Consider the following 56214-nt stretch of genomic DNA (forward strand, 5'->3'; position numbering starts at 1 on the left):
CTGACCTCTGGTGTACCAGTTGTTCCGCCAGGAGCACAGCTGGGTAGCTAAGTCGGGACGGGATAAACGCTGAAAGCATCTAAGCGTGAAGCCCACCTCAAGATGAGATTTCCCATAGCATAAGCTAGTAAGACCCCTTGAAGAACACAAGGTTGATAGGTCAGAGGTGTAAGTGTGGTAACATATTTAGCTGACTGATACTAATAGGTCGAGGGCTTGACCAATAAAAAAGGATATTAATTATATACTATGTGCAATTTTGAAAGAACAAAATTCTTTCAAGAGAATATTATATTAGTATAATATTTGAGTTTTGAAAATATCTAGTGATGATGGCATAGAGGAAACACTCCTTCCCATTCCGAACAGGACAGTTAAGCTCTATAGCGCCGATGGTACTGCATGGGAGACTGTGTGGGAGAGTAGGACGTTGCTAGGTTAGATGGCTTGATAGCTCAGTCGGTAGAGCAGAGGACTGAAAATCCTCGTGTCACTGGTTCGATTCCAGTTCAAGCCACCATATATGGCGCTATAGCCAAGTGGTAAGGCAGTGGTCTGCAAAACCTTGATCCCCAGTTCGAATCTGGGTGGCGCCTCCATTAAAAAGCTAGTGATTTATTCACTAGCTTTTTCTTTTTAATTCAAATATTAATTTTTGGGTTAGTGAGTCAAAAGTAGCATTACAGCCTATAGGTAGTGTAAGATTAGGATAATTATGACCAGAAGGAAAACCTATTAGTAAAGGAATATTTAATGGTTCAAGTAATTCAATAATAATTGATTCAAGTAATTGTTTATCGATTGACAATGTATAAGGTTGAACATTAGATAAATAGCCTATTATTATTCCTTTGCAATTTTCATTTATAAAATTAGATAATATTAATTGTGATAATAATCTATGAAGGCAATAGGGTGCTTCATTTACTTCTTCTAAAAATAGTATAAATTCAGAATCATTCTTAATTTCATATGGAGTGCCAATGATTGAACATATCATAGTTAAATTGCCACCTATTAATTTACCTGAAAAAGATCTTATATTTATATAAGAGATGGTTTTATATTTATTTAAGGAGTATTCAATAGTTGAATTATTTGAGTAAATAATATTTTTAAAAGATGTTATAGTAGATTTGTCATTAAAGTTAGAAGTTAACATTGGACCATGAAATGAAATTAATCCTATAGAAGCAAAGTAGTTTAGTAAAACAGTTATATCACTATAGCCACAGAAAAATTTAGGATTATTGAGAATTATATTTTTGTCTAAGTAAGGTAATGTATGAACGGACCCATAACCACCTCTTAAGCATAGTATTCCATCAATTGATTCATCTGTAAACATATCTAAGATATCTTTAGCTCGTTCTTTAGCTGTACCAGCAAAAATGCTTGATTTTTTAAATAAATTCTTGCTGATTTTTATATTAAATCCTAATGATCTAATATTTTTTAACTTATTATATACTAATTTTGGCGATTCATAAGAAGCAGGAGCAACAATTCCTAAAGTATAAGAGTTAGTTGGTAAATTTTTTTGTGACATCTAGATACCCCCTAAAAAAATAGTTAATAGGAAATTATTTTGCTTTTAGAACCTTTGGCATGACTGACACAAAGTTACTTAATGCACTTAAAAGAGTGAAATCATTCACTTTGTTCCTCTCTATAGAATAAAAAAGAAGGTATTAAAAATACCTTCAATAATTATTATATAAGATTTTTATTTAAACATACCTTTTTTGTATAAACATATTGCAACAATTCCACATATACCAAATGTTAAAATAATTACAATAAAAAATGGCCAAGGATTATCTGCGAAATTTTCACCCATAGGTAGTGGAATATTCATACCATATATTCCTGAAATAATGGTTGGAATAGACATTAAAACTGTTAATGAAGCTAGAATTTTCATTACAATATTAAGGTTATTTGAAATAACTGATGCAAAGAAATCCATTGTACTTGATAATATATTACTATATATTTCAGTCATTTCGATTGCTTGTTTATTTTCTATTATTACATCTTCAAGAACATCTTTATCATCTTCATATTTCTGCATTATGCTTAGTTTTAACATTTTTTCTAATGTTGCTTCATTTGCTTTTAAGGAAGTAGAAAAGTATACTAATGACTTTTCAAGAGAGTGTAGTTGAATCAATTCTCTATTTTTCATTGATCTATGAAGTCTTTTTTCAATCATTAAACTCTTTTTGTCAATTTGACGAAGATACAATAAATAATAAGTAGATATTCTATTTAATATTTGTAAAATAAATCTAGATTTTTTAAATGTAAAGAATGATTTTATTTTACCAGAAACAAAGTCAGTTAATATTTTACTGTTCTTTAGACAGACTGTAACTATATGATCGTCAGTATGTATTATTGCAAGAGGGTATGTATCATAAGTTAAAGAGTTATCTTCCATTTCTGTAAATGGGATATCCACAATTACAATAATATTATTATCTTCTATATCAATACGTGAAGTTTCTTCATCATCTAATGGAGCTCTTAAAAATTCAATTGGAATATTGGTTTTTTTAGATACTAGAAGAAGTTCTTCATCTGAAGGTGCAACTATATTTATCCAACTATCTTTTTCCATATGATCAAGTAGCTCAAGAGTTCTATTGGGTTCATCAAAAGTTTTATATATTTGAATCATAAGAATATATGTTACTAAAAACTTAAGTGTTTTGTTGTAACTTTAACCCTCCTTTATTATAAATATTTTTCTATAAAAGTTTCATAATGTGTTATTATGCGTTGGTAATAGAATTCATTAAAATAGCCTATTGAATAAATATTTTTATAATATATATTCAACAAGGCTAGTAAGTAATGCTGTATAATTCTATTAAACAATTATTATTATACTATTTATAGAAGAAATATAAAAGTCTAAAGGGCAATAGTTATTTGCAGTAAAATTCGGTACGTATTTCGTTAAGTAATGAATCTTTTTGAATTATATCATATCCTGTAAATGCTAAAGCTAATGCACTTTTTTCAATTTGTTTATATGCATAATCAGTTAATGTACATTTTGCAAAGTCTGTTGTTCCATATTCTGTTTCTGAATTACTGGATATTTGAATATATGGGTGAATACAAGGTACAACCTTGCTAACAATTCCTATACTAAGTCCAGAATTAATATTTATTGGTGAATTGATATCAATTATTCCAGTTTCTTTTAAGTTATGACAGAACAATCTATCTAATGTTTTGTTGGTTATTAGCTCTTCACTAGGTGGCTCATATAAATATATGTCACTATTAACTCCTGTAAGGGATTGTACATATGAAGTTATATTTCTAACCTTATCTTCAATATAAGTTGTTATTATACTTGAGCTAGAACGTATATATACTTGTGCTTCGCATTCTTCGGGAATGATAGATGGAGAAGTTCCACCTTTAGTAATTACATAATTAATAGTAACATCGTGAGAAAAACTTTTAGAAATTGAATTTAAAATGTTTAGTGTCAGCTGCAATGCATCTAATGAAGTAAAAGTATGTTCATTTAAAAATGCTAATCCATGATTGCTTTTGTATATAATTTTTAATGCAGATATAGATTGTGAAGTTCCACTTGAATGCGTTGATATATATGGATGACATTCCATAACTACATCTATATCTTCAAATGCATTTTGTTTAACTAATATGTTTTTAGTTCCACCAAGGTATTCACCTGGACAGCCAATAAGTATAACACTACCTTTTTGAAGTTTCTCTACTGTTAGCCCTAATGCTATAGAGGCAGATACAGATATAGAAGTTAGGGCATTATGACCTGTTATATGACCATAGTTCTGTACACTATCATATTCACATAAATAACATATTTTGGGGTGGCCATTACCTTTTTGTGCTATAAATGAATTAGGTATATTCATATAATCAGTATTAATGATGAAATTATGATTCTGTAATAAATTACAAATGTAGTTAGAACTATTTTTCTCTTTATAACTTTCTTCAGGGTTATTATATAGATATTCACATAAAGAGCGTATTTCACTCTGAATTGTTGATAAATATGATGTCATCTCTTGTTTCATTGCATAATCCTCCATATATAATTTACTATTAGTTTTTACATATTTATATAAAAATATTTATATAAAATAAATTAATATATAAAGAAACGTTGTTATAAATTAAATAATCCATTACAATAAATTGAGATAGAGAAATATTAGGAGTGGTTTTTTGGGAAAAATATTTTGTTTAATGGGCAAAAGTAGCTCAGGTAAGGATACAATTTTTAAAGAGATTATTAAAGATTTAGATTTGCAATTAAAACCAATAGTTTTATATACAACAAGACCCAAAAGAGCGTATGAAACAGAAGGGATTGAATATCATTTTATAGATGAAGATATTCTTAATAGATATAGAGAAGAAGGTAAGATAGTTGAAGAAAGGCAATATAATACTATAAATGGAATATGGTATTATTCTACAATTGATGATGGAAATATAGATATAGATAATAATAATTATTTGATTATTGTAACTTTAGATGCATATCTAAATATCAAGAATTATTTTGGCGAAGATAAAGTTATACCTATATATATAGAAGTAGAAGATGGTATTAGGTTAGAGAGAGCTTTAGATAGGGAAAGAAAACAGGATAAACCTAATTATGAGGAATTATGTAGAAGATTTCTTGCAGATAATAGAGATTTTAGTAAACACAATTTATTAGAAGCGAATATACAAAATATATTTTTTAATAATCAATTAAATTCGTGTATTAGAGAAGTAAAAGAAGAGATACTCAATAATTATAAATAATATTATATATACTATTTTATGTTTGTGTTAAAATATAATTATATAATTTGGTATAGAGGTGATTTATTTATGAAGATGATTATTGCAGTTGTGCAAGATGAAGATGCATATGATTTAATAGATGAATTAACAGAGAAGAAATACGGGGTTACAAAATTATCAACTACAGGTGGTTTCTTAAAAGCTGGAAATACGACCTTATTAATAGGTGTTGATGATGAGAAAGTTGAAGATGTTATTAATATAATCAAGAGTATATGTAAAAAACGTGATGAATTGGTTATGCCACCAACATCAGCAACATTCAATGGTGATACAGGAGTGTACGTGCAATATCCTACCAATATAAAAGTAGGTGGAGCAACTGTTTTTGTAATAGATGTTGATAAATTTATAAGAATATAGATATGGAGTGCAGAAGTGTGGAAGAATTTATTGGATTTCAAGATATAATAAACAATTTTATCAAAAGAGTAAGAGCAGATAATCTTTCACATGCTCATCTAGTTGTAGGACCTGATGGTATTGGTAAAAGCATATTAGCGAAGATCTTTGCACTTAATATTTTAGGAAAAAAAGATAATAGAGATTATATAGATATTGTAAATTATAGACCTAAAAAAGCTTCTTTTGGAGTAGATGAAGTAAGAGAAGTTATAGAAGAGATTAATAAGAAACCAGTAGAAGGTAATAGAAAAGTTATTATAATACATAATGGTGACAAATTAACAGTGCAAGCACAAAATGCATTATTAAAAACTATTGAAGAACCACCTAGAGGAGTTTTTATAATAATATTGACGGAAAGTTTAGAACTTATGTTAGATACCATAAAGTCTAGAAGTCAGATATACAAATTAACTTCATTAAAAAAAGAAGATATGATAAAATTTATAAAAAGATTTAAAGATATACAGGAAGATGATATGTTAGTTGCTTTGTCTTTTAGTGAAGGTGTTCCAGGAAGAGCAATAAGAATATTAAAAGATGAAAATTTAAGAAATCTTAGAAATATTATAGTTTCATTATTGAAGGATATAGGCAATGGAAATGAATTATTACAATATGAGTTAAAATTAGAAAAGTATAAGTCTGAAAAGCAGGAAGTAATAAACACAATAGCATTATTTATTAGAGATATTATGCTATGTAGAGAGTTGCAAGATAAAAATAAAGTAATTAATGCAGATAAATATAATGATATATGTGAATTAGCAAATTTATATTCATACAATAAGTTAAATTCTATGTTAGAAACAATAAATAAAGCTAGAACAAATTTATTAAGTAATGTTAGTTATTCAATGGTTATTAGTACAATGCTTATAGGATTTTTGGAGGATTAAATAATGATAAATATAGTAGGAATTAGGTTTAAGAGTGTAGGTAAAATTTATTACTTTAGTCCTAATGATTTGAAAATAGAAAAGGGAGACTTTGTTATAGTTGAGACAGCAAGAGGAATTGAATTCGGTGAATGTGTAATAGGAATAAAAGAAGTTAAGGAAGAAGAAGTAATTGCACCACTTAAGAGCGTAATAAGAATAGCAACAAAAGAAGATATAAAAAGACATAAAGAAAATAAAGAAAAAGAAGCAGATGCTTTGAATATATGCTTTAAAAAGATCCAAGATCATAAGTTAGAAATGAAATTAATAGATGTAGAATATACTTTTGATAATAATAAAGTTATATTTTATTTTACAGCAGATGGAAGAGTTGATTTTAGAGAATTAGTTAAGGATTTAGCAACTGTATTTAAAACAAGAATAGAATTGAGACAAATAGGTGTAAGAGATGAAGCAAAGATGATAGGTGGATTAGGACCTTGTGGAAGAACTATGTGTTGTTCAGCATTTTTAGGAGACTTTATGTCAGTATCAATTAAAATGGCTAAGGAACAGAACCTTTCACTAAATCCTACTAAGATATCAGGTATATGCGGAAGATTGATGTGTTGCTTGAATTATGAACAGAGTACTTATGAAGAAATACGTAGAAATCTACCTAAGATTGGATCAATAGTTAAAACAGAAGATGGAAAAGGTGAGGTTGTTTCTAATAATGTAGTAAAAGAATCAGTAAAAGTTAAAGTTAAAAGAGGAGATGAAGACGTAATAGAAGAATATAAGATAGAAAATATTGAATTGATAAAGGGCAGTTATGAAGATTCTGTAGATGAGAAATCAATAAAATTAGAAATAGAATCTGAAGAAGATAAAAAACTTATAAAGAATCTTATTAATGAAAAATAGAGGTAAATTTTATGGAGAATACATTAAAAATACATCCGATAAAAACTAATAAAGATGTTGCTAATATACAAAAAATTATATCTATGATAGAAGGTGTAATTGCTTGTGAAATATCAATCGAAAAACAAGAAGCGTATATAATGTATAACGAGAATTTTTTGGATATAGATACAATTATAGATAAAATTGAGGGCGAAGGTTATATGGTAATATAATTTATAAATATAAAATCGCCAAGGCGACTTTATAGAGCCATTGATTTTTTTAAATCATTATGATAGGTTCCAAAACTTGTTTTTGGGTTCTATTATAGCACTGTTTTTTTATCCTATAGGTAATACATAAATACTACGTTTAATATACTTATGCTCAAATTTTAATTTTATATAATTTCCTATAGAGTAAAAAATTCTAATAAAATTCATTTGCAATAAGGCATAAACGTGATAAAATAAAGATGATGTAAATATCATAATTTTAGGAGGTGTATATACATGGCATACGTTATAGGTGATTCATGTGTAAGCTGTGGTGCTTGTGCTGCAGAATGTCCAGTAGGAGCAATTTCTCAAGGAGATACTCAATACGAAATTGCTGCTGATGCTTGTATAGACTGTGGAAGCTGTGCTAGTGCTTGTCCAGTAGGAGCTCCAACACAAGAATAGTTATTTGAATTAAAGATCGCAGAAGCGGTCTTTTTTCTTTAACGTCTAGGAAAGTATAAAAACATATAGAAATGTTATAAGTATATATGCTGATTAGAAGAGATATAGTAATAAAATGAATAAGTTATATTATAAATATTAAAGTTTTGTTAGAATGATTAAATTATTGTTGATATTAGGTAGTGATAGATTGTATAATATAAAGAGGTAGTATTGATACAATCAAAGTCAAAGTAAGTCAAAAACAAATGTATAAGAAGGTGAAATTATGGCAAGACTTTCAGATATAATAGAAAGCTTTATAAAGGATATGATTAATGAGAATGGTGATTCACAAGCACTTATTCAACGTAATGAATTAGCAGATCAGTTTAGATGTGCACCATCTCAGATTAATTATGTATTGACAACAAGATTTACACATGAAAGAGGATATATAATTGAAAGCAGAAGAGGTGGAGGTGGCCATATTTTAATTAAACAAATAACATACAATGACGATAATATTAGAAATAAAGTCATTTATGATGCTATAGGAGACTCTATAACATATCATAATGCTATGGCCATGATAGAGAATCTATTAGATACAAAACTTATAACTAATAGAGAATCAGAGATTATGAAAGCTGCAATTAACGATAGAACTCTTGGCAATATTGAGAATAGAAATAGAGTTCGTGCAGAAGTTTTAAAAGCAATGGTTATGCAAGTATTGATTTAAAAGGGGGGATTACTATGTTATGCCAAAGATGTCATAAAAATGAGGCAAGTATTCATGTTGTAAAAATGGTTAATGGTAATAAATCTGATTCATGGATATGTGAAGAATGTGCAAAGGAATTATCTAAAAATCCTTTAGAAGCAATTAACCTTGACAATAAAAAAGAACCATCAATAGAGAGCATAATAGGAAGCTTTATGGGAATGTTAGATGATAAAGCTAAACCTAATAATATAGATAAAATAGATGTAGTATGTAAAAAATGTGGCACAACTTTATCTAAATTTAAATCAACAGGTACAGTTGGTTGCTTAGAATGTTATGATAGTTTTAGAGAAGAGATAAAAAAATATCTTCAAAAACAAAAACAATATAGTGTCCATATAGGTAAAATCCCTAGTGGAGTTAAAGATAAATTTACTGAAAAGAAGAAAATTATTGAGTTAAAGGCTAAGCTTAAGAGCTATATTGAACAAGAAGAATATGAAAAAGCAGCAATAATAAGAGATCAAATATTAGAGCTAGAAGAAGCAGAGATTAAGGAGGAGAATTATGGTAAGCTTGAATAGTAGCATTATTATAAATAGTAGTGTAGAACTAGATAGAAATATAAAAAATCTTTGCTTTACTGATAAAATGAAAGCTGATTTAGCACAAGTTAACGCTAAGAATTTATCAGCTGTTATTATATCAGAATTTGGAGAAGAGAAATTTTCTAAAATAAATTCTTGGGAACATGAATATAATTATGTTAAAGAGTTTGTTGATAAAAATATCATATCTAAAGAACTATTAGCTAGAAGAGATAAGAGTGCTTTCTTTTATAATGATTCTGCGGTAATTATGCTAAATGGTAAAAATCACATTGGTATAAAAAGCACAGTTAATGGGCTTAATCTTGAAGAGGAATATAAAATAGTTGATGGAATAGATGATGTTGTAGAAAAGGTAGTTCCATATGCGTTTGATGAAGATTTTGGATATTTAACAGCAACTTTTGATAATATAGGAACAGGATTGACAGTTAGAGTTATTTTACATTTACCATCATTAGTTTCTGAAAAAAAGATAGCTCTATGCAAGAAAAAACTTCAAGACTTTAATACATGTTTAGAACCAATTTCACAAGATGAGAATATTGGAGATATGTATGTTTTGAAAAATAAGTTATCTATAGGTGTTACAGAAGAAGATATACTCGAGTATATGACAAAAGCAGTAGAATATATAGTTAACGAAGAAACTAGATATAGAATGCAATTATATACTAATAACAAATATAAAATAGAAGATAGAGTGTTCAGAGCTATAGGAATATTAAAAAATGCACGTATGATAGATAGAAATGAGTTATTAAAATTGACATCTGATATAAGACTAGGTATAGGACTAGGTATATTAAATATAGATGTTAATATATTAAACCAAGTTATTGAACAAACAACAGACATATCAATAGAAAATAAATTAGGAAGAAGTCTAAATGAAGAAGAAAAGGACATAGAGAGAGCTAATTTGACAAGAATTTTGTTAGGGTAAAATAAGGAGGTGTTTTTATATGCCATATGGAAGATTTACTGAAAGAGCACAAGCGGTAATTCTAGCTGCACAAAAAGAGTCACAAGAATTTAAGCATGGATATATAGGAACTGAACATATATTATTAGGTATAATTGATGAAAATGGTTATGCAAAAGAACTTTTAAGTAAGTATGGTATAGAATATGATAATATACGTGAAATGATAGAAGAATGTCTTGGAAGAGGAGATGTAATAATGCCTAAAGGGGAATTGTTACTTACTCCAAGGACAAAAAGATTATTTGATGAAAGTTTTATAGAAGCAAAGAAATTAAATCATAATTATGTAAGTCCAGAACATCTTTTATTAGCATTAGTAAAAGAAGATGATGGGGTTGCTTATACTATATTAACAAGATTGGGATTAGACTTTAAGGAACTAAAAAAAGAATTATTTATGTTCTTATCTGGCAAAGAAGATGATCAATTGAAAGAAGAAGACCGTGTGAATGATGCTATTAAAGAAACTAATACTCCAGTGCTTAATAAGTTCAGTAGAGATTTAACTCAATTAGCATTAGAAGGTGGATTAGATCCTGTTATAGGTAGAAGAGAAGAAAATGAAAGAGTTCTCGAAATTTTATGTAGAAGAATAAAAAATAATCCGTGTCTTATTGGTGAACCTGGTGTAGGTAAGACAGCTGTAGTAGAAGGATTAGCTCAGAGAATAGCAGAAGGTAACGTCCCTGAAATGTTGCAGGATAAAAGACTTGTATGTCTAGATATAAGTTCTATGGTTGCAGGAGCAAAGTATAGAGGTGAATTTGAAGATAGATTGAAGAAGGTTATGGAAGAGATAAAAGGTAACCCTGATATAATTGTGTTCATAGATGAAATTCATACTATAATTGGTGCAGGTGGTGCAGAAGGAGCAATAGATGCATCTAATATACTTAAACCAGCACTTGCAAGAGGAGAAATTCAATGTATAGGAGCAACTACAATAGATGAATACAGGAAACATATAGAAAAGGATTCTGCATTAGAGAGAAGATTCCAACCTATAATGGTGGGAGAACCATCTAAAGAGGAAACTTATGAGATGTTAAAAGGTTTAAGAGATAAATATGAAGCACATCATAAGGTTAAGATTACTGATGAAGCACTTAGAGCAGCAGTTGATATGTCAGATAGGTATATAACAGATAGATTTATGCCTGATAAAGCTATTGATTTAATAGATGAAGCAGCAGCCAAGATAAGAATTCAAAGTTCAGTTACTCCGCCTGATTTAAAAGAATTACAAAATGAAATGGAACATATGAATAAAGAAAAAGAAGAAGCAATAGGACTTCAAGATTTTGAGAAGGCAGCTAGACTTAGAGATAGAGAAAAGGAACTTAAAGATAAATTAGATAATATGAAACTTCAATGGAGTAATGCTAATTTAGGGCAATCATTAGAAGTTGGACCGGAGAATATAGCTCAAGTTGTCTCTATGTGGACTAAGGTTCCAGTGGATAAATTAACAGAAAAAGAAAGTGATAAACTATTAAAATTAGAAGAAATTTTGCATAAGAGGGTAATAGGACAAGAAGATGCAATAACAGCTGTTTCAAGAGCAGTTAGAAGAGCTAGAGTGGGTATTAGAGATCCTAGAAGACCTATAGGAAGTTTTATATTTTTAGGCCCAACAGGAGTTGGAAAAACAGAGCTATGTAAGGCATTAGCAGAAGCTATGTTTCTAGATGAAAATAGCATAATAAGAATAGATATGTCAGAGTATATGGAGAAATATAGTGTATCTAAATTAATAGGTGCACCTCCAGGATATGTAGGGTACGAGGAAGGTGGACAGTTAACAGAAGCAGTTAGAAGAAAACCTTATTCAGTTGTTTTGTTAGACGAAGTAGAAAAAGCACATCCAGATGTGTTTAATATTCTTCTTCAGATTATGGAAGATGGTAGATTGACAGATGGAAAAGGAAAATTAGTTAACTTTAAGAATACAATAATTATTATGACTTCTAATGTAGGAGCACATATGATAAAAAAACAAAAATCTATGGGCTTTAATGTTAATGAAGATAATGATGATAGCTATGAGAGAATGAGAGAAAATATAATGCAAGAATTAAAGGAAAGATTTAAACCTGAATTCTTAAATAGAATAGATGAAACAATTGTATTCCATGAATTAACTAAAGAAAATATGATTAAAATAGTTGATTTAATGTTAGATTCTCTTAGAGAAAGATTAAAAGAAAATCAAATAGATATTGAATTCAATGATAAGTGTAAAGAATTCTTATTAGATAAAGGTATTGATCTTAAATATGGCGCACGTCCATTAAGGAGAACTATAACCAAAGAATTAGAAGATAAATTAAGTGAAGAGTTATTATTAGGAAATGTAAAGATTGGAGATTCAGTAGTAGCATCTGCTAATAATGATGGAATTGAATTTGAAGAAATAAATAAATAAAGAAATATGCGTGGACAATTATAGATATTATATAAGCGTCTGCGCATATTTTTTTGTGCTAAAGGTAATAATATTGAAGAAGCCACTTTTGTGCTTGAATAAATAAAATATTAGATAAGGTGGTATTTGGTATGGCTATAGATAAAAACATAGATTTGGTTATAATTGGTGGAGGACCTGCAGGGTTAACAGCTGCTATTTATGCAGCAAGGGCCAACATGGATTTTGTATTAATAGAAGATGGGTTATTAGGTGGGCAAGTACGAAACAGTTATACTATAGAGAATTATCCAGGATTTAAGAAGATAGAGGGCGATAAGTTATCAGCATTATTTCATGAACAAGCAATAGAATTAGGAGCTAATATAGATGAATTTGATGTTATTAAGGATATATCTATAGAAGAAGGTAATAATGTAATACAAACTTATAACTATATATATCATGCTAGAGCTGTTATTATAGCCACAGGGGCAAGTCCTAAGAAACTACCTGTAGCAAGCAGTGATAAGTATGAAGGAAAAGGTATACATTATTGCGCAGTATGTGATGGCGCTTTGTATTCAGATAAAATAGTAGCAGTAGTTGGTGGGGGAAATTCTGCCTTAGAAGAAGCTTTATTTTTAACTAGATTTGCAGAAAAAGTATATATGATTAGAAGACATGACTATTTTAATGGTGAAAAATCATTAATAGAAGAAGTGGAAAATGATTCTAAGATAGAGGTGCTTTACAATTACGATCTTATAGATGTAGTAGGTGATAATTTCGTTGAGAAGGCTGTAATAAGGAATACTATTACAGAAGAAACTAGAGAAATAGAGTTAAATGCTGTGTTTGGTTGTATAGGAACTGAACCTAAAACACAGTTTGTAAAAAAATATTTAGAGCTAAACAAAGAAGGATATATTATTACAGATGATAATATGCAGACTAACATACCTGGTGTTTATGCAATAGGGGATGTTAGAGCTAAAGAATTTAGACAAATTACAACGGCGGTGGCAGATGGTGTAATAGCTGTTTTGTATCTAGAGAGATATTTCTTATAATAAGAAAGGAGGGAGTTACTGGAATGATGGTAAATATATAAAACAATATTATTGTTATTTTCAGTAATGATTCACTATGCTTAAGGTATTTTTTGAAAACGGTATTTATAATAATTATGTAGGAGGAGAATGGATAGAATCACAGGATAATCAATATATAGATATAGTATCTCCAATAGATAATTCTCTTATAGGCAGAGTAAGTGCTATGAAAACTGAAGATATAGATAGAGCTATTAGAGCTGCCTCTTTAGCACAGAAGAGTTGGAGATATACCACTATATCTGAAAGAAGAGACATAATGCTAAAAGCAGCTGATATACTTGCTAGGGAGAAAGACTTATTTGTAGATTTACTTATAAGGGAGGTATCTAAAGATAAAAAAAGTGCGGTATCAGAAGTACTTAGGACGGTTGATTTAATTAGGTATACTGCTAATGCTGCTGCTAATATATTAGGAGAGTACATACCTGGAGATTCATTTCCTGGATATAATAAAGGGAAAAAGGCTTTGGTAAATAGAGAGCCACTAGGAGTAATATTAGCAATATCGCCTTTTAATTATCCTATTAATTTGGCAGCTTCGAAGATAGTACCTGCTATTATGGCAGGCAATACTGTAGTATTTAAACCAGCTACACAAGGAGCAATTTCAGGAATTAATCTTGTTAATATATTTGTAGAGGCAGGATTACCAGTAGGAGTTTTGAATTCTATAACTGGAAGGGGAAGCGAGATAGGAGACTATTCGGTAACTCATAAAGGTATTGCTATGATTAATTTTACTGGAAGTACTGAAATTGGAACTAGAATATCTGAAATAACTAAAATGACACCATTACTTATGGAACTAGGAGGAAAAGATGCAGCTATAGTATTAGATGATTGCGATTTAGAAGAAGCATCAAACCAGATTGTTTCAGGTGCATTTTCTTATTCTGGGCAGAGATGCACTGCCATAAAGAGAGTGTTAGTTCAAGATAAAATTGCAGATGAATTAGTTAACAAGTTAAAATGCAAAATAGAAGAATTGAAATGTGGAAATCCACTACAAGAGCAGGTAGATATTGTACCATTGATAGATGATAAATCTGCTGATTTTATAGAAGAGTTAATTAAGGATTCTCAGTCAAGAGGGGCGGTATTGATAACTGGAGGAAATAGAAAAGATAAATTAATATATCCTACATTATTTGATAAGGTAACATTGGATATGAGGTTAGCATGGGAAGAACCATTTGGACCGATATTACCTGTTATAAGAGTAAAAGATATAGATGAAGCTATAGATGTATCTAATGCATCTAAATATGGATTACAAGGTTCTATATTTACTTCAGATATAGATAAGGCTTTTTATATAGCAGATAGATTAGAAGTTGGAACAGTACAGATTAATAATAAAACTGAAAGAGGACCTGATAATTTCCCATTCTTGGGGATAAAAGCATCTGGAATAGGTACTCAAGGAATAAGAGAATCTATGATATCTATGACTAGAAGTAAGGTTACTGTATTAAACTTAAAATAATTATATTACAAAATCAGAACTCCAAGACTTGTTTTGGGGTTCTGATTTATAATTGACTTCTAGTTTAATTTTTTTCTTCTAATGCTTTATCAATGGCTTCTCGATCAAATCCTATAATGATAGTATCATTTATATCTAAAACAGGAACACCCATTTGTTTAGACTTTGATACCATTGCTTCTCTAGCTTCCATATCTTCAGCAACATTGAATTCTTGATATGTAATATTTTTTGATTTAAGATATTCTTTAGTTTTAACACACCAAGGACATGAATCTGTTGTGTAAATTGTTACCATAATAAATCACTCCTTATTATTTAATGATATGTGTATCTGATAAATTGGAATTAAGTATAAAATTATTAATATTATTAGGCGATGTGTAAGGTGGAAAAGAAATATAAACATCATTCTTAAGTATATTTTCACCTTTGATATTAGCAGATTGAATGTTATTATAATTTATCATAAAATCACTCCTTGTTATAATAGTTTTCACTAAAATTCATTTAAATATTCATGAAGATTGAATAAATAATCAAGTATGTGCGATAATAAATAATAATAATAAATGTAAAGGATAGAATAGTAATGGCGAAAGTTAAAAGAATATATATATGTAAGGAATGTGGTTATGAATCTATAAAGTGGTTAGGCAAGTGTCCTGATTGTGGAAATTGGAATACGTTTGAAGAAGATATTGTTAATCCTACGCAAACTACATATAAAAAGTCAACAGCAGTGGTATCAAAACCTATAAAAAAATTAGCAGATATAGTTAGTAATAAAAGTGATAGAATAGTTACTAACATAAAGGAATTTGATAGAGTTATGGGTGGAGGAATAGTTAAAGATTCAATATCTATAATTACAGCAAGACCTGGAGCGGGAAAATCTACATTGTTGCTTCAAATTGCAGAGAACATTGCTGAAAGTGGACATAAGGTAATATACGCTTCTGGAGAAGAAAGTGACAGTCAGATTAAAAATAGAGCGGACAGGATACTTCCTAGAATACATGAAAATATTTGGGTTATGCAGGAAACTAGTTTAGACCAAGTACTAGCATCTGTAGACCAAGTAGATCCTGATTTGATAATAATAGATAGTATTCAGACCTTTACTATGGAGAAAGCTATGCCCTCTAGAGCAGGATCCCCAACACAAACTATGGAATGTGCAAATGAATTATTGGCAGTAGCTAAAAATGAAAAGAGGCCTAGAGCAGTTATTATTGTAGGACAAATGACTAAGGCAGATGAACTTGCGGGTCTTAGAGCATTAGAGCATTTAGTTGACACTGTTCTTATAATAGAGGATGATGCAGATGAGGAATTGAGAGTGATAGTAAGTTCAAAAAATAGATTTGGTGGAATAGAAAATGGTTTTTTCATGATGACTGAGAAGGGAATGATATCTATAGATAATCCTTCGGAATTTTTTATGACCAAGAGAGAAGAAGGAGAAATTGTATCAGGAAGTGCACTTACAGTAGTGAAAGAAGGAACTAGGGCTATTATTACAGAAATAGAGAGTTTAGTATCGAAAAGTTTTACACCATACCCGACTAGAATAGGTGAAACATTAGGTAAAGATAAGTTAAATACTCTAATATCTATATTAGAGCAAAGAGGCGGAATTAATTTATATGACAAAAATGTAATTATAAAAACAACAGGTGGAATTAAGATAAGAGAACAAGCTATAAATTTAGCAGTAATAATGTGTATAGTATCGTCTGTGAATCAAATAGGAATAGATCCAACTACTGCATTTATAGCAGATGTTGGACTTACAGGTGAGCTTAAAAAGGTACCATCTATGGAGAGTAGAATAAAAGAGTTAGCAAGAATGGGATTTAAAAAAGTATATGTTGCAAAGGATTCTATAAGTTCAAGTAATAATATTAGTAACATGATAGAAATATGTTCTTGTAAAACTTTAAATGAAGTAATAAGAAACGTGTACTCATAAAGAAAGTTTTTAATTTAATAATATTTTTATTATTAAAAAAGTAGTATAATATATTATAATATGGAGATGTTGTGAGGTGGGTTGGAGTATGAGATTAAAAAAAGATGTAGAAATCAAAAAAATTTTAAAGTTACTATGTCCAGGAACGGCTTTAAGAGAAGGGTTAGAGAATATTCTTAAAGCTAAAACTGGAGGGCTTATTGTTTTAGGCGATAGTGATGAGATAATGAATATAGCAGATGGTGGTTTTATGATAAATGCAGATTATACACCTTCTTATATATATGAGTTAGCCAAGATGGATGGGGCTATAATAATTAGTAGTGATTTAAAGAAAATAGTGTGTGCAAATACTCAATTAATACCTAATTCATCCGTTACAACATTTGAAACAGGAACAAGACATAGAACTGCACATAGAGTTGCTAAGCAGACGGGGAACATAATAATTGCAATATCTCAACGTAGAAATATGATTACTGTATATAAAGGTGATATAAAATATGTTTTAAGAGAGAGTAGTAAGATTCTAGCTAGAGCAAACCAAGCAGTTCAAACTCTAGAAAAATATGTAGCTGTTTTAGATAGAGTTATCAATGCTTTAGATTTGCTAGAATTTCAACAATCTGCAACTTTATTTGATGTTGCAACAGCTATACAAAGAACCGAGATGGCTATGAGAATTGTAGAAGAGATTAATATTTACATATTAGAACTTGGTAATGAAGGTAGACTTATTTCTATGCAATTAAATGAATTAGTAAGACATATAGAAAGAGACGGAATATTACTTATAAAGGATTATTTAAATAATCCTGAAGATTATGAAAAGGTATATCAATCAATTCAAAAATTATCATCAAATGAATTATTAGATCTAGAAACAATATCAAAAGAAATGGGATATGTTGGTGGAGAATCATTAGCTGATTCTTTTGTAGTACCTAGAGGTTATAGATTGTTAAGTAAAGTCCCTAGGATACCTGCAAGTGTAGTTGAGAATGTTATAAAACATTTTAAGAATTTTAATGAGATAGTAAAAGCTACTATTGAAGATTTAGATAGAGTCGAAGGTATAGGAGAAGCAAGAGCTACAGCTATACAAAATGGAATAAGAAGAATAAAGGAACAAGTGTCTTTGAAAAAGGAATTATAATTAAAATGAATTATAATTCAGTCCATCTGTTGAACTAATGTTAAAGAAGAAAGCAACAAATCCGAAACGAATACAGAGAGAAGCCAGAAAGCAGACTGTTTATTCAGGCGTTGGAACAAAATCGCAACAAGCATTGCAATTGCAACGAGAAGAAAATAAGCTTATAAGAAAATCAATTAGTAAGCAACAACGAGAATTAGAAAAGCAACGCCAATTCGAATTAAAACAACAGAAACGAAAAGAAAAGCATAGGGGCAGATAATGCCCCTATAATATTTTATCTAAAAGTGAATTTCCCAAGTGTAGAGATTTTATCTGTTTCTTTAAGTAATACATCATATAGATTAATATCTAAGTTATTACATAATGCTGTAAGATAAAATAGGTTGTTACCAATTTCACGTTCAATGATCTCACGACAATTCTCACAAAGACAGCCTTCTGTATGAGAACTTAAGTTAATAGATAGAGAATCGTCATTAGGAATAAGTTGTTTAGAAGCTTTTATAGAAATACAACCGCAGTTAGTAACTGACTTTGCAATTGCACGATTAACTCTAGCACTAGATTCTGAATATTTGGTTATTAAATCAATAATACTTCTATGCCTCAATAAGGAATCGTTTACAAAGTTCTGGAATTCATCAAAGATTATATCTTTCATGGATATCAACTCCTTTTAAAATTTTGAATAACAACTTTAATTTAATTATAAGTTTTTAGTAAAAAGATTGTCAATGGGGAACTTATTAAATTAATGGGCAAAACTAAAAAATATTCCTATAATGAATTACATGAAGGAGAAAAGTGAATACTTAATGTGTTATAATATATAAAATTAACTAAGATATGTTTCCTATTAGGAGGGACAAAGTTGAAAAAGATATTAAAAAATTTATTTACTATTGTAGGTATGTTACTAGGTTATAGTACAGCTGAATTTATATTAAAGATTGATAGATTAGAAAAGATATTTTTTTGGGAGCATACAATATATAGAGTTTTATTTATAATAGCAGTAATAATTTTATTTGGTTTTATTTTTTATATATTAACACCAATAGTATATAAAAGAGTTAATAGATTTATAGAGTTTGTAGTTAGGCGTATTCAAAGAAAAAATATAAATGAAATTGTATATGGATCATTTGGAGCAATAATATTTTTGATGATAACAACATTAATTACAAGACCATTACTTGTGTTTCATAGTACAGTAGGAAAGTTACTACTTATAATTATTAATATAATTTCAGCTATAATTGGAGCTGAGTTAATGGCAAAGAAAAAGAATGACTTAACTAGTTTTATAGTAAATATAAGAAAAAATTCTCAGACAAAAGATAAAAAAAATAAGGGTATTGTTAAAGGAGTTCCTAAAGTATTAGATACATCTGTTATAGTTGATGGCAGAATATTTGATATATGTAAAACAGGTTTTATAGAAGGACCATTAGTTATTCCTGAGTTTGTATTAGATGAATTAAGGCATATATCCGATTCATCAGATGATTTAAAGAGAGCAAGAGGTAGAAGAGGTCTTGATATATTAAATAAGATACAGAAAGAATTATCAATAGAAGTTGAAGTGTGGAATGGTGAAATTAAAGAAATAGATGAAGTAGATAGCAAATTATTAAAATTAGCTAAGATGCTTAAAGGAAAAGTTATAACAAATGATTATAATTTAAATAAGGTTGCAGAGGTTCAGGGAGTTCCTGTGCTAAATATAAATGATTTATCAAATGCTATAAAACCTATTCTTATACCAGGCGAATCTATGGTGGTGGAATTAGTTAGAGTAGGAAAAGGAAATAATCAAGGGATAGCTTATTTAGATGATGGAACAATGATAGTTGTTGAAGAAGGAAGAAAATATATTGGTAAGGCAATAGAAGTTGTGGTAACTTCAGTGCTTCAAAAATCAGCTGGAAGAATGATTTTTGGTAAACCTATTAAAGTTAAGGAGTAGATAATATGAGTAATTCGGCAATAATTCTTGCAGGTGGAAGAGGAAAAAGAATGCAAGCAAATATAAGCAAGCAGTATATATTATTAAAAGGAAAACCAATCTTATATTATACTTTAAAAACATTTATAGATTGTCCATATATAGATGAAATAGTATTGGTTGTTCCAGAAGATGAAATAGAGTATTGTGTTGAAAATATTATTAATAAATACAGTTTAAATGTAGATAAAATAGTAGCAGGTGGAAATGAACGTCAAGCTTCAGTTTATAATGGACTTAAAGGATTAAAAAAGAATGGAATAGTACTTATACATGATGGGGCTAGACCTTTTGTAAGTGAAAAAATTATAGAAGATGGTATAAAATATGCAACTACATATGGTGCAGCAGCACCAGGGGTAATGCCAAAGGATACAATAAAAATAAAGAAAAAAGATAATTTTTCAAAAGAAACACCAGATAGATCAAATCTTGTAGCAATACAGACACCTCAAGTATTCAAGTATGATATCATAATGAAGTGTCATGAAAATATAAAAGTTAAAGGGACAAAAGTTACAGATGATACTATGGTTGTTGAAAGTAATAATTATCCTGTGTATTTATACGAAGGTGATTATAAGAATATAAAGATTACTACACCAGAAGACCTAATATTAGCAGAATATTTATGTCAATGATATTGACAGTATATTCATAAAAAAGTTATAATAAATAATAAATTTTAAACAAAATTTGCGATGAAGAAGAATAGTAGAAATCGACTTTTCAGAGAGAAGATCCTTTAGGCTGTGAGATTTTCAATAGATTTTGAACCAGCTTTGGAGCAAGAATCGGTTTAATACCGTTATCATTGATAAGAGAACAAAATTTAGGTGGTACCGCGTTTAATATTCGCCCTAATGCATAATTAGGGCGATTTTTTAACGTTTAAGTAAGATATAAAACTTTTTAAGTATCTATGGTTTTGTTGTTTAGATATATTTTAAAATTCAAGTTATTGGAGGAGTAATAAATTATGAAAATGTCAAAAATGCTAAACTTAACACTAAGAGAAGTTCCAGCGGAAGCAGAAATAAGTAGTCATAAGTTAATGCTAAGAGCTGGATTAATGAGAAAAATGGCTTCTGGGATATACAACTATATGCCTATGGGTTTAAAAGCTCTTAAGAATGTAGAAAATATAATAAGAGAAGAAATGAACAATGCAGGTGCTCAAGAATTTTTAGCTTCAGCATTATTACCAGCTGAATTGTGGCAAGAATCAGGTAGATGGGATGTATATGGAGCTGAGATGTTCAGACTTCATGATAGAAATAATAGAGATTTTTGTTTAGGACCTACTCATGAAGAAGTATTCACAGATATTGCTAGAAATGAAATAAAATCTTACAAGCAACTTCCAATTAACTTATATCAGATTCAAACAAAATATAGAGATGAGAGAAGACCTAGATTCGGAGTAATGAGAAGTAGAGAATTCGTTATGAAGGATGCTTATAGTTTTGATAAGGATCAAGAAGGACTAGATTTATCATATAATACTATGCATGATGCATATGTTAAGATATTTAATAGATGTGGATTAGATGCTAAATGTGTTGCAGCAGATTCTGGTGCTATAGGTGGTGCTAACTCAGCAGAATTCATGGTTAAGTCTGAAGTAGGAGAAGATGATGTAGTATTTTGTACACATTGTGATTACGCAGCTAATATAGAGAAGGCACCAGCAGTTGCTGAAAAGGCAGAAAAGGAAGAATTAAAAGATTTAGAGAAGATAGAAACACCAAATGTAAAGACAATAGAAGATTTGGAAAAATTCTTTAATACAACTAAGAAAAAATTTGCTAAAACACTATTATTTAATGTTGATGGCAAGATTATAGCAGTAATGGTTAGAGGAGACAGAGAAGTTAATGAAGTAAAAGTAACTAATGCTATAGGTGGTGCTATTAATTTTGATATGGCATCTGCTGAAGAAGTATTCAATGCGACTTCTGCCAAAATAGGATTTGCAGGACCTATAGGAATAAAGGTAGACGAATTATTAGTAGATGAAGAAGTTTGCAATATGTATAACTTTGTAGTTGGAGCAAATGAGACAGGATATCATTTAGTCAATGTTAATTATGGAAGAGACTTCGAAGGTAAAGTTGGAGATTTTAGAAATGTTACAGAAGGAGAAGCTTGTCCTAATTGTGGAGAGAAAATAACTATTTCAAGAGGAACTGAAGTAGGACATATATTTAAGCTAGGAACAAAGTACTCAGAACCAATGAAAGCAACATTTGCAGATGAAAATGGAAAAGAAAAACCTTTCTTAATGGGATGTTATGGAATAGGTGTAACTAGAACATTAGCATCTATAATAGAACAACACAATGATGAAAATGGAATTATATGGCCATTATCAGTTGCGCCATATCATGTATCAGTAATTCCAGTTAACATAAAAGATGAAAATCAAATGAAGATAGCTGAAGATATTTATAATGAATTAAAATCTTTAGGTGTAGAAGTTATAATGGATGATAGAAATGAAAGAGCAGGAGTTAAGTTTAAAGATTCAGAGATTATGGGAATACCTATGAGAATTACTGTAGGTAAGAAGATAGTTGATAATCAAGTTGAATTTAAACTTAGAGATGGCGGAGAAAATGAAGTTATTTCGATAGAAGATGTAGTTTCAAGAGTTAAGGCAGAATTTGAAAAGAACAATATAAAAATAAAATAATTTTATGGAGGCTGAGTATATGAAAATATATAACACAATGACCAAACAAAAAGAAGAATTTAAGCCATTAGAAGATGGAAAAGTCAAGATGTATGTTTGTGGTCCAACTGTATATAATTTCTTTCATATAGGTAATGGTAGAACATTTATAGTATTTGATACTGTAAGAAGATACCTAGAATATAGAGGCTATGAAGTTAGATTTGTTCAGAACTTTACTGATATAGATGATAAGATGATAAAAAGAGCTAATGAAGAGAATATATCAGTAAAAGAAGTTGGAGATAAGTATATAGCAGAATATTATAAAGATGCAGATGGATTAAATATAGAAAGAGCTACTGTTAATCCAAGAGCAACAGAATATATACAAGATATAATAGAATTTGTAAGCGAACTTATAGATAAAGGATACGCTTATGAATCAGCGGGAGATGTGTACTTTAGTACAAAGAAATTTAAAGGATATGGTAAATTATCAGGACAGAATTTAGAAGAACTTCAAGCCGGAGCTAGTAATAGGGTAAATCTAGATGAAAAGAAACAAGATCCTATGGATTTTGCTATATGGAAGGCTCAAAAACCTGGAGAACCAGCATGGGAAAGTCCTTGGGGAATGGGAAGACCAGGATGGCATATAGAATGTTCATGCATGGCAAAAAAACTTCTTGGAGAATCAATAGACATACATGCAGGTGGTATGGATTTAGCATTTCCACATCATGAGAATGAAATTGCTCAGAGTGAAGCACTAACAGGAAAGCCTTTTGCTAAATATTGGATGCATTCAGCATATATAAATGTTAATAATCAAAAGATGTCTAAGTCATTAAATAATTTTGCAACAGCAAGAGATGTATTAAAAGAATACAGTGCAGATGTAATTAGATTCTTTATGTTGTCAGCGCATTATAGAATTCAAATTAATTTTAGTAAAGAATTATTAGATTCAGCAAAGGCATCTGTTGATAGACTTTATAATTCTATAAATAATTTAGAAAATTTATTAGATGAAGTTAAGAATGAAAAGATGACAGAAGAAGAAAATAGATATTATGATTCATTAGATGAATATAGACAAAAATATATTCAAAAGATGGATGATGATTTTAATACAGCAGATGCAATTACAGTATTATTTGAATTAACAAAGAGTGCTAATACTAATATTAATATAGATTCTTCAAAAGAATTAATTCAAAAAGTGTTAGATTTTATAAGAGAATTAGGTAAACCATTAGGAATGTTACAAGAATCTACAAAAGTTAGTCTAGAGGATGAGATAGAAGAACTTATTAATAAACGTCAAGAAGCAAGAAAAAATAAAGATTTTGCTATGGCTGATAAGATAAGAGATGATTTAAAGGCTAGAGGAATAATATTAGAAGATACACCTCAAGGTGTTAGATGGCATTTGGAAAGAAAATAAAATAATAAAACTAAGAGGCTGCAAGGTATTGTAGCCTTTCTTTTAAATGAGAGTTGTTGTATATAATAAAAAAAAGAAGGGAGGCGTTGTTGCTAAAATTTTATTATAGATAATGCTAGAACAATATGTTATAAAATATTTAAGCAACAAAAAATAATGTTAGAGGATTTTAGAATTAAAGAATATTCAAAAGAAGAGGCTAAACAATTAAATCCACTTCAATTGGCATTAATAGGAGATGCTGTATACGAAATAGCAATAAGAAATTATGTCTTATCCTTAGATAGTGGTCTTTCTGCAAATAAAATACATAAAAAAGCCATTAATTATGTTAAAGCAAAGGGACAATCAGATATAATGCATAGGATAGAAGATAAACTAACAGAAGAGGAAGCATATATATTTAAGAGAGGAAGAAATGCAAAATCTGCTACAGTACCTAAAAATGCCGATGTAAGGGATTATAGAATTGCAACAGGATTTGAGGCGTTAATTGGTTATCTATATCTTGCAGGAGAAAAAGATAGATTGTTATTTGTTTTAAATGAGAGTATAAAAAGTAGAGAATAGGAGAAAAGCTTATGAAGCAACAGCATAAAAAAGAATTTGAAGAGAGAGAAGACATTGTAATTGGAAGAAATGCAGTTATGGAAACTTTAAAAAGTGACAGAACCATTGAGTGTTTATATATTGCTAATGGTCATAAAGAAGGATCTATAAATGTGATAATAAAATTAGCTAAAGAAAAAAAGGTTGTTATAAAAGAAGTAGATAAGAAGAAATTAGATTCATTATGTGGTGGAGTTGTTCATCAAGGAGTAATAGCAAAAGTGACACCATATAAATATTATGAAGTTGAAGATATATTACAAACAGCTAGAGATAAAGGTGAGAGTCCATTTATAGTTATATTAGATGAAATAGAGGATCCACATAATTTAGGCTCAATAATAAGAACTGCTGAATTATGTGGAGTTCATGGAATAATAATTCCAAAGAGAAGAAATGTATCTATTACGTCAACTGTTTTTAAATCTTCTGTTGGAGCTATAGAGTATGTTAAAGTAGCTAAAGTTACCAATATAAATCAAACAATAGAAGAATTGAAAAAAGAAGGAGTATGGATATATGCAGCAGATATAGATGGAACAGAATATAGCTACGAAGTTGACTTTTCGGGTGGATGTGCTTTAGTAATAGGAAATGAAGGAAAGGGAATATCTAATTTAACATTAAAAAAATGCGATAAGATAGTTAAAATTCCTATGGTTGGAAAGATAAATTCCTTAAATGCATCTGTTGCAGGTGGTATAATGATGTATGAAGTACTTAAGAATAGATTAAAATAAAAGAGGCAGAACTTATGAAGATAATTTTTGTTGATGGGTATAATGTACTACATAGTTGGAAAGAACTAAAAATGGAGAAGGAATATAGTTTTCAAGGAGCAAGACAAAAGTTAGTTGATATGCTACATAATTATGCATCTTATATTGAATGTAGAATAATATTAGTTTTTGATGGCTATAAAGTTCCAGGAAATCTAGAAGCTAGAGAGGACGTAAATCAAGATATAACTATAATTTATACTAAAGATGGAGAAACAGCTGATAGTTATATAGAGAAGGAAGTTAACAATTTAGGAAGAAGATATGAGATATATGTAGTTACATCAGATCTTTTAGAACAACAAACAGTGTTTCAGAGAGGGGCAGTAAGAATATCTTCTATAGAATTTCATAATGAAGTAAAAAAAGTTCAAAAAAATATTATGAAGATGGAGAATAACCATGTTATACCGAAGAATCATTTACAAGATAATATTGATTTGGATATTTTGAAGAAATTAGAGGAAATTCGAAGAAGTGATTTAAAATAATTGACTTAAATCCAGGCATTAGAGTATAATTTTAGTGGTATTAAGGTATGGTTTGGAGGGGGAGAAGTGTGTAGCAAGGAATGTAAGGCAGAACTTTATCCTGAGTTTCAAGAAAAATCAGATGAAGAAATTGTTGCTATGGCAAAAGACGGTAATGAAAAAGCTCAAGAGTGCATTATATCTAAATATGAGAATTTTGTGAAGTCGAAAGCTAAGTCATATTTTTTAATAGGTGCAGATAAAGAGGACATATATCAAGAAGGAATGATTGGGCTATATAAAGCGATTAGAGATTTTAATCCTGAGAAGCTTACATCCTTTAGAGCATTTGCTGAGATATGTGTTACTAGACAGATAATAACTGCGATAAAAACAGCAACTAGGCAAAAGCATATTCCGCTTAACACGTATGTTTCTTTAAACAAACCTATATACGAAGAGGAGTCGGAGAGAACGTTATTAGATGTTTTATCTGGGCTTAAGATAACAGATCCAGAGGAGCTATTTATTAGTGCTGAGCAGATGGAACATATTCAACAAGAGATTGGAAAAGTTTTATCAGATTTAGAGTTAGAAGTCTTGACATCATATTTGGATGGAAAGTCTTATCAAGAGATAGCATGTGATTTAGATAGGCATGCTAAATCAATAGATAATGCATTGCAGAGAGTTAAAAGAAAACTAGAAAAATGCTTAAATTTAAAATGATTATCTTATCTATTGACAAATAAATTAATTGATAGTAAACTTTATAATTGGTATATTGAAAATACGTTGAGTGCGTCAGTGCTCATGTAGCTCAGCAGGCAGAGCGTCGCCTTGGTAAGGCGGAGGTCGTCGGTTCAAGCCCGATCATGAGCTCCAATATATAAAAAAAACATAAAACGCTAGGCTAAGTTTATTAAAGTTTAAGGAGGAATAAAAACAATGTCAAAGGCAAAATTCGAAAGAACTAAACCACACGTAAATATCGGAACAATCGGTCACGTTGACCATGGTAAGACAACATTAACAGCAGCTATTACAACAGTATTAGCAAACAGAGGATATGCAGAAGCATTTGATTATGCATCAATCGATAAAGCACCAGAAGAAAAAGAAAGAGGAATCACAATCAACACAGCACACGTTGAATATGAAACAGACAAGAGACACTATGCGCACGTTGACTGTCCAGGACATGCTGACTACGTAAAGAACATGATAACAGGAGCAGCACAAATGGATGGAGCAATCTTAGTTGTATCAGCAGCAGATGGTCCAATGCCACAAACAAGAGAACACATCTTACTAGCATCAAGAGTTGGAGTTGACTATATCGTAGTATTCTTAAACAAAGCAGATATGGTAGACGATCCAGAATTATTAGAATTAGTTGAAATGGAAGTAAGAGAATTATTAAATGAATACAACTTCCCAGGAGATGACGTTCCAGTAATAACAGGATCAGCATTACAAGCATTAGAAAACCCAACAGATCCAGAAAAGACAAAATGTATATTAGACTTAATGGATGCAGTAGATAGCTACATTCCAACACCAGAAAGAGCAACAGACAAAGCATTCTTAATGCCAGTAGAAGATGTATTTACAATCACTGGTAGAGGAACAGTTGCAACAGGAAGAGTTGAAAGCGGAGTATTACACGTTGGAGACGAAGTAGAAATCGTAGGATTAAAAGAAGAAAAAGGAAAGACAGTAGTAACAGGAATCGAAATGTTCAGAAAGTTACTAGATGAAGCACAAGCTGGAGATAATATAGGAGCATTATTAAGAGGTATCCAAAGAACAGACATCGAAAGAGGTCAAGTATTATCACAACCAGGATCAGTACATCCACACAAGAAATTTGTAGGTCAAGTATACGTACTAAAGAAAGAAGAAGGTGGAAGACATACACCATTCTTTGATGGATATAGACCACAATTCTATTTCAGAACAACAGATGTTACAGGATCAATCAAATTACCAGAAGGAATGGAAATGGTAATGCCAGGAGATCACATCGATATGACAGTTGAATTAATAACACAAGTAGCAATGGATGAAGGATTAAGATTCGCTATCAGAGAAGGTGGTAGAACAGTAGGTTCAGGAGTTGTTACTAGTATAATAGAATAGTTTTAACTAAGAATATTCTGATTATTATGTGGGACTGGGTATGAATTACCTAGTCCTTTATAGAGACTCAATATTGACAAAAGCTTACTTTTGTGATAGTGTAGTTGAGTAACTCATAATAGGAACGGAGTATAAGAGAATTCTCTCTTAAAATAAATACTAATTAACTGGAGGTGCAGACCGTGAGAGTAAAGATAACTCTAGCATGTACTGAGTGCAAGCAAAGAAACTACAACACATTAAAGAACAAGAAAAACAACCCAGACAGAATTGAAATGCAAAAGTATTGCAAGTTCTGTAAAAAGCATACTCTTCACAGAGAAACAAAATAATAAAAATTGCATTTGAGAAATGACACATACTTGATATGGATATAAGGATGTGAAATAATGACAGGAAAAAAGAATAATAAGTCAAAGAAAAATGGCATATTAAAATTTTTTGGAGGGGTTAAGGCAGAAGTAAAAAAAATAACTTGGCCTACTAAAATTGAAGCCAAAAAAGCATTAGTAGCACTAGCTGTAGTTGCGGGTATATACCTAATATTAGTTGGTGGCTTAGACTTTATCTTTCAAAACCTCTTTGAAGTAATCCTAAATCTTAAATAAAAGGAGGTTTAAGTGATTAATTCACTAAAATAGTTATGAGTGAAAGAGCGAGATGGTATGTAGTGCATACATATTCAGGTTATGAAAACAAGGTAAAAGCAACTATTGAAAAAAGCGTTGAAAATAGAAATTTACAAGACTTAGTACTTGATATACAAGTACCTATGGAAGAAGTAATTGAAGAAAAAGACGGGAAACAAAAAGTTGTTACTAAGAAGAAATTTCCTGGATACGTATTGGTAAAAATGTTTATGTCAGACGAATCATGGTATATTATAAGAAATACCAGAGGAGTAACAGGCTTCGTAGGTCCTGGATCAAAGCCAGTTCCTCTATCTGATGAAGAAGCTGAATCTATGGGGATTATTGAAATACCTGAAGATATCGATTTAGAAGTTGGAGAGAGCGTAAAAGTAATATCAGGACCATTAAGAGAATTTGTTGCTTTAATACAAGAAATTAATCTTGAAAAACACAAAATTAAAGCATCAGTTGATATGTTCGGTAGAGAAACATTAGCCGAACTTGATTTTAATCAAATTGAGAAGTTAGTTTAGTTTATATAAACTGATTTTTAATTAAGTGGGAGGACATAAAGTGTCCGTAAATACCACAGTATAGGAGGAATTTACAAATGGCAAAGAAAGTAACTGGAATAATCAAACTTCAACTTGCTGCAGGAAAGGCAACACCAGCACCACCAGTTGGACCAGCATTAGGACAACATGGAGTTAATATAATGGGATTCTGTAAGGAGTTTAATGCTAAGACTGCAAATCAAGCTGGATTAATAATACCAGTAGTAATTACAGTATATCAAGACAGATCATTTAGCTTTATATTAAAGACTCCTCCAGCTGCTGTTCTAATCAAGAAAGAATTAGGATTAGAAAGTGGTTCAGGAGTACCAAACAGAACAAAGGTTGGTAAATTAACTAAAGATCAAGTTAGAAAGATTGCAGAAACAAAGATGCCAGACTTAAATGCTGCTACTATAGAAACAGCTATGAGCATGATTGAAGGTACAGCTAGAAGTATGGGAGTAACTATCGAAGAGTAATCATTAAATATTGTGGGAGGTATTAACCGCTAAAACCACGAAGGAGGCTTATTAATGGGAAAGAAATATATTGAAAGCGCAAAGTTAATAGATAAAAACACTTTATACAATCCAGAAGAAGCTATAGATTTATCTATAAAGACTGCGAAAGCTAATTTCGATGAAACAATCGAATTACATGTAAGATTAGGTGTAGATCCAAGACACGCTGACCAACAAGTTAGAGGTGCTGTTGTATTACCTAACGGTACAGGAAAAACAGTTAAAGTTTTAGTATTTGCAAAGGGAGATAAGGCAAAAGAAGCAGAAGCAGCAGGAGCTGATTTTGTAGGAGCTGAAGAATTAGTTCAAAAGATCCAAAGCGAAAACTGGTTTGACTATGATGTAGTAGTTGCTACTCCAGATATGATGGGTGTAGTTGGTAGAATCGGTAGAGTTTTAGGACCTAAGGGATTAATGCCAAACCCAAAATCAGGAACAGTTACATTTGATGTAGCAAAAGCTATTTCTGAAATCAAAGCTGGTAAAGTTGAATATAGAGTTGATAAGACTGCTATAGTTCACTGCCAAATCGGAAAGAAATCATTTGGAGTTGAAAAATTAAAAGAAAACTTCCACACATTAATGGACGCATTAGTAAAAGCTAAACCAGCTGCTGCTAAGGGTCAATACATTAAGTCAGTAAGTATATCAAGTACAATGGGACCTGGAGCTAGAATCAACCCAACAAAAGTTTTAGATTAATATTGACTTAAAGAGATATAAGTGATATAATATTTTGTGTTGTTAAAAAGAAAATAATCCGTAGACGATAGGTGCTTAGGCGTAACGTATACAACCTATTTAGGAACCAGATAGAATTATTGAGGTCTTCCTATGTCTACGGAGGACCTTTTAAAATGCATAAATAGCAAAATTATGAGGAGGTGAAACTCTGTAATGAATAAGAACAGAACTATTAAAGAAGCTAAGGTAGCTGAGATAAAAGAAAAGTTACAAAAAGCACAATCAGTAATCCTTTCTAATTATCAAGGTCTTACAGTTGAAGAAGATACAACTTTAAGAAAGAACTTAAGAGAAGCTGGCGTTGAATACAAAGTATACAAGAATACTTTAGTAACAATTGCTGCTAAAGAATTAGGAATGGAAGGAATAACTGAATTCCTAGAAGGACCAGTGTCAATTGCATTTGGATATGAAGATGCAACTGCACCAGCTAGAATTTTAAATGATTTTGCAAAAGATCACAAGAAATTAGAATTAAAAGCAGGTATTGTTGAAGGAGAAGTTTACGATAAAGAAAAGATCGAACAACTTGCATCAATACCATCAAAAGAAGTACTTATTGCAAAACTTCTTGGAAGTATCAAGAGTCCATTATCAAATCTTGCATACTTATTAAATGCAATAAAAGAAAAGAAAGAAGCTGAATTAGCTGAATAATTAAATTATTGAAATATTTTTGGAGGTGCCAATAAAATGACAAGAGAAGATATAATCAATGCTATAAAAGAAATGAGCGTTTTAGAATTAAATGAATTAGTAAAAGCTTGCGAAGAAGAATTCGGAGTAAGTGCTGCTGCTCCTGTAGCAGTTGCTGGAGCTGGAGCAGTTGCTGGTGGAGCTGCTGCTGAAAAGAGCGAATTTGATGTTGTATTAGCTAGCGCTGGAGACAACAAGATCAAAGTAATAAAAGCTGTAAGAGAAATAACTGGATTAGGATTAAAAGAAGCTAAAGAAATAGTTGACGGAGCTCCTAAGACTGTTAAAGAAGCTGTAGCTAAAGAACAAGCTGAAGAAATGAAAGCTAAGTTAGAAGAAGCTGGAGCATCAGTTGAACTTAAATAATTCGAATTTGAATTAATAAAATAAGAGGTATTTTCCTTTGAGGAAATACCTCTTTTGTTTCTATTGTATAGATTGTGTTTTTGATATAAGATGTTAGTGCTTAGTGAAAAAAATATGTTGCTATTTTTTTTATAATAAGGCATAAAAATGTTGACATTGAATATTTCTTGTGATAGTATTAGTAAATGTACTGTTCATTGTGGAATAGTATATGTATGTGAAAAAATATGTATAACTATTAAAAAAGTGGTTATACTAAAAAGATGATGTTCTCCGAAAGCAACTGAGCCTAAGGTAAAAGTCCTTAGAGGAAGTACGTTTTTGGTTATTTTAGTTTATACAAGGGGTGAAAATTCATGGTACATCCTATCCAAGTTGGAAAAAGAACAAGAATGAGTTTTGGTACAGTTCCGGATACTTCGGAGATACCTAACTTAATCGAGGTACAATTAGATTCGTATAAGTGGTTTTTAAGAGAGGGTCTTCACGAAGTTTTCGATGATATTAACCCAATTACAAATTTCACTGGTAATCTAGTACTAGAGTTTGTAGACTACAAGCTTGATATGGAAAATATTAAATACGAAGTTGAGGAATGCAAAGAAAGAGATGCTACATATGCAGCACCTTTAAAAGTTTCTGTAAGACTTCAAAATAATGAAACAGGAGAAATAAAAGAACAAGAAGTGTTTATGGGCGATTTCCCATTAATGACAGAACAAGGTACATTTGTTATTAATGGTGCTGAAAGAGTTATCGTAAGCCAGTTAGTTAGATCTCCAGGAGTATATTATAGCTATAATCGTGATAAGAGTGGAAAGAAATTATTCTCTTCTACTGTAATACCTAATAGAGGTGCATGGTTAGAGTATGAAACAGATTCAAATGACATAATTTATGTTAGAATCGACAAGACAAGAAAGCTTCCTATAACTATATTAGCTAGAGCTATGGGCTTTGGAACTGATCAAGAGTTACTAGACTATTTTGGTGATGATGAAAGATTTAGAGCGTCTATCGAAAAAGATAACACTAAGACAAGAGAAGAAGCACTTTTAGAAGTTTATAAGAGATTAAGACCAGGCGAACCACCTACAGTTGATAGTGCTATTTCATTAATTGATACATTATTCTTTGATGCAAAGAGATATGACTTATCAAGAGTAGGAAGATATAAATTCAATAAGAAATTAGCTATTAACTTAAGACTTATAAACCAAATAGCAGCAGAAGATGTTGTTAATCCATCTACTGGTGAAATTATGGTTGAACAAGGCAACAAGATTGACAGAGCAACTGCAGAAGCAATTCAAAATGCTGGTATCAACAAAGTTGACGTGTTAGTTGACGATAAAGTTGTAAGAGTAATAGGTAATCATTTTGTAGACTTATCTAAACAAGTTCCATTTGATATATCTGATTTAAATATCAAAGAAGCTGTTTATTATCCAGTATTAAAAGAAATTTTAGACAATTATTCAGATGAAGATTCTATAAAAGCTGAAATTAAGAACAATATCACTAAATTAATTCCTAAGCACATAATTAAAGATGATATTTTTGCAACTATTAGTTATGAACTTGGATTACCATATGATATTGGATATGTAGATGATATAGATCATTTAGGTAATAGAAGATTAAGATCAGTTGGTGAATTATTACAAAATCAATTTAGAATAGGACTTTCAAGAATGGAAAGAGTAGTTAAGGAAAGAATGACTATTCAAGACCAAGAAGCTATAACTCCTCAGATGTTAATTAACATTAGACCAGTTGCAGCTGCTATAAAAGAATTCTTTGGAAGTTCACAATTATCACAATTTATGGACCAAATTAATCCATTATCAGAATTGACTCATAAGAGAAGATTATCTGCATTAGGACCTGGAGGTCTTTCAAGAGAAAGAGCAGGTTTCGAAGTTAGAGATGTTCACCATTCACATTATGGTAGAATGTGTCCTATAGAAACTCCAGAAGGACCTAATATAGGATTAATTAACTCTTTAGCTACATTTGCAAGAGTTAATGAATATGGATTTATAGAAACTCCATATAGAATAGTGGATAAAGCTAATAAGAGAGTGACAGATGAAATAAGATATTTTACAGCAGATGAAGAAGATCAATATCTAGTTGCACAAGCTAAGGAACCTTTAGATGAAAATGGATATTTCTTAGATAAAAAAGCTACTGTAAGATATCAAGATGAAACTTTAGTTGTCCCTGTAGAAGATGTTGATTTGATGGACGTATCAGCTAGACAAATAGTATCTGTTGCAACTGCAATGATACCTTTCCTAGAAAATGATGATGCTTCTAGAGCACTTATGGGATCTAACATGCAACGTCAAGCTGTTCCATTATTAAAAACTCAAGCTCCAATAGTTGGAACAGGAATTGAACATAAGGCTGCTGTTGATTCAGGAGTTTTACCTAAAGCTAGAAATTCAGGAGTGGTTACTTATGTAAGTGGTAATGAAATTAGAGTTAAGAGAGATTCTGATGGTGGAACTGATGTATATAAACTTCTTAAGTTTAAGAGAAGTAACGCAGGAACATGTATAAATCAAAGACCTATTGTTGATAAGGGTGAGATAGTATTTAAGAATCAAGTACTTGCTGATGGCCAATCAACAGATTTAGGAGAAGTTTCTTTAGGTAAAAACATAAGAATGGGCTTTATAACTTGGGAAGGTTATAATTACGAAGATGCGATGTTGATTTCTGAAGAGTTAGTAAGAGAAGATGTCTTTACATCTATTCATATAGAAGAATATGAATGTGAAGCAAGAGACACTAAGCTTGGACCAGAAGAAATAACTAGAGATATTCCAAATGTAGGTGAAGATACATTAAAAGATATTGATGATAGAGGAATAATTAGAATAGGTGCTGAAGTAAGATCTGGAGATATATTAGTTGGTAAGGTTACTCCAAAGGGAGAAACTGAATTAACAGCTGAAGAAAGATTATTAAGAGCAATCTTCGGAGAAAAAGCAAGAGAAGTAAGAGACACATCATTAAGAGTTCCTCATGGAGAAGCTGGAATTATTGTAGATATAAAAGTATTTACAAGAGAAAACGGTGATGATTTAAATCCAGGAGTAAATGAACTAGTTAGATGTTACATTGCTCAAAAGAGAAAAATATCTGTAGGAGATAAGATGGCTGGACGTCATGGTAATAAAGGTGTTATTTCTAGAGTATTACCAGAAGAAGATATGCCATTTTTACCAGATGGAAGACCACTTCAAATATGTTTAAACCCTCTAGGCGTACCTTCTCGTATGAATATAGGGCAAGTACTTGAAGTACATTTGGGATGGGCAGCAAGTCAATTAGGATGGCATATAGCTACTCCTGTATTTGATGGAGCTACTCAAAAAGATATAGAAGAATGCTTAGTTAAAGCTGGATATAATGCAAATGGTAAAACTGTTTTATATGATGGAAGAACAGGAGAACCTTTTGATAATGAAGTAACTGTAGGAATAATGTATATCTTAAAACTAGCTCACTTAGTTGATGATAAAATACATGCAAGATCTACAGGTCCATATTCATTAGTTACACAACAACCATTAGGTGGTAAAGCACAATTTGGTGGTCAAAGATTTGGAGAAATGGAAGTTTGGGCATTAGAAGCATATGGTGCTGCACATACATTACAAGAAATATTAACAGTAAAATCTGATGATGTTGTTGGTAGAGTAAAGACATATGAAGCTATAGTTAAGGGAGAAAATATCCCTGAACCAGGAGTTCCAGAATCATTTAAGGTTCTGATAAAAGAACTTCAAGCATTATGCTTAGATGTTAGAGTATTAAATGAAAATAATGAAGAAGTACAACTAAAGGAATTTGTAGAAGATGATGCAGCAAGTCTAGATGTTAATATCGAAGGCTCAGAAGATTATGTGGTAGATAATACATCAAATCAAGAAGATGCTGAAGATAGCTACACAGATTCAGAAGAGGATTCAGATTTTGAAGCTGATGAAGAATTTGAAGTTCCTGCATTAGATAATGATATAGATTTAGATGATTTCAATGACGAACATTAATTTTGAAGGGAGGATACACCCTTGTTTGAGTTAAATAATTTTGATGCTATGCAAATTGGCCTTGCGTCTCCAGAACAAGTAAGACAATGGTCAAGGGGTGAAGTTAAAAAGCCTGAAACAATTAACTATAGAACATTAAAACCTGAAAGAGACGGATTATTCTGTGAGAGAATATTCGGACCTATGAAAGATTGGGAATGTCACTGTGGTAAATATAAGAGAGTAAGATATAAAGGTATTGTCTGCGATCGATGTGGTGTAGAAGTAACAAAATCTAAAGTAAGAAGAGAGAGAATGGGGCATATAGAACTTGCTGCCCCTGTATCTCATATATGGTATTTTAAAGGAATTCCATCTAGAATGGGATTAATACTAGATATGTCTCCAAGAGCTTTAGAGAAGATATTATATTTTGCTTCATATGTAGTTATTGACCCTAAGGAAACAACACTATTAAAGAAACAACTGCTAAATGAAAAAGAATATAGAGAAGCTGTTGATAAATACGGTGAAGATAGTTTTGAAGCTGGAATGGGTGCTGAAGCTATTCAAAAACTTTTAAGTGAAATTGATTTAGATACACAATCTAAAGAGTTAAAAGAAGAATTAAAGCAAAGCACTGGACAAAAGAGAGTAAGAATAATTAGAAGATTAGAAGTTGTAGAATCATTCAAAAAATCAAATAATGATCCGCAATGGATGATTATAAATGTTATTCCTGTTATTCCACCAGATTTAAGACCTATGGTTCAATTAGATGGTGGTAGATTCGCTACGTCTGATTTAAATGACTTATATAGAAGAGTAATTAATAGAAATAACAGATTAAAGAAATTATTAGATTTAGGTGCACCAGATATCATTGTAAGAAATGAAAAGAGAATGCTTCAAGAAGCAGTAGATGCACTTATTGATAATGGTAGAAGAGGTAGAGCGGTAACTGGTCCTGGAAATAGACCACTAAAATCTCTATCAGATATGCTTAAAGGTAAGCAAGGAAGATTTAGACAAAACTTACTAGGTAAGAGAGTTGACTATTCAGGTAGATCGGTTATAGTTGTTGGACCTGAATTAAGAATGTATCAATGTGGCTTACCTAAGGAAATGGCTTTGGAATTATTTAAGCCATTTGTAATGAAAAAATTAGTAGAAGATGGTGTAGCACACAATATTAAGAGTGCTAAGAGAATGGTAGAAAGAGTAATGCCTCAGGTATGGGATGTTTTAGAGCAAGTAATTCAAGATCATCCTGTATTATTAAACCGTGCTCCTACACTTCACAGATTAGGAATTCAAGCATTCCAACCTGTTTTAGTAGAAGGTAGAGCAATAAAATTACACCCTCTTGTATGTACTGCATACAATGCGGACTTCGATGGTGACCAAATGGCGGTTCACGTTCCTTTATCTGTTGAAGCACAAGCTGAAGCAAGATTCTTAATGCTTGCTGCAACTAACATATTAAAACCATCAGATGGTAAACCAGTTTGTGTTCCTACTCAAGATATGATTTTAGGATCATATTATTTAACAATGGATAAAGAAGGAGATAAAGGCGAAGGTAAATATTTCTCATCAAAAGAAGAAGCTATAATGGCTTATGAAAATAAAGTCATTTCAATACATGCAGGCATAAATGTAAAAATGTTTAAAGAAGTAGATGGAGAAATTAAATCAGGTATTATCAAGACAACAATTGGTAAGATTATATTTAATGAATCTATTCCACAAGATTTAGGATTTGTAGATAGAACTAATCCTGAAAACACATTTAAGCTAGAAGTAGATTTCCTAGTAACTAAAAAGACATTAGGAAAAATTGTTGATAAATGTTATGCGAAACATGGCCCAGCAGATACATCTATAATGCTAGATAAAATTAAAGCAACTGGATATCATTATTCAACTATAGGAGCTATAACAGTTTCTTCATCAGATATGATAGTTCCTCAAGCAAAATATGATTTGTTAAAAGATGCTGATGATACAGTTGAAAAGATAGAGAAGATGTATAAAAGAGGATTTATATCTGACGATGAAAGATATCAAAGAGTTATAGAAAAGTGGACTAAGACAACAGAAGATGTTGCGGATGCACTTATGGATAGTATGGATAAATTTAATCCGATATTCATGATGGCTGATTCAGGAGCCAGAGGTTCTAAGTCTCAAATTAAGCAATTAGCTGGTATGAGAGGACTTATGGCAAGTCCTTCAGGTAAGATACTTGAATTACCAATCAGAGCATCATTTAAAGAGGGTCTAGATGTATTAGAGTATTTCTTATCTACACATGGTGCTAGAAAAGGTAATGCCGATACAGCATTAAAGACAGCCGATTCAGGATACTTAACAAGAAGACTAGTTGATGTATCTCAAGATGTTATAGTTAGAGAAGAAGATTGTGGTGCAACAAAAGGTATGGTAGTTACTGAAATAAAAGAAGGTAATGAAGTAATTGAAGGATTAGAAGAAAGATTAACAGGTAGATATTTAGCTGAAGATGTTATAGATCCGAATACAAACGAAGTTGTTGTAGAAAATGATACTTATGTTGATGCTGCATTAGCTGAAAAAATTGCTAAGACAGGAATAAAGGCTGTAAAGATTAGATCTGTATTTACATGTAGATGTAAAACAGGAGTTTGTGCTAAATGTTATGGTATGAATATGGCAACAGCTAAGAAAATAAATATTGGTGAAGCTGTTGGAATAATAGCTGCACAATCTATCGGAGAACCTGGTACACAGCTTACAATGAGAACATTCCATACAGGTGGTGTTGCTGGAGCAGATATCACTCAAGGTCTTCCTAGAGTTGAAGAATTATTTGAAGCAAGAAAACCAAAGGGATTAGCTATAGTAAGTGAAATAGCAGGAACTGTAAATGTAGAAGAAACTAAGAAAAAGAGAACAGTACATGTAATCTCACCAGATGGAGAAGAAAAGAGTTATGATATACCATTTGGTTCTAGATTAAAAGTTTCAAATGATGATGTTATAGAAGCTGGTGATGAAATAACAGAAGGATCTGTAAATCCACATGATATAGTTAATATCAAAGGAATTGAAGGCGCTAGAAAATATTTATTATCTGAAGTTCAAAAAGTTTATAGATTACAAGGTGTTGATATAAATGATAAACATCTAGAAGTAGTTGTAAGACAAATGACTAGAAAGATAAAAGTAACTGATTCTGGAGATACAGATTTATTACCAGGTACTACTATAGATATATTTGATTTTGAAGAAGCAAATGAAAAAGTAAGAGAATTTGGTGGAGAAGAAGCTCAAGGAGAGCAAGCGTTATTAGGAATTACTAAAGCAGCACTTGCGACAGATAGTTTCTTATCAGCAGCTTCATTCCAAGAAACAACAAGAGTACTTACTGAAGCAGCAATAAAAGGTAAGGTTGATCCATTAATAGGATTAAAAGAAAATGTAATTATTGGTAAACTTATACCTGCTGGTACTGGTATGACAAGATATAGAGGAATAACATTAAATGTAGATGAGAGTTCTATAGAAGATGATAATTTAGATATTATTGAATAATGAATGGAATTTTATTGACATGAACATACTAAAATGATACAATACGAATTGTGTGATTTTTAGTTGCAAGTATGTAAATTGTCTACATGAATTCATGAGGCAAAGTTAGATACTTTGCCTTTATGATTTTTATATAGATTACACATTAAACAGGTATCTTTAATAAAAGATAAATAATTTCAGGAGGTGAAAGAATGCCAACTATAAGCCAATTAGTTAGAAAAGGAAGAAAAGTTACTGCTAATACTTCAACTGCACCAGCACTTAAAGAGTGTCCACAAAAGAGAGGTGTATGTACTGTAGTTAAAACTAGTACACCAAAGAAGCCTAACTCAGCTCTTAGAAAAGTTGCCAGAGTAAGACTTACTAATGGATTTGAAGTTACTGCCTATATTGGTGGTGTAGGTCACAACTTACAAGAACATAGCGTTGTTCTTATAAGAGGTGGAAGAGTTAAGGACCTTCCTGGTGTTAGATACCATATCGTAAGAGGTGCATTAGACTGCGCTGGAGTAGCTAACAGAATGCAAGGAAGATCAAAGTATGGTGCTAAGAGACCTAAGAAATAATAGGTTTTGACCATGTAGTGCTTATCTTCGCATTTACATAGATTTATACTTTAATTAAGTTTATATAGATGAAGGAGTTAGCACTTTGCGGTATGAAAGACTACCGAGTACCGATGAACTTAAATTATCATGTTAAGGAGGGAAGAAAAGTGCCAAGAAAAGGACATATAGCAAAGAGAGATGTTTTACCAGATCCAATGTACAACTCAAAGGTTGTTGCAAAGTTAATAAACAACATAATGGAAGACGGTAAAAAAGGAGTAGCACAAAAAATATGCTACGATGCATTTGAAATTATAGCACAAAAATCTGATAAAGATGCGTTAGAAGTTTTTGAAGAAGCAATGAATAACGTAATGCCTTTATTAGAAGTAAAAGCTAGAAGAATAGGTGGAGCTACTTATCAAGTTCCAATAGAAGTAAGAGCTGAAAGAAGACAGACTCTTGGTATCAGATGGATACTAGCAGCTGCTAGAAAAAGAGGAGAAAAGCTTATGTGCGAAAGATTAGCTGGTGAATTATTAGATGCATCTAATAACACTGGTGCTGCTGTTAAGAAGAGAGAAGATACTCACAAGATGGCAGACGCAAACAAAGCATTTGCTCACTACAGATACTAATAAAAAAACTGTTTTGGTATTCATGCCAAAACAGTTTTGTCAAATTCACTAATAACATAGTTGAGAGGAGGAAAAATAATGGCAAGAAAGTACCCATTAGAAAAGTTCCGTAATTTCGGAATAATGGCGCACATTGATGCTGGTAAAACAACAACAACTGAACGTATATTATTTTATGCTGGTAAAACACATAAAATAGGAGAAACTCACACAGGTGAATCTCAAATGGACTGGATGGAACAAGAAAAAGAAAGAGGTATCACTATTACATCTGCTGCTACTGCATGTGAATGGAAAGGTCATGAATTAAATATCATTGACACTCCAGGACACGTAGACTTCACAGTAGAAGTTGAAAGATCATTAAGAGTTCTAGATGGAGCTGTTACTGTTCTAGATGCTAAGAGTGGTGTTGAACCTCAAACTGAAACTGTATGGAGACAAGCGGACAAATACGGTGTTCCAAGAATGATATATGTAAATAAAATGGATGCTACAGGTGCTGATTTCTTCAGATGTGTAAACACTGTAAGAGATAGATTAGGATCTAATGCAGTAGCAATTCAAATTCCAATAGGTAATGAAGACACATTCAAAGGAATGGTTGATTTAATTACAATGAAAGCTAACGTTTTCTATGATGATTTAGGAAAAGATATCAGAATAGAAGAAATACCTGCTGACTTAGCAGATCAAGCTGAAGAATATAGAGGTATAATGTTAGAAGCAATAGCTGAAACTGATGAAGAATTAATGATGAAGTATCTAGAAGGTGAAGAAATCACTGAAGAAGAAATCAAGACTGCATTAAGAAAAGCAACTATTGCAAATGAAATATATCCTTGTATTTGTGGTTCATCATACAAAAACAAAGGTGTTCAAGAAATGATCGATGGAGTTGTTGATTATTTACCATCACCATTAGATATACCACCAGTTAAAGGGGTATCATTAGATGGAGAAGAAGAAGAAGAAAGAAAAGCTGATGATAAAGAACCATTAGCTGCATTAGCATTTAAGATCGCTACTGATCCATTCGTTGGAAGATTAGCATTTACTAGAATTTATTCAGGTGTAATGCAAAGTGGTTCTTATGTTCTTAACTCTACAAAGGGTAAGAAAGAAAGAATCGGAAGACTTGTTAAGATGCATGCTAATCACAGAGAAGAAGTTGAATCATTAGAAGCAGGTGAATTAGGAGCAATTATAGGATTAAAGAATACTATAACTGGTGATACTTTATGTTCAGAAGATGCTCCAATAATTCTTGAAAAAATGGAATTCCCAGAACCAGTTATTTCAGTTGCTATTGAACCAAAAACTAAAGCTGGTCAAGAAAAAATGGGAATTGCTTTAGCTAAGTTAGCTGAAGAAGATCCAACATTTAAGACATATACTAACCAAGAAACAGGTCAAACTATCATAGCTGGTATGGGTGAGTTACACTTAGATATCATCGTAGATAGATTACAAAGAGAATTCAAGGTTGAATGTAATGTTGGTGCACCACAAGTTGCATACAAAGAAACTATCAGAAAACCAGTTAAAGCTGAAGCTAAATATGCTAAGCAATCAGGTGGTAAAGGTCAATACGGTCATGCAGTTATTGAAATGGAACCAACTGACGGAGAATATACTTTTGAAAATGCAATCGTAGGAGGAGCTATTCCAAAAGAATACATTCCAGCTATCGATGCAGGTATTCAAGAAGCTGCCTTAACAGGTACAGTTGCTGGATATAATGTTATAAACTTCAAAGTTAAGTTAGTACATGGTTCATATCATGAAGTTGACTCATCAGAAATGGCATTTAAGATTGCAGGATCTATGGCATTCAAGAATGCAATGGCAAAAGCTGATCCAGTATTATTAGAACCAATGGAAAAAGTTGAAATAACAGTTCCAGAAGAATACATGGGAGATGTTATTGGTGATGTTAATGCAAGAAGAGGTAGAATGGAAGGAATGGAATCTGTAAATGGTGCTCAAATAATAAGAGCATTTGTACCATTAGCTGAAATGTTCGGATATGCTACAGCATTAAGATCTAAGACTCAAGGTAGAGGAACATACTCAATGGTATTTGACCACTATGAAGAAGTTCCTAAGAAAATTCAAGAAGAAATCGCTGGAAATAGAAAATAATTTAAATAAATAAACATTTAGTGTTTTAAGGAGGAATAAAAACAATGTCAAAGGCAAAATTCGAAAGAACTAAACCACACGTAAATATCGGAACAATCGGTCACGTTGACCATGGTAAGACAACATTAACAGCAGCTATTACAACAGTATTAGCAAACAGAGGATATGCAGAAGCATTTGATTATGCATCAATCGATAAAGCACCAGAAGAAAAAGAAAGAGGAATCACAATCAACACAGCACACGTTGAATATGAAACAGACAAGAGACACTATGCGCACGTTGACTGTCCAGGACATGCTGACTACGTAAAGAACATGATAACAGGAGCAGCACAAATGGATGGAGCAATCTTAGTTGTATCAGCAGCAGATGGTCCAATGCCACAAACAAGAGAACACATCTTACTAGCATCAAGAGTTGGAGTTGACTATATCGTAGTATTCTTAAACAAAGCAGATATGGTAGACGATCCAGAATTATTAGAATTAGTTGAAATGGAAGTAAGAGAATTATTAAATGAATACAACTTCCCAGGAGATGACGTTCCAGTAATAACAGGATCAGCATTACAAGCATTAGAAAACCCAACAGATCCAGAAAAGACAAAATGTATATTAGACTTAATGGATGCAGTAGATAGCTACATTCCAACACCAGAAAGAGCAACAGACAAAGCATTCTTAATGCCAGTAGAAGATGTATTTACAATCACTGGTAGAGGAACAGTTGCAACAGGAAGAGTTGAAAGCGGAGTATTACACGTTGGAGACGAAGTAGAAATCGTAGGATTAAAAGAAGAAAAAGGAAAGACAGTAGTAACAGGAATCGAAATGTTCAGAAAGTTACTAGATGAAGCACAAGCTGGAGATAATATAGGAGCATTATTAAGAGGTATCCAAAGAACAGACATCGAAAGAGGTCAAGTATTATCACAACCAGGATCAGTACATCCACACAAGAAATTTGTAGGTCAAGTATACGTACTAAAGAAAGAAGAAGGTGGAAGACATACACCATTCTTTGATGGATATAGACCACAATTCTATTTCAGAACAACAGATGTTACAGGATCAATCAAATTACCAGAAGGAATGGAAATGGTAATGCCAGGAGATCACATCGATATGACAGTTGAATTAATAACACAAGTAGCAATGGATGAAGGATTAAGATTCGCTATCAGAGAAGGTGGTAGAACAGTAGGTTCAGGAGTTGTTACTAGCATAATAGAATAATTCGAAACTATTAAATAATAATAAGAGTAAGGTAAGACGTCGCCTTGCTCTTATTTTTTTGTTATAATAAACCATTGCAAGATGAAAAAAAATATAGTATAGTAGATATCGGCAGCTAAATATTATTAATTGTAGTTTTTGATAAAAAACTTGAAAAAACTATATAAAAATAGTATAATGTAATAGTTGCAGGTCAAAACAACGATGAATCAAGAGGTTGCCGGACTTCCGGGGAATTCTTGATGAGTATGTCTGGATCTAGAATCCGACGACAGTACTTCTTCTGGTGTAGAGTGAGTACGAAACACCAGGAACAGTTTATGAAGAATACTGTTGTGCGTTCGAAGTAAAGCGTACATGAAAAGGAGGGAAATTAGATGGCAAAACAAAAAATTAGAATCAGATTAAAAGCATTTGATCATTCAATATTAGATCAATCAGCTGAAAAAATCGTAGAAACTGCTAAATCAACAGGAGCTAAGGTAGCTGGTCCAGTACCATTACCAACTGAAAAAGACGTAGTTACAATATTAAGAGCAGTTCATAAGTACAAAGACTCTAGAGAACAATTCGAAATAAGAACTCATAAGAGACTTATCGATATCGTTAATCCATCACCTAAGACAGTTGATGCATTAATGAGATTAAATCTACCAGCTGGAGTAGATATCGAAATCAAACTATAATTTTAATTATTTAAGCATGAACTATTATGATTGTTTAACAATCCGCTATTAGTTTGGGAGGTGTAGTGAAAATGAAAAAAGCTATAATAGGTAAGAAAATTGGAATGACTCAAATATTTGACCAAAACGGTAAAGTTATACCAGTAACAGTAGTAGAAGCAGGTCCATGTGTAGTAATTCAAAAATTAACTACAGAAAAGAATGGATATGACGCTATTCAAGTTGGTTTTGGAGAAGTAAGAGAAAAATTACTTAACAAGCCAGCAAAGGGTCAATTTGTTAAAGCAGGAGTATCTTTAAGAAGAACTGTTAAAGAATTCAGATTAGAAGATACAACTGGATATGAAGTGGGTCAAGAAATAAAGGCTGATATATTTGAAGTTGGAGACAAAGTTGATGTATCTGGAGTTTCTAAAGGTAAGGGATTCCAAGGTGTTATTAAGAGATGGAATGCTCAAAGAGGACCTATGACACACGGTTCTAAGTTCAAGAGAGCACCTGGTTCAATGGGAGCTTCATCAGATCCATCAAGAACTTTTAAGAATAAACATATGCCAGGTCACATGGGAGCAGTTAATACAACAGTATTAAACTTAGAAGTAGTAAAAGTTATACCTGAAAAGAACTTAATACTTATAAAGGGTGGTATCCCAGGTCCAAATAAAGCTAAAGTAGTAATAAGAAATACAGTTAAAGCTTAATTTCTTAGGGAAAGGAGGAATATAGAATGCCTAAAGTAGGATTATTTAACAAAGAAGGAAAACAAGTTGGAGATATCCAATTAAATGATGAAGTATTTGCAGTAGAGGTTAATCAATATGCAATGCATCAAGTAGTTGTTGCGTTACTTGCAAATAAGAGACAAGGAACTCAATCAGCTAAGACAAGATCTGAAGTAAGAGGAGGCGGAATCAAGCCTTGGAGACAAAAAGGTACAGGTAGAGCTAGACAAGGTTCTATAAGAGCACCTCAATGGATCAAAGGTGGAGTTGTATTCGCACCAAAGCCAAGAGACTACAGAATGTCAATTCCAAAGAGCATGAAAGTTGTTGCTATGAAATCAGCATTAACTAGCAAGGTTCAAGATGGAGAAATGTTAGTAGTTGATAATTTAGATTTTGAAACAATCAAGACTAAACAAGTAGTTGAAATGTTAAAAGCTTTTGAAGCTAAGAAAACATTAATTATAACTGCAGAGTCAGATGAAAAAGTATATAAATCAGCAAGAAACATCGAAGGTGTTGAAGTAATGCCAGTAAACAATATAAATGTATATGATTTATTAAAGTTTGCTAAAGTTATCGTTACTAAGGATGCTGTATCAAAAATTGAGGAGGTGTACGCATAATGAATTTATGTAGCCATGATATAATTAGAAAACCTGTTATTACAGAAAAAACAATGGCAGCTATGGCTGAAAATAAGTACACTTTTATAGTTCATGTTAATTCAAACAAATCTCAAATAAAGAGAGCAGTTGAAGAAGTGTTTGGAGTTAAGGTACAAAGCGTTCAAACAATTAATTCAATTGGTAAAACAAAGAGAATGGGTGTTCACGTTGGAAAACGTGCTGACTATAAAAAAGCTATAGTTACACTTACTGAAGACAGTAATAGTATTGAATTCTTTGAAGGATTACAAGGCTAATTAAAGTGATTTATTGGTTATCAAACCAGATAAGCTAAAAAAGGAGGGAATACAATGGCAGTTAAAAAGTTTAACCCTACTACTCCATCTAGAAGACAAATGACAGTTCAATCATTTGATGAAGTTACTACAAGTACTCCAGAGAAGTCTCTTTTAGTATCTTTAAAGAAAACTGGTGGTAGAAATGCACAGGGTAAAATAACTGTAAGACACCATGGTGGTGGTGCTAAGAGAAAGTACAGATTAATTGATTTTAAGAGAAATAAGGATGGTATAGAAGGAAAAGTTGCTTCTATAGAATATGATCCAAATAGAACAGCATACATTGCTTTAATTTCATACAAAGATGGAGATAAGAGATATATATTAGCTCCTCAAGGATTAAAAGTTGGCGATGTAGTTGTATCTGGTGCAGATGCAGATATTAAACCAGGTAACGCTTTACCACTTAAGAATATTCCAGTTGGTACATTAGTGCACAACATAGAATTACAAGTAGGTAAAGGTGGTCAATTAGTTAGAGCAGCAGGTGGCTCAGCTCAATTAATGGCTAAAGAAGGAAATTATGCTACTTTAAGATTACCATCAGGTGAAATGAGATATGTTAGAATAGAATGTAGAGCTACAGTAGGAACTTTATCTAATCCAACTAACGATATCATTAACTTAGGTAAAGCAGGTAGAAAGAGACATTTAGGATGGAGACCAACAGTAAGAGGTTCTGTTATGAACCCTAACGATCACCCTCATGGTGGTGGTGAAGGTAAATCTCCAGTCGGTAGACCAAGTCCAGTTACTCCATGGGGTAAACCAGCTCTTGGATACAAGACAAGAAAGAATAAGAAGTATTCAGACAGATTTATCGTTAAGTCAAGAAAATCTAAGTAGTATGAAGAGAAAATATTTTTCTCTTCATGTCTCAAATATTGCAAGTTGATGAAGGGAGGCATATATCAGTGAGTAGATCAACTAAAAAAGGACCTTTTGTCCATGCTGGATTATTTAAGAAAATAGAAGAAATGAATGCAAGTGGAGAAAAGAAAGTTGTTAAAACTTGGTCAAGAAGTTCAACAATTTTCCCACAAATGATAGGTCACACTATTGCTGTTCATGATGGTAGAAAGCACGTTCCTGTATACATATCTGAAGATATGGTTGGACACAAGCTTGGTGAGTTCGTATTAACTAGAACTTTCAAAGGCCATGTAGATACAGATAAGAAGGGTAAAAAATAGAAAGTAGAGCCGGAAAGGAGGAACATACATGGAAGCTAGAGCTATAGCTAAATACGTTAGAATGTCTCCAATAAAAGTAGGAGCTGTTCTTGATTTAATAAGAGGAAAGAGCGTAAATGAAGCTTTTGCTATATTAGAATATTCTCCAAGAGTAGCAGCAGATGAAATACTTAATGTATTAAAATCAGCAGTTGCTAATGCAGAAAATAATAATGCACTTGATTCTGACAGATTATATGTATCAGAAGCATATGTTGGTCAAGGTCCAACATTAAAGAGATACAGACCAATGGATCATGGTAAAGCATTTAGAATAAACAAAAAGACTAGTCATATAACAGTAGTTGTTAAAGAAAGAGCTTAAAAGAAGGAGGGAAAGAATAGTGGGTCAAAAAGTAAATCCTCATGGACTTAGAGTTGGCGTTATTAAGGATTGGAATGCAAAATGGTATGCTAACAAAGCAGATTTTGCTAACAATTTAGTAGAAGATAACAAGATAAGAAAGTTTGTTAAAAAAGAACTATTTGCAGCTGGAATTTCTAAGATAGAAATTGAAAGAGCAGCTAAAAGAGTTAAATTAAATATATATACTGCAAAACCAGGAGTAGTTATAGGAAAAGGTGGAGCAGGAATTGAAGCTTTAAAAGCTAAGGTTTCAAAGATAGTTACAGAAAAGAATGTTTTAATAAACATTGTTGAAGTAAAAAATGCAGAATCAGATGCACAATTAATGGCAGAAAACATTGCTGCACAATTAGAAAAGAGAGTTTCATTCAGAAGAGCTATGAAACAAACTATTCAAAGAGCTATGAAGCGTGGAGTTAAGGGAGTTAAAACTTCTTGCTCAGGTAGATTAGGTGGCGCTGAAATGGCTAGAACAGAACAATATCATGAAGGAACTATACCACTTCAAACATTAAGAGCTGATATCGACTATGGATTTGCAGAAGCCGATACAACTTATGGAAAAATCGGAGTAAAAGTATGGGTATACAATGGCGAAGTTCTTCCAACTAAGAAAGTAGAAAAGGAAGAAGCTGAAGCATAAGAAAGGAGGAATAAATTATGTTAATGCCTAAGAGAGTTAAGCATCGTAAGACTCAACGTGGTAGAATGAAAGGTAAGGCACATAGAGGTAATTTTCTAGCATACGGTGATTATGGAATTCAAGCTACAACTTGTGGTTGGATTACAAGCAACCAAATAGAAGCTTCCAGAATTGCAATAAATAGATATATTAAAAGAGGAGGAAAACTTTGGATAAAGATTTTCCCAGATAAGCCAGTTACTGCAACTCCTGCTGAAACTAGAATGGGTAAAGGTAAAGGAGCAGTTGAATACTGGGTAGCAGTAGTTAAACCAGGTAGAGTTTTATTTGAATTATCAGGTGTAGGTGAAGAAGTAGCTAGAGAAGCTATGAGACTTGCATCACATAAACTTCCAGTAAAGACTAAGTTCGTTACTAGAAAAGATTTTGAGGAAATGGGTGGTGAAGAATAATGAAGGCTAGAGAACTAAAAGAAATAGATAGAAAAGATTCTCAAAACTTAAACGTACAGTTAACAGATCTTAAAGCTGAATTATTCAATTTAAGATTTCAATTAGCTACCGGACAATTAGATAATCCTATGAGAATAAGAGAAGTTAAGAAATCTATAGCCCAAATCAAAACCATCTTAAGAGAAGAAGAGATAAGGGTTCAACAGTAATTCGAAAAGGAGGTAGGCCTTAAATGGAAAGAGGATTAAGAAAGAAGAGAATCGGAAGAGTTGTTTCTAATAAAATGGATAAGACTATCGTAGTTGCTGTTGAAACTAAGGTAAGACATCCGCTTTACGGTAAAACTGTAAATAGAACAACTAAGTTTAAAGCTCATGACGAAAATAATGAAGCTCAAATAAACGATAGAGTATTAATAATGGAAACTAAGCCAATATCTAAAGATAAGAGATGGAGACTTGTTGAAATAGTTGAAAAAGCTAAATAATACGCGTTAAACTGAAAGGAGGGTATTCAATGATACAACAACAAACTGTTCTTAAGGTTGGAGATAACTCAGGAGCAAAAGAAATAATGTGTATAAGAGTTCTTGGTGGTTCTAAAAGAAAGTTTGGAAACATCGGAGACGTAATAGTAGCAAGCGTTAAAAGTGCAACACCAGGCGGAGTTGTTAAAAAAGGTGAAGTTGTTAAGGCTGTTATAGTAAGATCAAAGAGAGGATTAAGAAGAGCTGACGGTTCTTATATCAAATTTGATGAAAATGCAGCAGTTATAATAAAAGATGATAAGCAACCAAGAGGAACTCGTATATTCGGACCTGTTGCTAGGGAGCTAAGAGATAAAGAGTTTAATAAAATATTATCATTAGCACCAGAAGTTCTATAATAGAGGAGGTGTCTAATTTGAAAGTGCACGTAAAAAAGAATGACAATGTTATAGTTGTTTCAGGTAAAGATAAAGGTAAAACTGGAGAAGTTTTAAAAGTATATCCTAAAACAGGCAAAGTAATTGTTTCAGGAGTTAATATAGTTAAAAAACATCAAAAGGCTAACAGAAACCAAGCTGAAAGTGCAATAATCGAAAAAGAAGGTGCAATATACAGCTCAAAGGTTATGTTATACTGCAAAAAATGTAAATCTGCTACAAGAGTTAGCAATAAGATATTAGAAGATGGTTCAAAAGTTAGAGTATGTAAAAAGTGCGGAGAAACATTCTAATAGAATCTGAAAGGAGGTACTCGTAAACAATGGCAAGACTAAAAGAAAAGTATGATAATGAAATAGTATCAGCTATGATGGAAAAGTTCGGTTATAAAAACATAATGGAAGTTCCTAAATTAGAAAAAATAGTAATCAACATGGGTGTTGGTGAAGCTAGAGAAAATCAAAAAGTATTAGAATCTGCAGTTGCTGATTTGACTTTAATAGCAGGTCAAAAACCTATATTAACAAGAGCAAAGAAGTCAGTTGCGAACTTTAAAATAAGAGAAAACATGGCTCTAGGATGTAAAGTAACATTAAGAAGCGAAAAAATGTATGAATTTGCTGATAAGTTAGTATCAATAGCATTACCAAGAGTTAGAGATTTCAGAGGAGTTTCTGATAAATCATTTGATGGTAGAGGAAACTATTCACTAGGTATTAAAGAACAATTAATATTCCCAGAAATTGAATACGATAAAGTTGATAAAGTAAGAGGAATGGATATCATCTTCGTTACAAGCGCTAAGACTGACGAAGAAGCAAGAGAATTATTAAGATTCCTTGGAATGCCATTCGCTCAATAATAAGGAGGGAACACGATGGCACGTAAGGCAATTATTGAAAAATGGAGTAAAACACCTAAGTATAGCACAAGAGCTTATACTAGATGTAGAATATGTGGTAGACCACATTCAGTATTAAAGAAATATGGTATCTGCCGTATTTGCTTTAGAGAACTTGCTTATAAGGGAGAAATTCCAGGATGCAAGAAGGCAAGCTGGTAATACAAGTTATCGAAAGGAGGCACATTAAAAATGGTTATGACAGATCCAATAGCAGATTTGCTAACACGTATAAGAAACGCAAATGCTGTTAAACATGAAGTAGTTGAAGTACCTTCTTCAAATGTTAAGAAGGAAATTACAAATATATTATTACAAGAAGGATATATTAAAGAAATTGATGAATATAGTGATGGAATAGTTCCAATGTTAAGAATATCTCTTAAATATGGTGCTAACAAGGAAAAGGTAATCACTGGAATCAAGAGAATATCTAAACCAGGATTAAGAGTTTATTGTAAGAAGGAAGAAATTCCTAAAGTTCTTAATGGTTTAGGAGTAGCTATAATATCAACTTCAAAAGGAATAATGGTTGATAGAGAAGCTAGAAAATTAGGACTAGGCGGAGAAGTTATCTGCTACGTTTGGTAGAATAAAAAGTTTTAGTTAAAATATAATGTACGATAATTAATCAGGAGGTGCGACAATGTCAAGAGTAGGTAGATTACCAATAGCTATACCTGCTGGCGTAACTGTTAGTGTAACACCAGACAACGTTGTTACAGTAAAAGGCGCTAAGGGTCAATTAGTAAAAGCTATGCACAAAGACATGAGAATTGCGGTTGAAGACAACCATGTAGTTGTTACAAGACCAAGCGACGTGAAAGAGCACAGAGCTCTTCATGGATTAACTAGAGCTCTTATAAACAATATGATAATCGGAGTTTCAGAAGGTTACCAAAAAACTTTAGATTTAGTTGGTGTTGGTTATAGAGCACAATTACAAGGAAAGAAACTTGTAATGAATCTTGGATTCTCACATCCAGTAGAAGTAGAACCAATGGAAGGAATTACTTTCGAAACTCCTGCAGCTACTAAGGTTGTTATCAAGGGAATCGATAAGCAATTAGTTGGAGCTCAAGCAGCTGATATAAGACGTTGGAGAAAACCTGAACCATATAAGGGTAAAGGAATTAAATACGAAAATGAAGTTATCAGACGTAAAGAAGGTAAGACTGGTAAGAAATAATTAGGAAGGAGTGAGATCTATGTTCAAGAAGGCAGACAAAAACGCTAAAAGAGTTAGACGTCACCTTAGAGTTCGTAAGAAAGTTTTCGGTACTCCTGAAAGACCAAGACTTTCAGTATATAGAAGTGAAAAGAATATCTATGCACAAGTAATAGATGATATAAATTCAAAAACATTAGTTTCTGCATCTAGTTTAGAAAAAGGTTTTTCAGCAAACGGTGGAAACAAAGAAGGTGCTAAAGCTGTTGGTGAATTAATAGCTAAAAAAGCTTTAGAAAACGGAATTTCAGAAGTTGTATTTGATAGAGGTGGATATGTATATCACGGAAGAGTACAACAATTAGCTGAAGCAGCAAGAGAAGCAGGATTAAAATTCTAAAAATAAGGAGGGAAATACATGAGAATCGATCCTAATACATTAGGTGACCTTAAGGAAAAAGTTGTTTTTATAAACAGAGTAACTAAGGTTGTTAAAGGTGGTAGAAACTTTAGATTCAGCGCACTAGTAGTTGTTGGAGATGAAAACGGACATGTAGGCGTTGGAATGGGAAAATCTATCGAAATTCCTGTTGCAATTAAAAAAGGAATTGAAGATGCTAAGAAGAACATGGTAGAAGTAGCTCAAGTAGGAACTACTATTCCTCATGAAATATATGGCGAATTTGGAACTGGAAAAGTTCTTATAATGCCAGCTAAAGAAGGTACAGGAGTTATCGCTGGAGGTCCAGCTAGATCTGTATTAGAATTAGCAGGAATTAAAGACGTAAGAGCTAAATCATTAGGTTCAAACAATCCAAGAAACATGGTTAATGCAACTATTAATGGATTAGCTAACTTAAGAACAGCTGAACAAATAGCTAAATTAAGAGGAAAAACTGTTGAGGAAATATTAGGTTAGGAGGTATATTGCGATGGCTAAGTTAAGAATTACATTAGTAAAGAGCTTAATAGGTAGAAAGAAAGACCATATTGCTACTGCAAATGCCTTAGGACTTAAGAAGATAGGTAAAACAGTAGAACATGAGGGAACTCCTCAAATCAATGGTATGATAAAGAAAATAGACTACTTATTGAAGGTAGAAGAAATATAGTTAAGAGGAGGTGTGCTTAGTATGAAACTTCATGAATTAAAACCAGCAGCTGGTAGCAAGAAAGCTCCTAAGAGAGTTGGTAGAGGTACTGGTTCAGGTTTAGGAAGAAACGCTGGTAAAGGTGAAAAAGGACAAAACGCTAGATCAGGTGGTGGAGTTAGACCAGGATTCGAAGGTGGTCAAATGCCATTATACAGAAGACTTCCTAAGAGAGGATTCACTAACATATTTGCAAAAGAAATCATCAGTATTAATGTTGATAGATTAAATAGATTTGAAAATGGAACAGAAGTTACTCCAGAATTATTACTAGAAACAAGAGTAATAAGCAAAATAAAAGATGGAGTTAAGATATTAGGAAATGGAACATTAGAAAAGAGCCTAACAATAAAAGGCTGTAAGCTATCTAAATCTGCAAAAGAAAAGATAGAAGCAGCTGGAGGAAAAGTTGAGGTGATTTAATAATGCTATCAACCCTACGTAATGCCTGGAAAGTTCCAGAAATGAGAAAAAAGTTCATATGGACTATAGTATTAGTAGCAATATTCAGGATGGGAATTCATGTTCCTTGTCCTGGTGTTAGTTCTGACTTTCTTAAACAATTAACAGATCAAAGTTCTTTGATGGGATTTTATGATTTGATTTCAGGTGGAGCATTTAGTGATTTTAGTATATTAGCATTAGGTGTTATGCCTTATATTAATGCCTCAATCATAATGCAATTATTAACTATTGCAATTCCTGCTTTAGAACAATTGCAAAAAGAAGGTCAAGAAGGCAGAAATAAAATTCAAAATGCAACTCGTTATGTTGCAATTGGTATAGCAGTAATTCTTGCAATTGGAGTACTTACAACATTATCTAATTACGGTGGTACTTCAGGAATTACAAAATTCGAATATGTTGTAATAGTGCTATCACTTATTGTTGGATCTACATTCTGTATATGGTTAGGAGATCAAATTACAACAAAAGGATTTGGAAATGGAACATCAATATTAATTTTTGTTAATATTATTTCTAGAATTCCTAAATCAGTATATGCTTTATATCAATCGGTAAAGGCTGGAACATTAAATGCAGTTGAATTAGCATTATTTATAGTTGGAATAGTAGTATTAATCGCATTAGCTGTATATTTCAGTTTAGCTGAAAGAAGAATACCTGTACAATATGCTGGTAAAGCAGTTGGAAATAGAGTTTCAAAGGCTCAAACAACTCATATACCATTAAGTATAATTAGTGCAGCAGTAATAGCAATAATATTTGCTATGTCTGTAATGACATTTTGTGAAGCGTTAGCTCAATTCTTCCCTAATAATGGGGTATTAGAATGGTTAACAACAAGTAAATACAGTGTATTAAATAAAGGAACTTGGATGTATCCAGTACTTTATGCAATACTTACAGTATTCTTTACTTGGTTCTATAATGAAGTTACATTAAAGCCAGAAGAAATGGCTGAAAATTTAAATAAATCATCAGGTATAGTAGTAGGTGTAAGACCTGGTAAAGATACTGAAAAGTACTTTAGTACAGTAATTGCAAAAATATCTATTATAGGTGGTATATTTGCTGCAATATTAGCTGTAATACCTGTAATTTTACAACAAACTGAAAAATTTGGATCTACATCATTTGGTGCAACAGCTATTTTGATTGTAATTGGAGTTGCTCTTGATTTCTCAAGAAGACTTGATTCACAAATGGTTATGCGTCATTATGAAGGATTCCTTAAATAAGATTTTATATATTGGAGATGATGATGCCCGTGAAGATTATATTATTAGGACCCCCAGGAGCTGGAAAGGGTACACAGGCAAAATCAATTAGTAACAGATATGAAATACCTCATATTTCTACAGGGGATATTTTCAGAAAGAACATTTCTGAAAATACACCTCTTGGAATAGAGGCTAAGAAATACATGGACAACGGACAATTAGTCCCAGACCAAGTTACAATAGACATGGTTAAAGATAGATTATGTGAGGACGATTGTAAGAAGGGATATCTATTAGACGGTTTTCCAAGAACAGTAAGTCAAGCTGAAGCACTTCAAGCATTCTTAGAGGAAAGAAATGAATCATTAGATTGTGCATTATTAATTGATGTACCTAAGGAATTTATTCTTGAAAGAATGACAGGAAGAAGAGTGTGCCCATCATGTGGCGCAAGCTATCATGTTAAATTCAATCCTCCTAAGGATGGAAAATGTGAATTATGTGGATCAGAAGTTGTTCAAAGAAAAGATGATACTGTAGAAACTGTTAAAGAAAGATTAGACGTATATGAAAAACAAACTCAACCACTAATTGATTATTATAAAGAAAAGAAATTATTATCAACAGTAGATGGTACAAAAGCTATAAATGAAGTTTTTGAAGGTATCTGCGATGTTTTGAAAAAATAATATTTAGTCTAAGATACTAAGATTTAATAACAAGTTGCTTAGTAATAAATGTTTAGACATTTATACTAAGGTAATCATCGAGGTGGAAAATTTGCAGAGCAATGACTTGATAGGAAAAGTGGTACTTTCAAAAGCTGGTAGAGATAAGAATCATTTATATATTGTAATTGGGATTATAAATTCTGAGTATATTTTATTAGCAAATGGAGATACTAAGACATTAGATAAGCCTAAGAAAAAGAAAGTAAAGCATTTGAGTTTTCTATCAGAAGTTAATGATGAAATAAAGTCAGCCATAGTTAATAAAGATAAAAGTACTGACCTAAAAATAAAGAGTTTTTTAAAGTTAAAAGGCATTGTTAAGGAGGGTTGATTACCTTATGTCAAAAGATGATGTAATAGAAATGCAAGGTACCGTGTTAGAAGCGTTACCAAATGCCAGGTTCCAAGTTGAACTAGAAAGTGGGCACACAATTCTAGCGCATATATCAGGAAAGTTAAGAATGAACTTCATAAGAATTTTACCTGGAGATAAAGTTACAGTAGAGCTTTCTCCATACGATTTAACAAGAGGTAGAATTACATGGA

The 56214-nt window shown here is 31.7% G+C and carries 66 protein-coding genes, 3 tRNA genes, 2 rRNA genes and 1 pseudogene (1 of these 72 only partly in view); 67 read left to right on the forward strand and 5 right to left on the reverse strand.

Translation table 11 applies throughout. The features are described from left to right. The 4 genes from KQI77_RS03350 to KQI77_RS03365 form a co-directional block, all read left to right on the forward strand. Window positions 1-224 (forward strand): 23S ribosomal RNA (locus KQI77_RS03350); the annotation flags it as partial. Between the two features lie 98 nt (window positions 225-322). Continuing rightward, window positions 323-439 (forward strand): 5S ribosomal RNA (gene rrf, locus KQI77_RS03355). A 5-nt stretch (window positions 440-444) separates the two neighbouring features. Next, a tRNA-Phe gene (locus KQI77_RS03360) sits at window positions 445-520 on the forward strand. Between the two features lie 5 nt (window positions 521-525). Next, window positions 526-599, forward strand: a tRNA-Cys gene (locus tag KQI77_RS03365). Between the two features lie 23 nt (window positions 600-622). Here the strand turns inward: KQI77_RS03365 and KQI77_RS03370 are convergent. The 3 genes from KQI77_RS03370 to KQI77_RS03380 form a co-directional block, all read right to left on the reverse strand. Next, complete coding sequence (locus KQI77_RS03370) at window positions 623-1549, reverse strand: LD-carboxypeptidase (protein ID WP_216388377.1); 927 nt, start codon at window positions 1547-1549, stop codon at window positions 623-625. Between the two features lie 177 nt (window positions 1550-1726). Further along, entirely contained in the window at window positions 1727-2683 is a 957-nt protein-coding gene (locus KQI77_RS03375) for a magnesium transporter CorA family protein (protein ID WP_216388379.1), read from the reverse strand. A 250-nt stretch (window positions 2684-2933) separates the two neighbouring features. Further along, window positions 2934-4088, reverse strand: coding sequence for a peptidase dimerization domain-containing protein (locus KQI77_RS03380; protein ID WP_216388381.1), 1155 nt, complete (start codon window positions 4086-4088; stop codon window positions 2934-2936). A 151-nt stretch (window positions 4089-4239) separates the two neighbouring features. On the opposite strand from KQI77_RS03380, the gene KQI77_RS03385 reads away from it, so the two are divergent. From KQI77_RS03385 to KQI77_RS03440, 12 genes are all read left to right on the forward strand, one after another. Next, window positions 4240-4830: a guanylate kinase gene (locus KQI77_RS03385; RefSeq protein ID WP_216388383.1), complete on the forward strand. Its 591-nt coding sequence runs from the start codon at window positions 4240-4242 to the stop codon at window positions 4828-4830. A 69-nt stretch (window positions 4831-4899) separates the two neighbouring features. Continuing rightward, complete coding sequence (locus KQI77_RS03390; protein ID WP_216388385.1) at window positions 4900-5235, forward strand: cyclic-di-AMP receptor; 336 nt, start codon at window positions 4900-4902, stop codon at window positions 5233-5235. 17 nt (window positions 5236-5252) lie between these two features. Then, on the forward strand, window positions 5253-6176 hold the full coding sequence (locus KQI77_RS03395; RefSeq protein WP_216388387.1) for a DNA polymerase III subunit delta': 924 nt from the start codon (window positions 5253-5255) through the stop codon (window positions 6174-6176). Between the two features lie 3 nt (window positions 6177-6179). Beyond that, window positions 6180-7085, forward strand: a complete 906-nt coding sequence (locus tag KQI77_RS03400) for a stage 0 sporulation family protein (RefSeq protein WP_216388388.1) — start codon at window positions 6180-6182, stop codon at window positions 7083-7085. Between the two features lie 11 nt (window positions 7086-7096). Then, window positions 7097-7300, forward strand: coding sequence for a heavy-metal-associated domain-containing protein (locus KQI77_RS03405; RefSeq protein WP_216388389.1), 204 nt, complete (start codon window positions 7097-7099; stop codon window positions 7298-7300). Between the two features lie 279 nt (window positions 7301-7579). Further along, window positions 7580-7750: a DUF362 domain-containing protein gene (locus KQI77_RS03410; protein ID WP_216388390.1), complete on the forward strand. Its 171-nt coding sequence runs from the start codon at window positions 7580-7582 to the stop codon at window positions 7748-7750. Between the two features lie 268 nt (window positions 7751-8018). Continuing rightward, window positions 8019-8474, forward strand: a complete 456-nt coding sequence (locus KQI77_RS03415) for a CtsR family transcriptional regulator (protein WP_216388392.1) — start codon at window positions 8019-8021, stop codon at window positions 8472-8474. A 14-nt stretch (window positions 8475-8488) separates the two neighbouring features. Then, window positions 8489-9043, forward strand: coding sequence for a UvrB/UvrC motif-containing protein (locus tag KQI77_RS03420; RefSeq protein ID WP_216388393.1), 555 nt, complete (start codon window positions 8489-8491; stop codon window positions 9041-9043). Then, entirely contained in the window at window positions 9027-10013 is a 987-nt protein-coding gene (locus KQI77_RS03425; protein WP_216388395.1) for a hypothetical protein, read from the forward strand. The genes KQI77_RS03420 and KQI77_RS03425 overlap by 17 nt, the downstream gene beginning before the upstream one ends. A gap of 19 nt (window positions 10014-10032) precedes the next feature. Beyond that, entirely contained in the window at window positions 10033-12480 is a 2448-nt protein-coding gene (locus tag KQI77_RS03430) for an ATP-dependent Clp protease ATP-binding subunit (protein WP_216388397.1), read from the forward strand. 131 nt (window positions 12481-12611) lie between these two features. After that, a complete protein-coding gene (trxB, locus tag KQI77_RS03435; RefSeq protein WP_216388399.1) occupies window positions 12612-13532 on the forward strand; it encodes a thioredoxin-disulfide reductase in 921 nt (306 codons plus the stop codon). Between the two features lie 76 nt (window positions 13533-13608). Next, window positions 13609-15063 carry an NADP-dependent glyceraldehyde-3-phosphate dehydrogenase gene (locus KQI77_RS03440; protein ID WP_216388401.1) on the forward strand — a complete coding sequence of 485 codons (1455 nt, stop codon included), beginning with the start codon at window positions 13609-13611 and terminating at the stop codon, window positions 15061-15063. Window positions 15064-15127: 64 nt separating this feature from the next. Here the strand turns inward: KQI77_RS03440 and KQI77_RS03445 are convergent, their stop codons facing one another. Further along, window positions 15128-15361 (reverse strand): glutaredoxin family protein, encoded by a 234-nt coding sequence (locus tag KQI77_RS03445; RefSeq protein ID WP_216388403.1) that lies wholly within the window; start codon window positions 15359-15361, stop codon window positions 15128-15130. 294 nt (window positions 15362-15655) lie between these two features. Here KQI77_RS03445 and radA point away from each other — a divergent pair, with 294 nt between their 5' ends. From radA to KQI77_RS03460, 3 genes and pseudogenes are all read left to right on the forward strand, one after another. Then, window positions 15656-17038 (forward strand): DNA repair protein RadA, encoded by a 1383-nt coding sequence (gene radA, locus KQI77_RS03450; RefSeq protein WP_216388405.1) that lies wholly within the window; start codon window positions 15656-15658, stop codon window positions 17036-17038. An 88-nt stretch (window positions 17039-17126) separates the two neighbouring features. Next, window positions 17127-18194, forward strand: a complete 1068-nt coding sequence (disA, locus tag KQI77_RS03455) for a DNA integrity scanning diadenylate cyclase DisA (protein WP_216388407.1) — start codon at window positions 17127-17129, stop codon at window positions 18192-18194. Window positions 18195-18204: 10 nt separating this feature from the next. Further along, window positions 18205-18456: pseudogene (locus tag KQI77_RS03460) on the forward strand (YjdF family protein); the annotation flags it as partial. A gap of 15 nt (window positions 18457-18471) precedes the next feature. Here KQI77_RS03460 and KQI77_RS03465 read toward each other — a convergent pair. Beyond that, the gene (locus KQI77_RS03465; RefSeq protein ID WP_216388411.1) at window positions 18472-18858 is read right to left on the reverse strand and encodes a DUF1573 domain-containing protein; all 387 of its coding nucleotides are present in this window, start codon (window positions 18856-18858) and stop codon (window positions 18472-18474) included. Between the two features lie 249 nt (window positions 18859-19107). Between KQI77_RS03465 and KQI77_RS03470 the strand changes: the two genes are divergently transcribed. The 48 genes from KQI77_RS03470 to infA all read left to right on the forward strand — a co-directional run. Next, on the forward strand, window positions 19108-20166 hold the full coding sequence (locus KQI77_RS03470; protein ID WP_216388593.1) for a PIN/TRAM domain-containing protein: 1059 nt from the start codon (window positions 19108-19110) through the stop codon (window positions 20164-20166). A gap of 5 nt (window positions 20167-20171) precedes the next feature. Then, window positions 20172-20846, forward strand: a complete 675-nt coding sequence (gene ispD, locus KQI77_RS03475) for a 2-C-methyl-D-erythritol 4-phosphate cytidylyltransferase (RefSeq protein ID WP_216388413.1) — start codon at window positions 20172-20174, stop codon at window positions 20844-20846. 338 nt (window positions 20847-21184) lie between these two features. Next, window positions 21185-22900, forward strand: a complete 1716-nt coding sequence (locus KQI77_RS03480) for a proline--tRNA ligase (RefSeq protein WP_216388415.1) — start codon at window positions 21185-21187, stop codon at window positions 22898-22900. Window positions 22901-22919: 19 nt separating this feature from the next. After that, complete coding sequence (cysS, locus tag KQI77_RS03485) at window positions 22920-24329, forward strand: cysteine--tRNA ligase (protein ID WP_216388418.1); 1410 nt, start codon at window positions 22920-22922, stop codon at window positions 24327-24329. Window positions 24330-24485: 156 nt separating this feature from the next. After that, window positions 24486-24899 carry a Mini-ribonuclease 3 gene (locus KQI77_RS03490; RefSeq protein WP_216388420.1) on the forward strand — a complete coding sequence of 138 codons (414 nt, stop codon included), beginning with the start codon at window positions 24486-24488 and terminating at the stop codon, window positions 24897-24899. After that, window positions 24896-25678 (forward strand): 23S rRNA (guanosine(2251)-2'-O)-methyltransferase RlmB, encoded by a 783-nt coding sequence (gene rlmB / locus KQI77_RS03495; protein WP_367397273.1) that lies wholly within the window; start codon window positions 24896-24898, stop codon window positions 25676-25678. The genes KQI77_RS03490 and rlmB overlap by 4 nt, the downstream gene beginning before the upstream one ends. A 14-nt stretch (window positions 25679-25692) precedes the next feature. After that, window positions 25693-26208 carry an NYN domain-containing protein gene (locus KQI77_RS03500; protein ID WP_216388424.1) on the forward strand — a complete coding sequence of 172 codons (516 nt, stop codon included), beginning with the start codon at window positions 25693-25695 and terminating at the stop codon, window positions 26206-26208. Window positions 26209-26274: 66 nt separating this feature from the next. Beyond that, entirely contained in the window at window positions 26275-26916 is a 642-nt protein-coding gene (gene sigH, locus KQI77_RS03505; protein WP_216388426.1) for an RNA polymerase sporulation sigma factor SigH, read from the forward strand. Window positions 26917-26996: 80 nt separating this feature from the next. Further along, window positions 26997-27072, forward strand: a tRNA-Thr gene (locus KQI77_RS03510). A gap of 63 nt (window positions 27073-27135) precedes the next feature. After that, complete coding sequence (tuf, locus tag KQI77_RS03515) at window positions 27136-28329, forward strand: elongation factor Tu (protein ID WP_216388428.1); 1194 nt, start codon at window positions 27136-27138, stop codon at window positions 28327-28329. Window positions 28330-28511: 182 nt separating this feature from the next. Next, on the forward strand, window positions 28512-28661 hold the full coding sequence (rpmG, locus tag KQI77_RS03520) for a 50S ribosomal protein L33 (RefSeq protein ID WP_216388430.1): 150 nt from the start codon (window positions 28512-28514) through the stop codon (window positions 28659-28661). A 57-nt stretch (window positions 28662-28718) separates the two neighbouring features. Beyond that, window positions 28719-28937, forward strand: coding sequence for a preprotein translocase subunit SecE (gene secE, locus KQI77_RS03525; RefSeq protein ID WP_216388432.1), 219 nt, complete (start codon window positions 28719-28721; stop codon window positions 28935-28937). Between the two features lie 35 nt (window positions 28938-28972). Next, window positions 28973-29494, forward strand: coding sequence for a transcription termination/antitermination protein NusG (gene nusG / locus KQI77_RS03530; protein ID WP_216388434.1), 522 nt, complete (start codon window positions 28973-28975; stop codon window positions 29492-29494). 77 nt (window positions 29495-29571) lie between these two features. Beyond that, window positions 29572-29997: a 50S ribosomal protein L11 gene (gene rplK, locus KQI77_RS03535; protein WP_216388436.1), complete on the forward strand. Its 426-nt coding sequence runs from the start codon at window positions 29572-29574 to the stop codon at window positions 29995-29997. A 54-nt stretch (window positions 29998-30051) separates the two neighbouring features. Further along, complete coding sequence (rplA, locus tag KQI77_RS03540) at window positions 30052-30741, forward strand: 50S ribosomal protein L1 (RefSeq protein ID WP_216388438.1); 690 nt, start codon at window positions 30052-30054, stop codon at window positions 30739-30741. A gap of 195 nt (window positions 30742-30936) precedes the next feature. Then, complete coding sequence (rplJ, locus tag KQI77_RS03545) at window positions 30937-31440, forward strand: 50S ribosomal protein L10 (RefSeq protein ID WP_216388440.1); 504 nt, start codon at window positions 30937-30939, stop codon at window positions 31438-31440. Between the two features lie 36 nt (window positions 31441-31476). Further along, on the forward strand, window positions 31477-31845 hold the full coding sequence (gene rplL, locus KQI77_RS03550) for a 50S ribosomal protein L7/L12 (RefSeq protein ID WP_216388442.1): 369 nt from the start codon (window positions 31477-31479) through the stop codon (window positions 31843-31845). Between the two features lie 356 nt (window positions 31846-32201). Continuing rightward, the gene (locus tag KQI77_RS03555; protein WP_216388444.1) at window positions 32202-35912 is read left to right on the forward strand and encodes a DNA-directed RNA polymerase subunit beta; all 3711 of its coding nucleotides are present in this window, start codon (window positions 32202-32204) and stop codon (window positions 35910-35912) included. Window positions 35913-35933: 21 nt separating this feature from the next. Beyond that, window positions 35934-39467 (forward strand): DNA-directed RNA polymerase subunit beta', encoded by a 3534-nt coding sequence (rpoC, locus tag KQI77_RS03560; RefSeq protein ID WP_216388446.1) that lies wholly within the window; start codon window positions 35934-35936, stop codon window positions 39465-39467. 194 nt (window positions 39468-39661) lie between these two features. Beyond that, entirely contained in the window at window positions 39662-40036 is a 375-nt protein-coding gene (gene rpsL / locus KQI77_RS03565) for a 30S ribosomal protein S12 (protein ID WP_216388448.1), read from the forward strand. 149 nt (window positions 40037-40185) lie between these two features. Further along, entirely contained in the window at window positions 40186-40656 is a 471-nt protein-coding gene (gene rpsG / locus KQI77_RS03570) for a 30S ribosomal protein S7 (RefSeq protein WP_216388595.1), read from the forward strand. A 78-nt stretch (window positions 40657-40734) separates the two neighbouring features. Continuing rightward, window positions 40735-42801: an elongation factor G gene (fusA, locus tag KQI77_RS03575; protein WP_216388450.1), complete on the forward strand. Its 2067-nt coding sequence runs from the start codon at window positions 40735-40737 to the stop codon at window positions 42799-42801. Between the two features lie 44 nt (window positions 42802-42845). Further along, window positions 42846-44039, forward strand: a complete 1194-nt coding sequence (tuf, locus tag KQI77_RS03580; protein ID WP_216388428.1) for an elongation factor Tu — start codon at window positions 42846-42848, stop codon at window positions 44037-44039. Between the two features lie 377 nt (window positions 44040-44416). Beyond that, window positions 44417-44725 (forward strand): 30S ribosomal protein S10, encoded by a 309-nt coding sequence (rpsJ, locus tag KQI77_RS03585; protein ID WP_216388452.1) that lies wholly within the window; start codon window positions 44417-44419, stop codon window positions 44723-44725. Between the two features lie 71 nt (window positions 44726-44796). Further along, window positions 44797-45426 (forward strand): 50S ribosomal protein L3, encoded by a 630-nt coding sequence (gene rplC, locus KQI77_RS03590; protein ID WP_216388454.1) that lies wholly within the window; start codon window positions 44797-44799, stop codon window positions 45424-45426. A gap of 26 nt (window positions 45427-45452) precedes the next feature. After that, window positions 45453-46073: a 50S ribosomal protein L4 gene (gene rplD / locus KQI77_RS03595; protein ID WP_216388455.1), complete on the forward strand. Its 621-nt coding sequence runs from the start codon at window positions 45453-45455 to the stop codon at window positions 46071-46073. Then, window positions 46073-46372: a 50S ribosomal protein L23 gene (gene rplW / locus KQI77_RS03600; RefSeq protein ID WP_216388457.1), complete on the forward strand. Its 300-nt coding sequence runs from the start codon at window positions 46073-46075 to the stop codon at window positions 46370-46372. The genes rplD and rplW overlap by 1 nt, the downstream gene beginning before the upstream one ends. A gap of 54 nt (window positions 46373-46426) precedes the next feature. After that, complete coding sequence (gene rplB, locus KQI77_RS03605) at window positions 46427-47260, forward strand: 50S ribosomal protein L2 (RefSeq protein ID WP_216388459.1); 834 nt, start codon at window positions 46427-46429, stop codon at window positions 47258-47260. Between the two features lie 68 nt (window positions 47261-47328). Next, window positions 47329-47607, forward strand: a complete 279-nt coding sequence (rpsS, locus tag KQI77_RS03610) for a 30S ribosomal protein S19 (protein WP_216388461.1) — start codon at window positions 47329-47331, stop codon at window positions 47605-47607. 28 nt (window positions 47608-47635) lie between these two features. Further along, a complete protein-coding gene (gene rplV, locus KQI77_RS03615; RefSeq protein WP_216388463.1) occupies window positions 47636-47971 on the forward strand; it encodes a 50S ribosomal protein L22 in 336 nt (111 codons plus the stop codon). 19 nt (window positions 47972-47990) lie between these two features. Continuing rightward, a complete protein-coding gene (rpsC, locus tag KQI77_RS03620; protein ID WP_216388465.1) occupies window positions 47991-48656 on the forward strand; it encodes a 30S ribosomal protein S3 in 666 nt (221 codons plus the stop codon). Window positions 48657-48673: 17 nt separating this feature from the next. Continuing rightward, on the forward strand, window positions 48674-49108 hold the full coding sequence (gene rplP / locus KQI77_RS03625) for a 50S ribosomal protein L16 (RefSeq protein WP_216388467.1): 435 nt from the start codon (window positions 48674-48676) through the stop codon (window positions 49106-49108). Next, the gene (gene rpmC / locus KQI77_RS03630) at window positions 49108-49317 is read left to right on the forward strand and encodes a 50S ribosomal protein L29 (protein ID WP_216388469.1); all 210 of its coding nucleotides are present in this window, start codon (window positions 49108-49110) and stop codon (window positions 49315-49317) included. Before rplP ends, rpmC begins: the two co-directional genes overlap by 1 nt. A gap of 23 nt (window positions 49318-49340) precedes the next feature. Then, window positions 49341-49595, forward strand: a complete 255-nt coding sequence (gene rpsQ / locus KQI77_RS03635; protein ID WP_216388471.1) for a 30S ribosomal protein S17 — start codon at window positions 49341-49343, stop codon at window positions 49593-49595. 29 nt (window positions 49596-49624) lie between these two features. After that, on the forward strand, window positions 49625-49993 hold the full coding sequence (rplN, locus tag KQI77_RS03640; RefSeq protein WP_216388473.1) for a 50S ribosomal protein L14: 369 nt from the start codon (window positions 49625-49627) through the stop codon (window positions 49991-49993). A gap of 17 nt (window positions 49994-50010) precedes the next feature. After that, entirely contained in the window at window positions 50011-50325 is a 315-nt protein-coding gene (rplX, locus tag KQI77_RS03645; RefSeq protein WP_216388475.1) for a 50S ribosomal protein L24, read from the forward strand. Between the two features lie 29 nt (window positions 50326-50354). After that, the gene (gene rplE, locus KQI77_RS03650; protein ID WP_216388477.1) at window positions 50355-50894 is read left to right on the forward strand and encodes a 50S ribosomal protein L5; all 540 of its coding nucleotides are present in this window, start codon (window positions 50355-50357) and stop codon (window positions 50892-50894) included. Between the two features lie 15 nt (window positions 50895-50909). Then, on the forward strand, window positions 50910-51095 hold the full coding sequence (locus KQI77_RS03655; protein WP_216388479.1) for a type Z 30S ribosomal protein S14: 186 nt from the start codon (window positions 50910-50912) through the stop codon (window positions 51093-51095). 30 nt (window positions 51096-51125) lie between these two features. Beyond that, window positions 51126-51524, forward strand: coding sequence for a 30S ribosomal protein S8 (rpsH, locus tag KQI77_RS03660; protein ID WP_216388481.1), 399 nt, complete (start codon window positions 51126-51128; stop codon window positions 51522-51524). Window positions 51525-51579: 55 nt separating this feature from the next. Continuing rightward, window positions 51580-52122, forward strand: a complete 543-nt coding sequence (gene rplF / locus KQI77_RS03665) for a 50S ribosomal protein L6 (RefSeq protein ID WP_216388483.1) — start codon at window positions 51580-51582, stop codon at window positions 52120-52122. Between the two features lie 19 nt (window positions 52123-52141). Further along, entirely contained in the window at window positions 52142-52501 is a 360-nt protein-coding gene (rplR, locus tag KQI77_RS03670) for a 50S ribosomal protein L18 (protein WP_216388485.1), read from the forward strand. Window positions 52502-52519: 18 nt separating this feature from the next. Beyond that, on the forward strand, window positions 52520-53020 hold the full coding sequence (gene rpsE, locus KQI77_RS03675) for a 30S ribosomal protein S5 (RefSeq protein ID WP_216388487.1): 501 nt from the start codon (window positions 52520-52522) through the stop codon (window positions 53018-53020). Window positions 53021-53033: 13 nt separating this feature from the next. Next, window positions 53034-53213, forward strand: coding sequence for a 50S ribosomal protein L30 (gene rpmD / locus KQI77_RS03680; RefSeq protein ID WP_216388489.1), 180 nt, complete (start codon window positions 53034-53036; stop codon window positions 53211-53213). A gap of 21 nt (window positions 53214-53234) precedes the next feature. Beyond that, window positions 53235-53675 (forward strand): 50S ribosomal protein L15, encoded by a 441-nt coding sequence (rplO, locus tag KQI77_RS03685; RefSeq protein ID WP_216388490.1) that lies wholly within the window; start codon window positions 53235-53237, stop codon window positions 53673-53675. Window positions 53676-53677: 2 nt separating this feature from the next. Continuing rightward, window positions 53678-54955, forward strand: coding sequence for a preprotein translocase subunit SecY (secY, locus tag KQI77_RS03690; RefSeq protein ID WP_216388492.1), 1278 nt, complete (start codon window positions 53678-53680; stop codon window positions 54953-54955). Window positions 54956-54984: 29 nt separating this feature from the next. Next, complete coding sequence (locus tag KQI77_RS03695) at window positions 54985-55626, forward strand: adenylate kinase (RefSeq protein ID WP_216388495.1); 642 nt, start codon at window positions 54985-54987, stop codon at window positions 55624-55626. A 91-nt stretch (window positions 55627-55717) separates the two neighbouring features. Continuing rightward, the gene (locus KQI77_RS03700; RefSeq protein ID WP_216388497.1) at window positions 55718-55999 is read left to right on the forward strand and encodes a KOW domain-containing RNA-binding protein; all 282 of its coding nucleotides are present in this window, start codon (window positions 55718-55720) and stop codon (window positions 55997-55999) included. 7 nt (window positions 56000-56006) lie between these two features. Continuing rightward, on the forward strand, window positions 56007-56214 hold the 5' portion of the coding sequence (gene infA / locus KQI77_RS03705; RefSeq protein WP_216388499.1) for a translation initiation factor IF-1. It continues 11 nt past the right edge of the window; only the first 208 of its 219 coding nucleotides appear in the window; its start codon is at window positions 56007-56009; the stop codon falls past the right edge of the window.

The sequence above is a fragment of the Clostridium sp. MSJ-8 genome (assembly GCF_018918325.1).
Classification (GTDB): domain Bacteria; phylum Bacillota; class Clostridia; order Clostridiales; family Clostridiaceae; genus Clostridium.

What these genes read in the sequence shown, in the direction of transcription:
- KQI77_RS03370 (WP_216388377.1), bottom strand. Translation starts at nt 1,549, where the DNA reads ATGTCACAAAAAAATTTACCAACTAACTCTTATACTTTAGGAATTGTT.
- KQI77_RS03375 (WP_216388379.1), bottom strand. Translation starts at nt 2,683, where the DNA reads ATGATTCAAATATATAAAACTTTTGATGAACCCAATAGAACTCTTGAG.
- KQI77_RS03380 (WP_216388381.1), bottom strand. Translation starts at nt 4,088, where the DNA reads ATGAAACAAGAGATGACATCATATTTATCAACAATTCAGAGTGAAATA.
- KQI77_RS03390 (WP_216388385.1), top strand. Translation starts at nt 4,900, where the DNA reads ATGAAGATGATTATTGCAGTTGTGCAAGATGAAGATGCATATGATTTA.
- KQI77_RS03400 (WP_216388388.1), top strand. Translation starts at nt 6,180, where the DNA reads ATGATAAATATAGTAGGAATTAGGTTTAAGAGTGTAGGTAAAATTTAT.
- KQI77_RS03405 (WP_216388389.1), top strand. Translation starts at nt 7,097, where the DNA reads ATGGAGAATACATTAAAAATACATCCGATAAAAACTAATAAAGATGTT.
- KQI77_RS03410 (WP_216388390.1), top strand. Translation starts at nt 7,580, where the DNA reads ATGGCATACGTTATAGGTGATTCATGTGTAAGCTGTGGTGCTTGTGCT.
- KQI77_RS03415 (WP_216388392.1), top strand. Translation starts at nt 8,019, where the DNA reads ATGGCAAGACTTTCAGATATAATAGAAAGCTTTATAAAGGATATGATT.
- KQI77_RS03420 (WP_216388393.1), top strand. Translation starts at nt 8,489, where the DNA reads ATGTTATGCCAAAGATGTCATAAAAATGAGGCAAGTATTCATGTTGTA.
- KQI77_RS03425 (WP_216388395.1), top strand. Translation starts at nt 9,027, where the DNA reads ATGGTAAGCTTGAATAGTAGCATTATTATAAATAGTAGTGTAGAACTA.
- KQI77_RS03430 (WP_216388397.1), top strand. Translation starts at nt 10,033, where the DNA reads ATGCCATATGGAAGATTTACTGAAAGAGCACAAGCGGTAATTCTAGCT.
- trxB (WP_216388399.1), top strand. Translation starts at nt 12,612, where the DNA reads ATGGCTATAGATAAAAACATAGATTTGGTTATAATTGGTGGAGGACCT.
- KQI77_RS03440 (WP_216388401.1), top strand. Translation starts at nt 13,609, where the DNA reads ATGCTTAAGGTATTTTTTGAAAACGGTATTTATAATAATTATGTAGGA.
- KQI77_RS03445 (WP_216388403.1), bottom strand. Translation starts at nt 15,361, where the DNA reads ATGGTAACAATTTACACAACAGATTCATGTCCTTGGTGTGTTAAAACT.
- radA (WP_216388405.1), top strand. Translation starts at nt 15,656, where the DNA reads ATGGCGAAAGTTAAAAGAATATATATATGTAAGGAATGTGGTTATGAA.
- disA (WP_216388407.1), top strand. Translation starts at nt 17,127, where the DNA reads ATGAGATTAAAAAAAGATGTAGAAATCAAAAAAATTTTAAAGTTACTA.
- KQI77_RS03465 (WP_216388411.1), bottom strand. Translation starts at nt 18,858, where the DNA reads ATGAAAGATATAATCTTTGATGAATTCCAGAACTTTGTAAACGATTCC.
- KQI77_RS03470 (WP_216388593.1), top strand. Translation starts at nt 19,108, where the DNA reads ATGTTACTAGGTTATAGTACAGCTGAATTTATATTAAAGATTGATAGA.
- ispD (WP_216388413.1), top strand. Translation starts at nt 20,172, where the DNA reads ATGAGTAATTCGGCAATAATTCTTGCAGGTGGAAGAGGAAAAAGAATG.
- KQI77_RS03480 (WP_216388415.1), top strand. Translation starts at nt 21,185, where the DNA reads ATGAAAATGTCAAAAATGCTAAACTTAACACTAAGAGAAGTTCCAGCG.
- cysS (WP_216388418.1), top strand. Translation starts at nt 22,920, where the DNA reads ATGAAAATATATAACACAATGACCAAACAAAAAGAAGAATTTAAGCCA.
- KQI77_RS03490 (WP_216388420.1), top strand. Translation starts at nt 24,486, where the DNA reads ATGTTAGAGGATTTTAGAATTAAAGAATATTCAAAAGAAGAGGCTAAA.
- KQI77_RS03500 (WP_216388424.1), top strand. Translation starts at nt 25,693, where the DNA reads ATGAAGATAATTTTTGTTGATGGGTATAATGTACTACATAGTTGGAAA.
- tuf (WP_216388428.1), top strand. Translation starts at nt 27,136, where the DNA reads ATGTCAAAGGCAAAATTCGAAAGAACTAAACCACACGTAAATATCGGA.
- secE (WP_216388432.1), top strand. Translation starts at nt 28,719, where the DNA reads ATGACAGGAAAAAAGAATAATAAGTCAAAGAAAAATGGCATATTAAAA.
- nusG (WP_216388434.1), top strand. Translation starts at nt 28,973, where the DNA reads ATGAGTGAAAGAGCGAGATGGTATGTAGTGCATACATATTCAGGTTAT.
- rplK (WP_216388436.1), top strand. Translation starts at nt 29,572, where the DNA reads ATGGCAAAGAAAGTAACTGGAATAATCAAACTTCAACTTGCTGCAGGA.
- rplA (WP_216388438.1), top strand. Translation starts at nt 30,052, where the DNA reads ATGGGAAAGAAATATATTGAAAGCGCAAAGTTAATAGATAAAAACACT.
- rplJ (WP_216388440.1), top strand. Translation starts at nt 30,937, where the DNA reads ATGAATAAGAACAGAACTATTAAAGAAGCTAAGGTAGCTGAGATAAAA.
- rplL (WP_216388442.1), top strand. Translation starts at nt 31,477, where the DNA reads ATGACAAGAGAAGATATAATCAATGCTATAAAAGAAATGAGCGTTTTA.
- KQI77_RS03555 (WP_216388444.1), top strand. Translation starts at nt 32,202, where the DNA reads ATGGTACATCCTATCCAAGTTGGAAAAAGAACAAGAATGAGTTTTGGT.
- rpsL (WP_216388448.1), top strand. Translation starts at nt 39,662, where the DNA reads ATGCCAACTATAAGCCAATTAGTTAGAAAAGGAAGAAAAGTTACTGCT.
- fusA (WP_216388450.1), top strand. Translation starts at nt 40,735, where the DNA reads ATGGCAAGAAAGTACCCATTAGAAAAGTTCCGTAATTTCGGAATAATG.
- tuf (WP_216388428.1), top strand. Translation starts at nt 42,846, where the DNA reads ATGTCAAAGGCAAAATTCGAAAGAACTAAACCACACGTAAATATCGGA.
- rpsJ (WP_216388452.1), top strand. Translation starts at nt 44,417, where the DNA reads ATGGCAAAACAAAAAATTAGAATCAGATTAAAAGCATTTGATCATTCA.
- rplC (WP_216388454.1), top strand. Translation starts at nt 44,797, where the DNA reads ATGAAAAAAGCTATAATAGGTAAGAAAATTGGAATGACTCAAATATTT.
- rplD (WP_216388455.1), top strand. Translation starts at nt 45,453, where the DNA reads ATGCCTAAAGTAGGATTATTTAACAAAGAAGGAAAACAAGTTGGAGAT.
- rplW (WP_216388457.1), top strand. Translation starts at nt 46,073, where the DNA reads ATGAATTTATGTAGCCATGATATAATTAGAAAACCTGTTATTACAGAA.
- rplB (WP_216388459.1), top strand. Translation starts at nt 46,427, where the DNA reads ATGGCAGTTAAAAAGTTTAACCCTACTACTCCATCTAGAAGACAAATG.
- rplV (WP_216388463.1), top strand. Translation starts at nt 47,636, where the DNA reads ATGGAAGCTAGAGCTATAGCTAAATACGTTAGAATGTCTCCAATAAAA.
- rplP (WP_216388467.1), top strand. Translation starts at nt 48,674, where the DNA reads ATGTTAATGCCTAAGAGAGTTAAGCATCGTAAGACTCAACGTGGTAGA.
- rpmC (WP_216388469.1), top strand. Translation starts at nt 49,108, where the DNA reads ATGAAGGCTAGAGAACTAAAAGAAATAGATAGAAAAGATTCTCAAAAC.
- rpsQ (WP_216388471.1), top strand. Translation starts at nt 49,341, where the DNA reads ATGGAAAGAGGATTAAGAAAGAAGAGAATCGGAAGAGTTGTTTCTAAT.
- rplN (WP_216388473.1), top strand. Translation starts at nt 49,625, where the DNA reads ATGATACAACAACAAACTGTTCTTAAGGTTGGAGATAACTCAGGAGCA.
- rplE (WP_216388477.1), top strand. Translation starts at nt 50,355, where the DNA reads ATGGCAAGACTAAAAGAAAAGTATGATAATGAAATAGTATCAGCTATG.
- KQI77_RS03655 (WP_216388479.1), top strand. Translation starts at nt 50,910, where the DNA reads ATGGCACGTAAGGCAATTATTGAAAAATGGAGTAAAACACCTAAGTAT.
- rpsH (WP_216388481.1), top strand. Translation starts at nt 51,126, where the DNA reads ATGGTTATGACAGATCCAATAGCAGATTTGCTAACACGTATAAGAAAC.
- rplF (WP_216388483.1), top strand. Translation starts at nt 51,580, where the DNA reads ATGTCAAGAGTAGGTAGATTACCAATAGCTATACCTGCTGGCGTAACT.
- rplR (WP_216388485.1), top strand. Translation starts at nt 52,142, where the DNA reads ATGTTCAAGAAGGCAGACAAAAACGCTAAAAGAGTTAGACGTCACCTT.
- rpsE (WP_216388487.1), top strand. Translation starts at nt 52,520, where the DNA reads ATGAGAATCGATCCTAATACATTAGGTGACCTTAAGGAAAAAGTTGTT.
- rpmD (WP_216388489.1), top strand. Translation starts at nt 53,034, where the DNA reads ATGGCTAAGTTAAGAATTACATTAGTAAAGAGCTTAATAGGTAGAAAG.
- rplO (WP_216388490.1), top strand. Translation starts at nt 53,235, where the DNA reads ATGAAACTTCATGAATTAAAACCAGCAGCTGGTAGCAAGAAAGCTCCT.
- secY (WP_216388492.1), top strand. Translation starts at nt 53,678, where the DNA reads ATGCTATCAACCCTACGTAATGCCTGGAAAGTTCCAGAAATGAGAAAA.